This is a genomic window from Litoribacterium kuwaitense (assembly GCF_011058155.1).
In the GTDB taxonomy this organism is placed as follows: Bacteria; Bacillota; Bacilli; order Bacillales; family DSM-28697; genus Litoribacterium; species Litoribacterium kuwaitense.
Genome location: NZ_JAALFC010000008.1, coordinates 57672 through 100538 on the forward strand (window position 1 = coordinate 57672; position 42867 = coordinate 100538).

Consider the following 42867-nt stretch of genomic DNA (forward strand, 5'->3'; position numbering starts at 1 on the left):
ATCTCCGGTTTGGAACATATTGATCGTGGTTACGAAAACTTAGTGCAAAAATTAGGCTCGATTGGTGCGAAGATCTGGAGAGAGAAAATGAATGAAGCTGAGATCAAGCACTATCAAAATTCGTAATTATTTTGGTGCTGCGTTACAATTTAGCAAACGGCAGCACCTTTTTAATGAAAATAAATAATGTGTCAAGAAATAGACTTGAAAGAGTGTATGAATGTGTATAAAATAAGATTGTCCGCAACTATCCACGTAGACCTCTAATTTAGTCCTCTAACCGTATCCGGTCTTCTTTTTCTTCTTCTTTAAGTTCAAAGACACGAAGATCCGAATGTTTTCTGATCACTGAATTGATGGGTGATTGTTATTATAAATTTTCAATATAAAGAGTGGTGCCAAAATGGAATTGACGTTGTCAAATTTAGAAAATATGAAGCTGCGTGAATTATATGACCATGCGCGTAGACTACAAATCTCCTATTACAGCAAGTTGAATAAAAAAGAGTTGGTGTTTGCCATTTTAAAAGCACAGGCAGAAAAGGATGGTCTTCTTTTTATGGAAGGGATTCTTGAGATTATTCAGTCGGAGGGCTTTGGTTTTCTTCGTCCGATTAATTATTCACCAAGCTCAGAAGATATTTATATATCTGCATCACAAATTCGTAGGTTTGATCTTAGAAACGGAGATCGTGTATCAGGAAAAGTACGCCCTCCTAAGGAGAACGAACGATATTATGGTTTACTCCATGTAGAGGCTGTGAATGGGGACGATCCTGAAACTGCCAAGCATCGGGTTCATTTTCCAGCGCTTACGCCCCTTTATCCAGATCGTTTAATGCACTTGGAAAATCAACCAGGGCAAATGTCTACACGCATTGTAGATGTGATCGCGCCGATTGGATTTGGTCAACGCGGGCTGATTGTTGCTCCTCCAAAAGCTGGAAAGACAACCCTTTTAAAAGAGATTGCTGACAGCATTTCTACGAATCACCCTCACGCTGAGCTGATCGTCTTACTCGTCGATGAGCGACCGGAGGAAGTGACTGATATCGAGCGTTCGGTGAATGGTGATGTCGTCAGTTCCACATTTGATGAAGTGCCAGAAAACCATATTAAAGTGGCGGAGCTTGTGCTTGAAAGAGCCATGCGGCTTGTAGAGCATAAGAAAGACGTCATTATTTTGATGGATAGCATCACTCGTTTAGCGAGAGCGTACAATTTGGTCATTCCGCCAAGTGGGCGTACACTTTCTGGGGGAATTGATCCTGCAGCATTCCATAGGCCGAAACGCTTTTTTGGAGCTGCGCGTAATATTGAAGAAGGCGGTAGCTTGACCATTTTGGCGACTGCTTTAATTGATACGGGCTCACGTATGGATGATGTCATTTATGAGGAGTTTAAAGGGACGGGGAATATGGAGCTTCACCTTGATCGAGCTATGTCGGAGCGCCGTATTTTTCCAGCGATTGATATGCGCCGTTCTGGGACTCGGAAAGAAGAGCTATTGCTACCTAAGTCTCAGCTTGACCAGCTTTGGACATTGCGTAAAACGATGAACGACTCTCCGGAATTTCTTGATCGTTTTATTAAAAAGTTGAAAGCCTCCAAAACAAACGCTGAGTTTTTCCAATTAATGGCGGATGAAGTGAAGCAAATGAATCCGCGAAAACGAAATAGTACAACGTCAGGGTAACTTGTTCAGCTCTTACTGTTAGAGGTGAATACGTTACATAAAGACGACGTCATTGAGAAGTTGGCTACATTTTATTTGGATTGGCCTGCCTTGTAAACAGCTGTTATCTAGCCTTAATATCGAAGGAAGTTTTTAGTCATAAGATGACGGGCGGAGGATAGGGGCGGTTTGTCAACAGGCTGATTTGGCTCTCATTGTGAGAGCTTCTTTTGTTTTTTAGATAGATGTGAATGTGTGCGACTTTCTTTACTTCATGCAGAAGGTTAGGTGTTATTTAATGAACGAAGAAGTGTCCCGAGAAATAGGAAGTATTGCAGTCATCTGTGGGGCTATGTTTTCGGGGAAAACGGAAACGTTGATTGGTCATGTACGCCGCATTCGAGAGGCTGGCGAAGAAATTCAAGTATTTAAGCCCTCATTGGATCATCGCTATAGTGCATCGGCAGTTGTTTCTCACAATGGGAAAAGAGAAGTGAGTCAAACGTTATTAAGTAGTGAAGCGGTGCAACAGTCTGTTGACCCAAAAGTACCATGGGTGGCCATTGACGAGGTGCAGTTTTTTGATGCGGGCATCGTGGAAGTCATTTGTTCATTAGCTTTTAAAGGTCATCATGTGATCGCCGCCGGCTTGGACCTTGATTTTAAAGGAGAGCCCTTTCCGATTGTCGCTCAGCTGCTGGCCTTTGCCGACCATGTGACAAAGCTTCATGGACGATGTGCTCAGTGTGGGGCGCTGTCCTCAAGAACGCAACGGCTTGTCAAAGGGAAGCCAGCGCAAAAAACAGATCCGCTCGTCGTAATTGCCGGAGAAGATGCTTATGAACCACGCTGTATTCGTTGTCACGTCATTCGGACGTCGGTCTGATGTATAGGAGCTGACCTTTTGGCGAAAACTACCTCCTAAAAGAGGAGGTGGCCTGTGTGAAACGAGTACTCGCCATAACTGGATTGGCGTTTATTGGCATACATGGTTGTAGTAGTGGAGACGATGCCTTAGAACAGCAAGGGACTGTGCCATTACAGACAACCGATTTAACAGGACAAGATCACTTTTATCAAAGGGATTTGGCTGATGGCGATCAGGCGTCTGTGAATCAAAGTCCGTCGTTTCGCGACTTAGTTGAAGATCGCCCTGATCTTGGTGACGATCATCGAGCGATTGCAAGAACAGTGAATCGGACAGACGGTGTTCGTACGACGCTCGTCACCATTGTCGGCAATCGCGTGACTGTTCAAGCTCGATTTCAGCAAAATTATAATGCCCAGGAAAAAGAACAAATTACGGATGATCTCTTTGGGCGGCTTCAGGAACAAATGCCTCGCTATGACATCCATTTAGTCATTCGGTAGAGAAAGACTGTACGAGCCATTAGATAGGCACCGTACAGTCTTTTTGGAATGGTTACTGTTTGCGAGCGACTTGTTGAAGGGGATCCCAGACGGAGTTAAAGGGCGGAGCATAGCTTAAATCAAGATCTTCAAGTGCATCGATAGTCATTTCATGAAAAAGCGCCACCGATAAAACGTCAATCCGTTTATCGACACCGTGCTTGCCGATGATTTGTCCGCCTAAAAGCGTACGGTTTTTGGCGTGATAGACTAAACGTACCGTCATCTTTTCCCTGTTGGCAAAGTAGCCAGCAATGTCTGTCGCCTCTTGTTCGGCCACTTTATAAGGAATCCCTAATTGTTCACATTCGCTAGCGGATAAACCAGTTTTCGCGATCTCTAGGTCGAAGAACCGGATGATGGATGTGCCTGTAATTCCTTTAAACGTACAAACGCTTCCGGCCATATTACGACCAGCGACTTGCCCTTGCTTATTTGCCGTTGTCCCTAAAGGAATATAATCTTGCCTCTTTTTAACAACATTGTATTGTGTGGCGCAGTCACCCGCAGCGTATACGTTTGGGTAGCTTGTTTCCATATAGGCATTCACAAGAACCGCGCCATTCGGTGCCAGGTGGAAATGTTCCTTTGGCAAAAAGTCTGTATTTGGCTGTAAGCCTGTTGCCATAATGACAAGATCCGCTTGATATTTCCCTTGATCCGTAGTTACGTAAGACACTTTCGTATCGCCGTCTAAACGGACGACGGCTTCTTCTAAATGAACGTTAATCCCCTTAGCTTTAGCCTCTTCGTGAACGAGCTCAGCAAGGTCAGCATCGATCATGGAAGCGAGCTGTTTTGAATGCTGAATAATCGTGACGTTTTTCCCACGTTCACGAAAATTCTCGGCCACTTCAAGGCCGATATAGCCACCGCCTACGACGACAATATTCTGTGCTGTTTCAAGTTTATGATTAATGTTGTTAGCGTCGGGAATCGTTTTTAGGGGAAATACACCGTCAAGGTCAAGGCCTGGTAAATTCAGGATCTTTGGACGTCCCCCTGAAGCGACGAGTAATGTCTCGTAGGGCATTTCAAACGGCTGTTGTTTGTCGTGATCAATACCATAAACGATTTGTTCGACAGGGTCGACTTGCTGTACTTCGTGGAAAACCCGAGCATCGATGCCATATTTTTCTTGAAATACGGAGCGTGGACGAGCGATCAACTGCTCTGCCTCTTTTAAATGACCGCCAAGAAAATAAGGCAAGCCGCATTGGCCATATGAATAGTAAGCCCCTTTTTCTAAAACAGTGACGGTGGGTTTATCCTTCGTTCGAACAATTTGCATGGCTGCACTCATTCCTGCAGCATCTCCCCCGATAATGACATAGCTCATGATGTTGCGCCTCTGGCAGGCGCGCACCTCCCTTTTTAGTACTTAAACTTAGTTTAATCATTCCCTAATAAGTATTTCTAAAGCGTGTTTCATAAGAGATCATGAAATGGAATGGCATTGCTTTTGACGTGATTGTTCCACTATAATACTATAGAGAAAGTTTGCAGAAGGCAAAACAGAGGTGAGCCAGATGTTTGATCGATTACAATCTGTAGAAGACCGTTATGAAAAACTTAATGCGCTTTTGAGTGATCCTGAGGTTATTCAGGATTCTAATAAGCTAAGAGAGTATTCAAAGGAACAATCCGATCTGTCGGATACTGTACAAACGTACCGGGAGTATAAGGAAACGATTGAGGGTTTAAACGAAGCTAAAAGCATGCTAGAAGAATCGTTAGACAGCGATATGAAAAGCATGGTCAAGGAAGAAATTGCTGAGCTTCAAGAGAAAGAAGAAGCTTTAACGGCAAGGCTCCGCATTTTGCTTTTGCCGAAAGATCCAAATGATGATAAAAACGTCATTATGGAGGTACGAGGTGCGGCTGGTGGTGACGAAGCTGCTTTGTTCGCGGGTGATTTATATCGAATGTACGCTCGTTATGCCGAGGCGCAAGGATGGAAAACTGAAGTGATTGAATTGACTGCCAGCGATGTCGGCGGTTTTAAGGAAATTATCTTTATGGTGACCGGAAAGGGCGCTTATTCTAAGTTGAAATTTGAAAATGGCGCTCACCGCGTGCAACGAGTGCCTGAAACAGAATCAGGCGGTCGCATTCATACGTCAACAGCGACTGTTGCTTCTTTGCCCGAGGCGGAAGAGGTTGAAGTTGATATTCATGAAAAGGATATTCGCGTTGACACTTTTGCCTCCAGTGGTCCTGGGGGACAGAGCGTAAACACGACGATGTCAGCTGTACGGCTGACGCATTTGCCGACTGGTGTAGTCGTATCCTGCCAGGATGAAAAATCGCAAATTAAAAACAAAGAGAAGGCGATGAAGGTATTACGTGCGCGTGTCTATGACAAATTCCAGCAAGAGGCACGGGCTGAATACGATGAAAACCGGAAGTCGGCTGTCGGGACGGGGGATCGTTCTGAGCGGATTCGTACGTACAATTTTCCGCAAAACCGCGTCACGGATCACCGCATTGGTCTGACGATTCAAAAGCTCGATCAAATTTTACAAGGTAAACTTGATGAATTTGTCGATGCGTTAATTTTAGAAGAACAAACGAAAGCCATGGAGACGTTGGCCGAATGAAGCCGGTGACCATAGAAGAAGTCTGGCGCCAGGCTTCTTCTTTTTAGAGAAGCACGGTCGAGAAAGACAAGTCGCGCAATGGTTACTCATGCATGTGTTAAACATGTCGCGTGCGCAGCTGTTTGCGTCGTTCTGTGAACCGATGCCAGCGAAAGAACACACAGCGCTGTTAAAGTTGCTTGAAAGCCATACTGAAGGAGAGCCACTGCAATACTTGACAGGAGAAGAACAGTTTTTCGGAAGGACGTTCGACGTCAATTCGGCTGTTTTAATCCCGCGTCCTGAAACGGAAGAGTTGGTGGACGAAGTCATCAAGCAGGTTCAGTCATTTTTTGAAGGTCAAAAACCGCTCCGGATCGTCGACGTCGGCACAGGGAGTGGGATCATTGCCGTCTCGCTCGCGTGTGCGTTTCCTGATGCGGAGGTATGGGCCATTGACATATCAGAGGAGGCTTTGGCTGTAGCCGAGCGCAATGCGAAACGCCATCAGGCAAACGTTCATTTTTTGCAGGGTGATCTCCTATCTCCTTTTATCGCGAAAGAATTGAAGGCGCACGTTGTTGTGTCAAACCCGCCCTATATTGCTGAAGAAGAATGGATAGGCCTCGATATGACTGTTAGAGATCATGAGCCTAAACGAGCGCTTTGTGCGGGTGTGGACGGTCTTGATATGTATCGTACGCTTTGTACACAGCTTCCTGTAGTGCTCACGCCCACTGGAATGGTCGCGTTTGAAGTCGGTTTTACGCAAGGCAAAGCTGTTCGGGATATGCTCAGTCAGTCATTTCCGAATGCGCATGTGCGCGTGAACCGTGATATCAATGGCTTAGATCGTATCGTTTTGGCGACACATTAAAAAATTAAGAGATTACTAGTTTAAAACAAATGAAACCGGAGACACTGTTCTACTGAAAGGACGGTGTATGCTCCGTGTTAAAGAAACTAGCGATTATTTATATTCTATTATTATTTGCCAATGCCCTCTTGTCTTCAATCGCTGCTCCGGCCCAGGCATCAAATGGACCACAGTATCGACCGACCGTCATTCCAGATGAGGCGATACGGCTCCGTATTCTTGCCAATAGCGACCGCCAGGAAGATCAAGAGATCAAACGCGCGATTCGTGATGAAGTCAATGCCTCGGTCAACGAATGGGTTGGAGCGATTGCTGATATTAAGCAAGCACGACAAGTGGTTGCGGATAAAGTGCCTGAGATTGAAAAGATTGCTCAGGAAGAAATGGAAAAGTTGGGGATTAATCAAAGCGTCGATGTTTCTTTCGGAATGGCAGATTTCCCAACGAAGATGTATGGCCAGATGGTTTATCCTGCTGGAAGCTATGAAGCCATCGTGATTTCGTTAGGGGATGCTGAAGGGGCGAACTGGTGGTGTGTGCTGTTTCCGCCGTTATGCTTTCTCGATTTTGCAAACAGTGAAGCTGTGCCACACGATCATGATGGTGCATCCGTCAATGATGAACGTGAAGTCAAGTTTTTTATCGTTGAATGGATTGAAAAGTGCTGGGCGTTCTTTTTTGGATGAGTGTATCGTGCAGTTCTATGATGCCTTTTTCCCTCATAGACTTCCTTTAGAAGAGCTTACAGTGAAGTAGGTCTGGAAGTCTTTAAAACAGGGGGAACGATGCTTTGTCGCACATTGTACGTCTTGCAAAAGAGGATGAATTACAGAAGTTAGCTGCTTTTTATGACGAGTCAGTTTGTCACATAGACGTCTTGCAGTGCAGAGCGGAAGAATTTGTTGTGATGGAAAAGGATGGACATTTGACAGCAGCGTGCCGTTTGGAGCAACACTCCGAAGACATTCTTTTAACATCATTCTTATTTCGCGGATCTGAAGGGGCTGTCGCGTTATATGCATTTATTGAAGGCGTGCTGGCACGAGTCAAGCAAAAAGAAGCAAGCGCGGTCTATGTCATTCAAGAAACAGAGCAAGCTTTTACTTTGTTTTCCTGGTTTGGTTTCACGAAAAGCGCGTTAGACAAGGAGCCTGACTGGCTAGTTGCTCAATGCAAACAGCATTCAAAGTCAAAGGTGTTGAAATGGTCGCCTTAAACAAAGACGACATTTCCACAATCCACAACCAAGTTATCCACATTTTGTGAATAACTTGGTTTTCGATGTATACAACCTTTAGAAAAACAGGGAATGAGACAATGAATTTATTAAAAACGGCCTTTTGGTCTGTGGAAAACGATGTGGATAGTGAAGAAAGTGTCCAAAAAATAAAAGAGGCAGCGGAAGTGATACGCCAAGGTGGCGTTGTCGCTTTTCCTACTGAGACTGTGTACGGCCTAGGGGCAAGTGCGTTTAAAAACGACGCTTGCCAACGTATTTTTGCCGCGAAAGGACGTCCTGCCGATAATCCGCTGATTGTCCACATATGTTCAGAAAAACAGTTGTATGAGTTGAGTGCCGATTTGCCAAGTTATGCATTTCCAATCATTGAGGCCTTTTGGCCCGGTCCATTGTCGCTTGTCGTTCCAGATGCTGGCGCAGCAGCGTCTTCAGTAACAGCAGGCTTAGACAGTGTTGCTGTCCGGATGCCAGATCATCCTGTGGCACTCGCTTTAATTGAACAGGCAGGACTCCCGTTGGCTGCACCTAGCGCCAATCGTTCAGGAAGGCCAAGTCCAACAACAGCGCAGCACGTTTGGAATGATTTGTGCGGTAGAATTCATGGGATAGTAGATGGGGGGCCAACGGGTATTGGCGTTGAATCGACGGTTGTCGATTGTACACAAAGCCGGCCTGTGATTTTACGGCCAGGAGGAATCTCACAGGAAGATTTAGAGGCTGTCGCTGGTCCTGTGGATATCGATCCAGCAGTGCAAAATGATACCGAACCACCGCGTTCGCCGGGGTTGAAATATCAACATTATGCACCTGAGGCAGACCTGCTGCTCGTCGATCGTGCCTCTCAGTCACTCGCGGAAGCAGTCCGATATTTTCAAGCGCAGGAGAAAAAAGTAGGTGTGCTTTTATTTGCGCATGATGAAGAAGTGCACACATTGGCAGATTACGCAAAGCTGTGTAGTGATCGGTATAATGCCGCGCAAGCAGCAAAACATTTATTCGCAAGCTTGCGATCTTTTGATGAGGCTGGTGTGGATATCATCTTGAGTGAAACGCTTGAACCTAAAGGCATTGGAGCTGCCGTTATGAATCGTTTGGTCAAAGCTGCCGGCAGGCAATGGTACACTACACCTAGATAAATGCTCGGTCGTTGAACGATTGACGCAGAGTGTGGACAAGTCGAACTTGACTTTGTCCATATTTTTTTGCTTCAAAATTCGCCAAGCTGTCTTCGTGGACAGGTTTTTGCTTGTACGAAGGCAACAAGATGAGTGGTCGTTGGAAAGTGTACACAAATAGGCCTGGGCTTGTCTGCACTTTTCATTCTGCTGATGGACTGTGGATAATGGGATGACTGGTCGATTGCCATAGACTCCTCTTGCTCCGCTTCTTTTTTTCCATTTCTGTGCATACGCATGGATTAATGGATGGACAAGAGGAAGGGTGTGGCGGTCCTTGATAGGTGCGGAGTTGATGTCATTAAGTGTATTAGCACTCGCTCTAAGTATGGATGCTTTTTCTGTATCAATCGGTCTTGGCACGGTTCGGCTTCGAGCGTTGCAAATGTTTCATATGGCTTTTCTCGTAGGGGTATTCCATGTTGGTATGCCCTTAGCAGGTATTGGTATCGGAAAAGCATTATCACAACATATGGGACAAGGGGCTACGGTCATTGCAGGCTTATTATTACTTGTTCTTGGAGGGCAAATGATTTATCAGGCTTTTACTGATGAACAAGCTGTGAATACAAGGCCAAGAGGGATTGCTCTTTTGTCTTTTTGTATAGGTGTTAGTTTGGATAGCTTTTCAGCTGGGTTATCTTTAGGAATGTCGGGTGCGCATATGTGGTTAAGCATTTGTTTGATGGGGCTGATAAGCATGATGATGACGTGGGCCGGGCTGTGGTTAGGTGGTAAATTAAGTCATTGGCTAGGCGCTTACAGCCAGGTGCTCGGTGGATTTGTGTTATGTGTGTTTGGCTTAAAGTATATACTGTAAGTCGAGGTGAAGAATTTTCAAGTGAGCACAGCTTGCGTCTCTTTCTGTTTCCTTATATGATGATTGAAAACTGTTACATTCTCGCTACTTGAGCGTGGAGATGGTTTGAAGGAGGGGACGCGACATTGAATTCATCTAATACAGCTGGTGTTCATGTTCTGTTTGTATGTACTGGAAATACGTGCCGAAGCCCGATGGCTGAGGCGGTATTTAATCATAAGAGCAAAGAGCATTTTGCCAAGTCTGCAGGCGTTTCTGCGTATCCAGGTGCAGCAATTAATGAAAAGTCCGCCTTTGTTCTAAAAAAGAAAGGGGTCTCTGTGCAGCATTCCTCCCAGCCGCTAACGAAAAAGCTTGTTGATTGGGCAGATCTCATTCTGACAATGGAGAGAGCGCACAAATGGATGGTAACGTCTTCATATCCAGAAGTGGTGGGCTCTGTATTTACGTTGAAAGAATTTGCCTCAGGTGCGTTCAGTCAGTGGTCGAAGCTTGATACCCTTAATGCAGAGAAGGCGGCCCTTCAAGCGGTCGGTGAACGTATTCCCGAGTCTCTTGAGAATGAAATCCAAAAGCTTGAAAAACAATTAGCAGACGTACAGTATCACGATATTCATGACCCGTTCGGATCTTCTGTTGAAACGTATGAAAAAACGTATGATGAGATCGAGCGATCGATTGACGAAACGTTACACCAATTAGACAACAATCGCGGGGAGGCGCATATTGATGACGACCTATGAAGAGTGGACAAAAGCATTGGACGAGTTTATGCGCGAAGCCTCTTTTCCTAAAGGAAGCTTAATCGTCATCGGTTGTAGCACGAGCGAAGTCGGTGGTCAGGGCATCGGTTCTTCTGGAAGTGAAGGAGTGGCAGCGGCGTTATTCTCTCATTTGCAAAGTTGGGCCTCCGCTCATAAACTCTCTTTGGCCTTTCAATGCTGTGAGCATTTAAATCGTGCTGTTGTGGTGGAAGAGGCCGAAGCTGTAAAACGAGGGTTAGACACCGTCTGGGTTGTTCCTGTTGCAAATGCTGGTGGTGCAATGGCGTCTTACGCTTATCAAAAGTTGCATAAGCCTGTCGTCGTCGAGGAAATCAAAGCCGATGGTGGCATCGACATTGGTCATACACTCATTGGTATGCATTTAAAGCAAGTGGCTGTTCCAGTGCGAGTGAGCGTTTCTCATATAGGCAAGGCACCACTCGTTTTAGCAAAAACACGCCCAAAACGAATTGGCGGAGAAAGAGCTGTTTATCATTTCGAGACAAAAGAAGACGAATGAAACATTTGAAAAACAAAAAAATGTACGGATTTTATGACAAAAGCTTGCAAGATGATGTACAATATAAGCGAATGAAACCGAAATGTACAAACCATTCCGCCGGAGGACTACGTCTACCGAATTTAAAGAGGGGGACCTATCTGTGAATTCAGCATTAATGAAACAAGATCGTGACGTTTTTGAGGCTATTCAAAAGGAACTTGGAAGACAGCGTGATAAAATTGAATTAATTGCTTCTGAAAATTTTGTATCTGAGGCTGTAATGGAAGCCCAAGGCTCTGTCCTAACGAATAAATATGCAGAAGGCTACCCGGGTAAGCGATATTATGGTGGTTGTGAATATGTTGATATTGCAGAAGACCTTGCAAGAGAACGGGCAAAGCAATTGTTTGGTGCTGAATATGTCAATGTTCAAGCACACTCAGGTGCTCAAGCAAATATGGCCGTATACTATGCTTTCCTTGAGCATGGTGACACGATCCTTGGGATGAATTTAAGCCATGGAGGTCACTTGACACACGGAAGTCCAGTAAACTTTAGCGGAAAGCAATTTAATTTTGTTGAATATGGCGTTACGAAAGAAGAGCAGGTCATTGACTATGAAGAAGTCAGACAAAAGGCAAAGGAACATCAGCCGAAAATGATCGTCGCTGGTGCAAGTGCTTATCCGCGTACCATTGATTTTGCAAAGTTTCGCGAAATTGCGGATGAAGTCGGCGCATACTTAATGGTTGATATGGCTCACATTGCGGGGCTCGTAGCGACAGGAGAACACCCTACACCTGTAGGACATGCTCATTTTGTGACAACAACAACACATAAGACGTTGCGTGGTCCAAGGGGCGGAATGATTCTTTGCAATAATGAAGAAGATGGAAAAAAGATCGACAAAATGGTTTTCCCTGGTATTCAAGGTGGTCCGCTTATGCATGTGATTGCTGCGAAAGCTGTGTCTTTCGGTGAGGCACTTCAGGATGAGTTTAAAACGTATGCGAAGCAAGTCGTTGAAAATGCACGTACTTTCGCTGAAGCGCTGCAAGCAGAAGGGATTGACCTCGTTTCAGGAGGAACGGATAACCATCTCGTGTTGCTCGACCTTCAGTCACTTCAGCTAACCGGAAAAGTAGCCGAGCTAGCCCTTGATGAAGTCGGCATTACTTGTAACAAAAACGCAATTCCATTTGATCCAGAAAAACCATTTGTTACTAGTGGAATTCGTCTAGGGACTGCAGCAGTGACAACAAGAGGCTTTGGTGCTGAAGAAATGAAAGAAATTGCAGCCATCATTGCCCTCGTTCTTAAAAATATTGATTCTGAAGAAGTGAAAAAAGAAGCGCTTGCGCGGGTAGAAGCTTTGACAACAGCATTTCCTATGTATCCTGAGCTCGGGTAACAAAGTGGCCGTTCTCCCTTTATGTGGAAGAGCGGCTTTGTCGTGTCTTTAATGGTTTGATGAGTGATAAAAAAACCGTAGCTTGAAGTATCTCTTCTTTTTCTGTACAATTTGCTAAGGATTAGAACGGATTACGTCATTTTCAAAAAGAAAGGGAGATATGATGGGGAAAGTATACGTTTTAGATCATCCATTGATTCAGCATAAGCTTACGTACATAAGGAATAAAACCACTGGCACAAAGGAATTTCGGGAGTTAGTCGATGAAGTCGCTGCATTGATGGCGTATGAAATTACCCGTAACCTCCCTCTTCAAGAAACAACAGTAGAAACCCCTGTAGCTACAGCGAAAGCAAATGTTCTTGCTGGGAAAAAGCTAGGGATTATTCCGATCTTACGCGCTGGCTTAGGAATGGTTGATGGTATTAAACAATTGATTCCGAATGCAAAGGTTGGGCATGTAGGCCTTTATCGCGATCCAGAGACATTACAGCCAGTTGAATATTATGTAAAGCTCCCTTCTGATATTGAAGAGCGTGAACTACTTGTCGTAGACCCGATGCTGGCGACAGGGGGCTCGGCGGTAGAAGCGATTAACAGTTTGAAGTCAAGAGGCGCAAAAAATATTCGTCTCGTGTGTATTATTGCGGCCCCTGAAGGTGTAGAGCTCGTCGAAAAAGCACATCCAGATGTTGACATTTATTTAGCGGCATTGGACGATCATTTAAATGATAAGGGATATATCATTCCAGGTCTTGGCGACTCTGGCGACCGTTTATTCGGGACGAAATAAGAAAGTAGGGATGATAGATGAAGTCACCGATTCGTGTAATGACAATTTTTGGAACGAGACCTGAAGCTGTTAAAATGGCACCTCTCGTCCTCGCTCTTGAAAAACACCCTGAAGTGGAATCTATTGTGACCGTTACTGCTCAGCATCGAGAAATGCTCGATCAAGTACTCGAAGTATTTGAAGTCAAACCAGATCATGACCTTAATATTATGAAGGCGCGCCAGTCGCTTACAGAAGTGACGACCCGTGGCTTAGAAGGACTGGATGGCATTATGAAGTCAGTTCAGCCAGATGTTGTCCTCGTTCATGGTGATACAGCGACGACCTTTATCGCTAGTCTAGCTGCGTTTTACAATCAAATTTCGGTCGGTCACGTTGAAGCCGGCTTGCGGACGTGGAACAAATTTTCTCCTTTTCCAGAAGAGATGAATCGTCAGCTGACGGGTGTTTTAGCAGATTTGCATTTTGCTCCGACAGAGCGCGCCGCAAAAAATTTGCGCAATGAAAATAAACCGAACGATGCCATCTTTATTACAGGCAACACTGCAATTGATGCATTGCGCACGACGGTGCAGTCAGATTATACGCACGATGTCCTTGAGCGTCTTGGCAGCGACCGATTGATTCTCATGACAGCTCATCGACGCGAAAATGTCGGCGCGCCTATGGAGCAAATCTTTAGAGCGGTGCGTCGTATCGTTGAAGAACATGATGATGTGCAGGTCGTTTACCCGGTCCATCTAAACCCCGCGGTGCAAGAGATTGCCCACGCTGAGCTTGGTGGTCACCCAAGAATTCATTTGATCGATCCGCTTGGTGTCATCGAGTTTCATAACGTTGCCGCAAAAGCGCACTTGATTTTGACGGATTCAGGAGGTGTTCAAGAAGAGGCACCTTCCCTTGGTGTGCCGGTCCTCGTTTTGCGCGATACAACAGAGCGACCTGAAGGGATAGAAGCGGGTACGCTAAAGCTTATCGGTACAGAAGAAGAGGTTGTGTACGAACAGGCTAAGCGTTTATTAACAGATGAAGCCGCACATGAAGCGATGGCGCAAGCGGCGAATCCATATGGAGATGGGAGCGCGTCAGAACGAATTGTTGAGGCCATCTTATACCATTTGAAACGCCGGGACACAAGACCGCCAGCATTTGTACCAAAAAATAAGATGAATGATTATAGAGACCTAACGAATGTAGACAAAGTCTTAAGTGACGATTGTCTACATTTTTTTGTAAGGGAAACGTCTAAGTGTAAAGCTTGGCAACGCGAGTGTTTTCAACATACTTAAAGGAGTGTTCAACGCAGGGTCAGCTTTTTTTGTGTGGGAACTATTTCATTGGGTGAAATCTTCAATTTGGGTGCAACCTAGAACTAGGTGATTAAAATGACTACACGAAGACATGTTTTGACGCAATGGATGATGCTTCTTATTACAATTGTGCTCGTCTTGCAGAGCTTTATCCCAGCGGCACTCGCTGAAGAGACAGCAAAAACAGAAGCAGGAGAGCGCGTGGAGCAGCTATTCAAAATTTCTGGCTCGGTCGACGATTTTGTTGAGCATGTCGATCAAGCGTATTCAGATATTGAAGTGACGTTCACATACGATACGGTTTGGAACGGCGTGGCTTTGCGAGGCAGCCAAGCTTCATTGCAAAAAGCCGCTACGAATAAAAATGTATTAAAGACAACGCCAGTACAGACGTATCAAACCGCCTTGAGCAAAAGTGTCCCGTTGATTTTAGGAGACAACGCTCGTTCTGTGGAACGAAATACTAAGTTCACTGGCAAAGGTGTAAAAGTGGGTATTATCGATACAGGGATCGATTATAAACACCCTGATCTTAAACAAAATTATAAAGGTGGTTACGATTTCATTGATCACGATCGTGATCCAATGGAGACGATTGAAGGTAGCATCCCGACAACAATGCATGGAACGCACGTAGCAGGAATTATTGCTGCCAATGGACACCTTCAAGGTGTTGCGCCCGATGCTGAGCTTTACGCGTATCGTGCGCTTGGACCGGAAGGGATGGGGACAACCGACCAAGTGATTGCTGCGATTGAAAAAGCAGTTGAGGATGGTATGGATGTAATCAATCTATCTCTTGGAAATACTGTCAACGGGCCAGACTGGCCGACGAGTGAAGCGTTAGACGAAGCGGTGCGAAAAGGGGTAGTCGCTGTAACGTCTAGCGGAAACACAGGTCCAGGTCTCTGGTCTGTTGGTTCACCAGGAACATCTGACGGTGCCATTTCAGTAGGTGCGTCCTTTCCTCCATTGCAAGTGCCAACATTATTAATGCCATCGTCCAATGGAGATCCATTGGCAATTCTGCGGATGGACGGCTCAAATCCGTGGCAGTTTCATACGGAAAAAGACGTGATCTTTGCAAAGTACGGTCGGGATGAGGACTATGACACATCTGTAAAAGGCAGTGTTGTCCTTGTGAAGCGAGGAAGGATTCCATTTACTGAAAAAGCGGCCATTGCAGAAAAAAAAGGAGCTGCGGCTCTGATTGTCTTTAATAACGGCAAAGGAACATTTCAAGGTGGGATTGATGAAAAAGAAGGCATCAGCATCCCGGTCGTATCCCTCTCGAGAGAGGACGGTCAGCGTCTTTTAGACCGCATCGAAAGAGGACAGAATATGTTACGCACTGAGTATGTCGAAGCAAAAGATAAGATGGCACCGTTTAGTTCCAGAGGTCCGGTCACCCATACGTGGGCAGTGAAACCTGATCTCGTTGCTCCAGGTGTTGATATTCATTCGACCATTCCTGGCGGCTACCGAGCTATGCAAGGCACAAGCATGGCTGCACCTCATGTGGCTGGTGCTGCAGCACTTCTACTCGAACAGCACCCAGAGTGGCGTCCGGAACAAGTAAAAGCAGCGCTGATGAACAGTGCCAAAACACTCGTTGACCAATACGAACAACCATATTCACCTCATATTCAAGGGGCTGGTCGCATTCAAGTAAATCAAGCGGTGTCACTTTCATCACTCGTTTACCCTGCTTCGATTTCATTAGGGCAGTTCTCAACGTCTAAAGAGCAGGTCATTGATGTAACGATTGAAAACATGGCAACAGAAGCCCAGACCTATCAAATTAACCTCCCAAAAGAAAATGGTATCAAGTGGTCTGCTCCGGCTCTCATTAAGATAGAACCGGGAAAAAAAGCGGTCGTCCCGATTCGAATGCATGTTGACAAGACGGCTCGAGGATTGCACGAAGGCGTGATTCGTATCCGATCGTCCCAAACAGAAGTGGACGTACCGTATTTGTTCGTATGGAAGGAAGTTGATTTTCCTCGAATCATGGGGTTTGAATTAATGCCAGGAGATGACAATGGTACTTTAGATTATGAAGTATATTTGCCTGAAGGAGCAGATGAAGTAGGGGTTGTCCTTTACGATCCTATTACCTTTACTTTTGTTGGAAAGCTTGATACGCAAAAGCATGTCCCCCGTGGTTTATTTAGAGCAAGTGTTCCAAAGGAGAGGCTAAAAGGAAGAGAGCAACTAAAGGTACTCGTTTATGCACGTTTAAAAGGGAAGCAAGATACCTTCGAAGCCATGATTGACTTACATGAGCTTCAGCACAGTAACGCGACACACTGTTCATAATTTCGACGTTTTTTTGACAAGGCAGCCATTGACACTTTTGTAACCCTATTGTATGCTAACAAAGGACGTGAATGACAAGGTTTTCAGTAGGGTTACACTGGGTGTTGCCTGCCATTTTTTTATCGACTTCTTTATGGTTTTATACAATATTTATATAAACAAAACACTCTCTTTTTTTGCCCTCAACCTTGCCACATGAACAAACGAATTTTTCAAATTTCTCCTGTTAAAAGAAGATCAACAATTGCCGCCTGAAGTCGTCAGAGGTTTCCAACGTCAGAGGTGTTTTCTGACAAGCTATAGAAAATAGGGGATTAGAATTATGTCAGATCTTCGTCGTATCTACAGGCGACATATGCAATGGTTATTTTTTTTGTTGGCTTTTTTTGTCATTGGATGGGGATTTACAGATTTAACCCGTTTCTTTTTAGGGCTAATGTTTGGTACAATTTTAGGGATGTTTAATCATTGGTTGCTCGCATTTAAAATCAATAAATTCGGCGAGTCTGTTGTCCGTGGACAATCTGTGCGCTCTCTTGGTACGGCTTCACGGTTTGCGACAGCTATTTTTGCCACATTGATTTCCCTTGAATTTGAAGCGCATATACAGTTATATGCGGTCATCATTGGATTAATGACACCTTATTTGGTCATTATGATAGATGCATTATTTCAAAGCATGTTCAGGAGAATACAGGAAGAGAGGTGATTGGCTGTGAATCATGTAGCACCGGAAGCGTGGGATCCGTTTGGAAATGGTCTGATAACGTTTAACCCTTCAAACGTCCTTATGTCGGCGATTGCGGCACTTATTGTTCTTATCATTGCCGTAGCTGCCACTCGAAAGCTGGAGCAAAAACCTTCCGGGATGCAGAATGTGATGGAGTGGGTTCTGGATTTCGTAAGAGGTATTATCAATAGCAACATGGACTGGAAGACGGGCGGGCGCTTTTTAATCTTCGCAACAACTTTGCTTTTGTACATATTTGTGAGTAACATTATGGGATTGCCCTTTGCCGTCGTAATTGGTCACGAATTGTGGTGGAAATCACCTACTGCAGACCCGGTGATCACGATGACTCTAGCAGTAATGGTCGTTGCCATGTCTCACTACTACGGAGTGAAGCTAAATGGCACGTCAGGCTATCTTAAAGGGTATGTCACGCCAAAATGGTGGCTGTTCCCTCTGAAACTGATCGAGGAGTTCTCAAATACGCTGACGCTTGGTTTGCGTTTGTATGGAAACATTTATGCTGGAGAAATTCTTCTGTCAATGCTCGTCGGCTTGGCAACGGATGGGTATGGTACAGGCATCTTTTCTGGGGTTTTTGGAACCCTTGCCGCAATCATACCAATGTGGCTGTGGCTGTCGTTTAGTATCTTTATTGGTGTAATTCAAGCCTTTATTTTCGTCATGTTGTCAATGGTGTACATGGCTCATAAAGTGAGTCATGACCATTAACTTATATAACCTAGAAATACCAAATTCTATTTTCATACTATTAAGGGAGGAATGAACACATGGGAGCTCTAGCAGCTGCTATTGCCGTTGGTCTTGCCGCATTAGGTGCCGGTTTTGGTAACGGTATGATCGTTAGTCGTACAGTCGAAGGAATTGCTCGTCAGCCAGAATTAAGAGGTGCATTACAAACAACAATGTTTATCGGGGTAGCCCTCGTCGAGGCGATTCCTATTATCGCGGTTGTTATCGCATTTATTGCATTGGGATCTTAACATAAAAGCTGCGTGAGGCGAAGTTCGCTGCGGGCTCCGCAATAGATCTTCGTCTTTCCTGCTTTTTTGCGCTTAAATATTCAGATGAATCCATTTCATCTCGTCAAACTTGGCGAAAGCCAAGTTTTCTTTCCATAAAGACCTTTTTTACTACGATAGATCTTAAACAGACCTTTTTAAGGCTATTGAAAGGCTGAACTGTCGAAAGGAGTGAAGATGATGCAATATCTTGATTCAGGCATGCTGATGGCTGCGGGCGGAATCCAAATTGGAGATATTCTCGCTCAACTGCTCATTTTTCTAGGGTTGATGCTTCTCCTTAAAAAACTGGCATTCGGAAAATTAATTCAAGTGATGCGTGATCGTGAAGATCATATCGCTGGTCAAATCGATTCTGCAGAAAAAAGTCGGAAGGACGCAGAGCAATTTTTGAGCAAGCAGCAACAGGCTCTTGAAGAATCGCGTCATGAAGCACAACAGATTATTGAAAATGCGAAAAAAATGGGTGAAGATCGTCAAAACGATATCATCAAAGCGGCTCAAGAAGAAGCCAATCGCCTACGTAATGATGCTGTTCGTGAAATCCAAAACGAGCGTGAGCAGGCGTTGGTGTCTTTGCGTGAGCAAGTCGCTTCCCTTTCTGTCATGGTTGCTTCGAAAGTGATCGAAAAGGAGCTTAGCGAAGCCGATCAACAGAAGTTTATTGAAGAGTATCTCAAAGAGGCAGGGGATCAGCGATGAGTACAGTGGCTGCACGTTACGCCTCAGCCCTTTTTGAGATTGCTAAAGAAAAACAGTCCATCGAAGCCATTCGTGAGGATGTAAAAGCTGTTGAAGACGTGTTCTCTGCAGATGACATTCAGTCGTTCTTTCTTCATCCCAACGTATCAAAAGATGAGAAGAAACGTTTAATTGATACTGGGTTTACGAATGTGGCTCCTGAAGTGAAAAATACGCTTCATCTAATGATTGAGCGTCAGCGTACTTTGGATATTCCTCATTTGTCTGAGGCTTTTAATCAGGAGGCCGATGCATTTCTCAATACAGGTGAGGCTGTTGTATACAGTGTTCGCCCATTAACAGAGGCAGAGCTACAGCAGGTTGCAGAAGTGTTTTCGCAAAAAGCCGGCAAAGCTTCGCTTCGTGTCAAAAATGAAACGGATCCATCTTTAATTGCTGGGATTCGTGTTCGCATTGGAAATCGTATTTACGACGGTAGTGTGAGTCGTCAATTAGAAAAAATTGAGCGCCAGCTCGTTTCAAAATGAGAACGACAGGGGTGATGTAAATGAGCATTAAAGCTGAAGAAATCAGTTCGTTAATTAAAAAGCAAATCGAAGGATTTCAAGCCGATATCGAAGTACAAGACGTCGGTACAGTTATTAACGTTGGAGATGGGATTGCACGTGCTCATGGGTTAGATAACGTCATGGCCGGAGAGCTCGTTGAATTCTCCAATGGCGTCATGGGGATGACGCAAAACCTTGAGGAAAATAACGTAGGTATTATTATTCTTGGTCCATACACAGGTATCCGTGAAGGTGACGAGGTACGTCGAACAGGGCGCATCATGGAAGTGCCTGTTGGTGAAGAACTGCTAGGTCGAGTCGTGAACTCGCTTGGACAGCCTGTTGATGGAAAAGGTCCTATAGCCACAACAAAAACACGTCCAATTGAAGGTGCTGCACCAGGTGTTATGGATCGTAAATCCGTTCATGAGCCATTGCAGACAGGAATTAAAGCGATTGACTCGATGATTCCGATTGGTCGTGGACAGCGTGAGCTTATTATCGGAGACCGTCAAACTGGTAAAACAGCGCTTGCCATTGACACGATTTTGAACCAAAAAGATCAAGATATGATCTGTATCTATGTAGCGATTGGCCAAAAAGACTCAACGGTTAGTGGTGTTGTAGAAACACTACGTAGCTATGGTGCACTCGACTATACAATTGTCGTAAACGCCGGGGCTTCTTTGCCAGCACCAATGCTTTACCTTGCTCCGTATACTGGGGTAACAATGGGCGAGGAGTTTATGTATAACGGAAAACACGTCCTCGTCGTGTATGATGACCTTTCTAAACAGGCGGCGGCATACCGTGAGCTTTCCTTGCTCCTTCGTCGTCCTCCAGGTCGTGAAGCTTTCCCAGGAGATGTTTTCTACTTGCACTCACGCCTACTAGAGCGTGCAGCAAAGTTAAGTGACGCAAATGGGGGCGGATCTTTGACCGCATTGCCTTTCATCGAGACACAGGCAGGCGATGTGTCAGCCTATATTCCAACAAACGTGATTTCGATTACGGATGGACAGATCTTCCTTCAGAGTGACTACTTTTTCTCAGGAATCCGTCCAGCGATTAACCCAGGAATCTCTGTTTCTCGTGTAGGTGGAGACGCTCAGATTAAAGCGATGAAAAAAGTTGCAGGTACATTACGCCTTGACCTTGCTTCTTTCCGTGAGCTTGAAGCCTTTGCCCAGTTCGGTTCTGATCTAGATCCAGCTACCCAAGCGAAACTAAATCGTGGTGCCCGTACTGTAGAGGTCTTGAAACAGGATCTTCATAAGCCGTTAGCGGTTGAAAAACAGGTAGCGATTCTCTTTGCCTTGACACAAGGATATTTAGATGACATTCCTGTTGAAGATATTACGAGATTTGAAGACGAGTTCCTTACGTGGCTCGACCATAATCAAACCGAGCTTTTAAGCGGAATTCGTGAAACGAAACAGCTTCCTGATGCGGATGCATATAAAGCAGCAATAACTGAATTTAAAAAGACCTTTTCACCAAGTGCCTAAGTAAGGGTCGCTGTATTCTAAGGCGCCAGCCAGACATGGAAACATCGACCTGACTGGCTGGTGTTTTTTGAGGCCGGTCTAATTCTGACAAACAAGGTGGTGAACACGCTTGGCCAACTTGAAAGATATTAAAACACGCATTGATTCCACGAAAAAAATTAAACAGATTACGAACGCAATGCACATGGTTTCTGCCTCAAAGCTAAATCGGGCTGAACGAAATGCAAAGGCGTTCCACCCGTATATGAATAAAATTCAGGAAGTCGTCGCGTCCATTGCAGGTGGAAACAATGATGTGAGCCATCCGATGCTTGAGCATCGCGAAGTGAAACGTACAGGTTATCTCTTGATTACGTCTGACAGGGGGCTTGTAGGAGCTTACAACTCTACTGTATTAAGACATGTTTACCGGACGATCCAAGAACGTCATTCATCTTCTGATGAGTACGCCTTGTTCGTCATTGGTCGTGTTGGCGTAGATTTCTTTAGATCAAGAAATATTCCAGTTCAAGAGCAGGCTTTACATATGCCTGACCACCCGACGTTTGCGGATATTAAACAGATTTCTCAAACGATCGTTGACTACTTCACAGATGGCAAAATTGACGCTTTATACATGTATTATCAGCACTTTGTCAACACAATCACGCAAAAGCTGACAGAGACAAAAGTATTGCCATTGACCGATTTAATGAATGATTCTTCACAACAGGCTGCAAGTTCATATGAGTATGAGCCGTCAGAAGCGGAAATTCTCGAAGTGTTGTTGCCGCAGTATGCGGAAAGTCTAATGTTTGGCGCTTTACTTGACGGAAAAGCAAGTGAGCACGCTTCTAGTATGACCGCGATGCAAAGTGCAACAGACAACGCAGACGAGATTATTGACGGCTTGACATTAGATTATAACCGAGCACGTCAAGCAGCCATTACACAAGAAATCACGGAAATCGTTGGCGGCGCAGCCGCACTAGAATAAAGGCACGTTTTTCTAAAGTAATTAAAGCTAAAAACTGCAATTGACGAGGAGGGTACATGATGAACAAAGGAGCAATCATTCAAGTAATGGGTCCTGTTGTTGACGTCCGCTTTGAGAATGGACATCTTCCGGATATTCACAACGCCCTGACAGTTTCGCAAGAAGATAAAGGTACACTGACACTTGAAGTAGCGCTTCATCTAGGCGACGGCTTGGTTCGCTCCGTTGCCATGGCATCAACCGACGGTATTGTGCGAGGTGCTGAAGTCATTGATACGGGCGCAGCAATTTCTGTACCAGTTGGTGAAGTCACACTAGGCCGAGTGTTTGACGTTCTTGGAAATCACATCGATCTAGACGAGGCGGTAGCCGCAGATGTACGACGTGATCCAATTCACCGTCAAGCACCAACGTTTGATGATTTGACAACGAAAACAGAGATTTTGGAAACAGGTATCAAAGTTGTAGACTTGCTAGCTCCATACGTAAAAGGTGGTAAGATCGGCTTGTTTGGTGGTGCCGGTGTAGGAAAAACGGTATTGATTCAGGAATTGATCAATAACGTTGCCCAAGGACACGGCGGTATTTCCGTGTTTGCCGGTGTTGGTGAGCGTACCCGTGAAGGAAATGACCTTTACATGGAAATGAAGGACGCAGGCGTATTAAGTAAAACCGCGATGGTCTTCGGTCAGATGAACGAACCACCTGGTGCCCGTCTCCGTGTCGCTTTATCAGGATTGACGATGGCCGAGTATTTCCGTGATGAAGAAGGTCAGGACGTACTGTTGTTCATTGACAACATTTACCGCTTTACTCAGGCAGGTTCTGAAGTATCAGCCTTGCTCGGACGGATGCCATCAGCGGTAGGTTATCAGCCAACCTTGGCTACAGAAATGGGTCAGTTGCAGGAGCGTATCACTTCTACAAACAAAGGATCTGTTACGTCGATTCAAGCGGTATATGTACCTGCCGATGACTACACAGACCCTGCTCCAGCGACGACATTTGCGCACTTGGATGCAACGACGAACTTAGAGCGTCGCTTGACAGCTCAAGGGATTTACCCAGCGGTAGACCCGTTGTCTTCAACTTCCCGTGCTTTAGCACCTGAAATCGTTGGAGAAGAGCATTATCAAGTAGCTACACAAGTACAGCAGACGCTTCAGCGCTACAAAGAGCTACAAGACATTATCGCTATCCTTGGTATGGATGAATTATCAGATGAAGATAAAATGACCGTATCTCGTGCGCGTCGAATTCAGTTCTTCTTGTCCCAGAACTTCCACGTCGCTGAACAGTTTACAGGTCAGCCAGGATCATACGTACCTGTCTCTGAAACAGTACAGGGCTTTAAAGAGATATTGGAAGGGAAATACGATGATCTTCCTGAAGACGCCTTCCGCCTAGTCGGTCGGATTGAAGAAGTTGTTGAGAAAGCTGAGCAAATGCAACAAAACGCATAAATCATTAAGCACAAATCACTTACGTTTATTTGTTGCTGTATGACGTATGTTTAGACGTGAAGAGACAGGACAGCCTCAACCTTTTTAGGGTAGAGGGTCTTGTCTTTCCATTGCGTCGAAGGCTTTTCTTTTCAACAAAATCTGACAGATCGTTTCGTAATTGAAGAATCGAAGCGCTTAGACAGGAGGGGTGGAAATGAGTACGATCAACGTCGATGTTGTGACACCCGATGGCGCCGTATATGAAGGCAGCGCTGAGATGGTTGTCGCTAAAGCAGACAATGGAGAGCTTGGTGTGTTGCCAGGTCACATTCCGATGGTCGCGCCGTTGGCCATTGGTGCCGTTCGGTTAAAGCAAGGGAATGAGACACAGTATATTTCTGTTAGCGGTGGGTTTTTAGAAGTAAGGCCCGATAAGATAACGATTCTTGCTCAGGCAGCCGAAAAACCTGAGGATATTGATGAAAATAGGGCGAAACAAGCAAAAGAGCGCGCGGAACAACTACTGCAAAAAGTCACTGAGGATAAGGTTGACCGTGTTCGAGCTGAATTAGCATTGAAACGAGCAATTAACCGTTTGAGCGTAAAAAACGGTTAATCTGCATTAAAAAACAAGCAGGGCATCGAGTCAATGCCGTCTGCTTGTTTTTTGTGTAAGGGTAAAATTTGTGTGATCCCCGCCCTGCTTAAACCGCTGGAGACCCTTCCATTACACGGATTCTATCTACATAAACGTATTCACTTACTGCGTAGTGCTTACTATTCAGCTGAATATCATTCCAAGCTTTTGTATTAAAAAGTAATGTACTATTGTTCAAATAATCAACAGGATGACGATGGAGAAGACGGTGGATATAGGCAATGACACGTCTTGCTTCATCAGGAAGGTATTTTTGTTGATCTTCTTCTTGGAATTTCTGGCAGGCTGAAAGCAACTCAAAAAAGCGCTCTTTCTCTTCGGAAGAAGCTTCATTTTTAAAATAGCCCCAAATATGTTCAAATGTATTGACCAATGCTTTGACAGAATAAGGTGCATAATGCAAATTTTGAATTCGCAAAAAGATACGATGATAATCTGAAATGTCCGAGGCCTCTGAAAATGCTCGCTTGACAGCTTCATAAGAGGAATAACCTTTAGCCATACTATTGTACTTGTTTTGCGCCCATAATTTCTCTGTGGCTTTTCGAATATCTTTCTCTGTCATGAACCCAAGATCCACCTTTCCGAATCAAGAAATGAATGTTCTTGTCGAATTCAAACCCCTCCTATTATAATATACCTTGGAGCGTGTGGCGTCAACGTATGCAGAGGATGACACATGAACATTCCCCGAAAAAATGTCAAAAAAAATTTAACTCGGGTTTTGCATGTTTCCCGGGAAATGAGTAAAATAGAAGTAATATTACTGTCATATTGTCGAAATATGAATGAAAAAGAGGGAAGGCTATGTTTACATACGCCGGTCCAGTTGCATTGGTCAGTATTATAGTGCATTTGCTATGCATCGTTGTAACGTGGTGGGCCCTGCAAAGTCTGAAATTGGATGCTTTATTTAAGAAAGGAAAGACGAATCAAATACGCGTATTGTATGTCCTTGTAACCATTACAATAGGGGCGAGTGTAGCCAGATTTTTAATGGATTATTATATGTGGGCTACACAATGGACAAGTCTTCTGTAAACGCCGGTTTATGACAATGAGTACATAATGATGTGAATGATGTCGGACACTGACGACTTCTTCCACGTATCTCTTCCTTCAATCAGGCAACAATGAAACTGAGGGAGGGGAAATGACATGTATCGAAGTAAAGTCTGGTGGATCGCACTTATTCTGGCATTTTGTGTTTTGTCTTATACTGCATTGGGAAAAGAACGAACAGATCAATCACTCGAAGACACCAAAGCGTTTTTAAATACAGCATTTGACGTTATGGTTGACGAAGACGTCAAAACAACCGGGTGGTCTTTATATTCTCGGAAGACAATCATGGCTGATGAAGAGAGGCTTGCAGCGATAAAAAGGTCGCTCATATCAGCTGGTTGGGTGAAAAGCCCCGAATCTTCCACCACGTGGCAACGCAAGAGTGCTGAACAAGACTTATGGCAAGAACAAATGCATGTAAAAAAACATCGTCATACGTATATGCTTTCTTATGAATTGAAGAGCAGCAATGCCGAAAAAGATCGCGTTCAAGCGATTGTTAAGCAGTTTGCCTCAGTGCGTGAAAAATGGTTTTCAAAAAATACGACAATCTATGCTTGTCTACAAGGGCAAAGCAGTGCTATGATAAGTGGAGTTTTGTCTAATCATGCAGCATCCCTTCTTCGCGCCTTTGATGCGACGCCTGTAGAAATGATTGAGGAACAATCGTTTATCAGTGTATCTGCATACAATGACTTATGGGAACAACATATCGTTGTGCCATCGGGGAAGATGAATCTGCAAACGGCGTTACGAAAAAATCGATCGTCAGGCGTTATTGATGTCACAATAGGAACACCTATCATTACTGTTGAATATTAATAAAAGTGAAAATGGACGCGGAGGGGAATAGCTTGGAAAAAATCATCGTCCGTGGTGGAAAAAAGCTGACAGGAACTGTGCATACAGAAGGCTCTAAAAATGCAGTACTCCCTGTTATCGCTGCTTCCATTCTACCAAAAAGGCAAAAAAGCATCATTACGGATGTACCCACTCTTGCGGATGTCTATACGATTAACGAAGTACTGCGTTATATGAATGCGGAGGTGACGTTCGATGAGCGTCAAAACCAAGTCATTGTCGATGCATCCAAAGAGTTGAAGACAGAAGCACCTTTTGAATATGTGCGAAAAATGCGCGCGTCAGTATTAGTGATGGGACCATTGCTTGCGAGGCAACGGCACGCTAAGATTGCCTTACCAGGAGGATGCGCTATTGGCTCACGACCCATTGATCAACACCTAAAAGGTTTTGAAGCGATGGGTGCTAAAGTTCAAGTAGGAAATGGCTACATTGAAGCTTTTGTCGATGAAAGGCTACAGGGAGCTAAGATTTACCTTGATTTTCCTAGTGTAGGGGCTACGGAAAACATTATGATGGCTGCAACACTGGCTAAAGGCACGACGACCATTGATAACGTGGCAAAGGAGCCAGAAATTGTTGACCTGGCAAATTACCTTAACAAAATGGGCGCTAAAGTCAAGGGAGCCGGTACAGGTACGATCAAAATTGAAGGTGTCGAAGAACTTGTCGGTGTTGAGCATGCAGTGATTCCAGACCGAATCGAAGCAGGGACATTAATGATTGCTGCCGCAATTACGAGAGGAAATGTCGTTGTCAAAGGAGCAGTTCCTGAGCATCTGTCATCTCTGATTGCTAAATTGGAAGAGATGGGCGTTCAATGTATCGAGGTCCCAGACGGAATTCAGGTCATTGCGCCTGAGAAATTAAAAGCAGCTGATTTAAAAACGATGCCTCACCCAGGATTTCCAACTGATATGCAAGCACAAATGATGGCGCTAACGTCGCAGGCGGAAGGCACAAGTATGTTAACTGAAACGGTATTTGAAAATCGATTTATGCACGTTCAAGAATTTCGTCGAATGAATGCGTCCATAAAAATTGAAGGTCGTTCAGCGATTGTTACAGGACCAAATACGCTTCAAGGAGCTGAAGTGGCAGCTACCGATTTACGGGCAGCTGCAGCGTTAATTCTTGCCGGACTTGTTGCTGAAGGTTATACACGCGTCACTGAACTACAGCATCTCGATCGAGGATATGTTCGTTTCGTTGAAAAATTGTCTTCGCTAGGAGCAGATATTGAACGCGTGGCAATTGAAGTTGCTACCGTCGAAGATGTAAACGCCAGTATCACGCAAAAAGTCAATGTGAATCCTAAATTTGCATGATGCAAAACTTCCGGCTCTGTCCGGGAGTTTTTTTCATGGATGCAAATGTTCTAACGGCTTGTCCGACCTCATAGACTTAGGGGAGAAGAGAACCTTGTCTGTGAGAGGAGATGCCGCATGCAATCATTTCAAAAAATACTATGGTTAATATTTGGGAGCATGGTGCTTTGTATAGGTATTCCTGCACTTGTGGTGCTCCCGTCGATTCAGGAACGCGCCATTGTGATGAGTCCCCAGGATAGCAGCAAAATAGATCAGCCACAGTTAGAGCTTTCAAGTCAGCCAGAAAGCAAAACAGAGAAAGAAAACATCCCGAATATTGAGGTGTCCGTATATCGTTCAGACATGAATAAAATTGATACGCTCCCCTTAGAATCCTATTTGATAGGTGTAGTTGCCGCAGAAATGCCGGCTACCTTTGAGTTAGAGGCATTAAAAGCACAGGCCATGGCAGCACGAACGTACACGATGAAGCAGCTTTTAAGTGAAGAATCTCTAGGGGTACCAAAAGGGGCAGACGTGACAGATACAGTAATGCATCAAGTATATTATGATAACGAACAGCTCAAGGATCAATGGGGCGAAACATACGGCGACAAATACGCAAAAATTGCCCAGGCGGTCAGAGAAACGTCAGGTCAAATTATTACGCATAATGGAACCCCTATCACAGCGTCTTTTTTCTCAACAAGTAATGGGTACACAGAAAACTCTGAGGATTACTGGCCTAATGCTTTTCCGTACTTGCGTAGTGTAGAAAGTCCATGGGATAAAAACGCTCCTCGTTTTATTGAAAATCGCGCCATTTCGGTTGCTCAATTTGAAGAAAGCTTAAATGTAAAGCTTCCTTCTGAAGGCGTGGTCGGAGAAATTATTAGTCGAACGGATGGGAAACGCGTAGAAAAAGTAAATATTAACGGAACAGAAATGAGTGGGCGAGATGTGCGCGAAGCCTTACAATTACGATCATCAGACTTTTCGTGGGAGAGAGACGGTGACGTCGTTCAGATTGAAACAAAAGGCTACGGACACGGTGTTGGCATGAGCCAGTATGGTGCCAACGGTATGGCTGCTTCTGGAAAGAACTATAAAGACATTTTAGCGCACTATTATCAAGATACAGTCATTGAACCAATCACAACATACGCCCTTCAACTGCAACGTTCCAATGCTGTAGCAGATAACGGATCATAAGAAGAAAAGAAAATTTTACATTCGAAGGTATAACTTTCCACCGAAGTGATCAGAATGATTGCTGAGGTGATGAAGAATGAGAGAGGAAGAAAAACAAACGTCAGGTCAATCCAAATGGAAACAGCTGACAAAAAAACGTTGGTTTTACCCTGCCGTTTATTTAGCAAGTGCAGCCGTCATTTTAACATCTGTCTTCTGGATGCAAGATAATGCATTGGAAGAAGCACAGGATGCTCAAAATGAAGACTTCTCAGTGAATGACCCGATGTTCGATGAAGATGCCGTAGAAGTGACAAATTCAACTGAACATTTTGTCATGCCGGCTCGTGAAGATGTAGCCGTTATTGTTGCCAAGGATTTCTATGAAGCAAGTGCCTCCCAAGAAGAACAGGAAGAAGCTCTCGTCATGCATAATAACACGTATTACCCAAACACAGGTGTTGACCTGGCTACAGAAAATGGAGAGAGCTTTGAAGTCTTAGCGGCTTTAAGCGGTACAGTTACTCGTGCAGAGAAAGATGATTTGTTTGGAAATGTTGTCGAGGTTGATCATGGTGAAGGTGTAGAAACGTATTATCATAGCTTGAGTGAAGTTCAAGTGCAAGAAGGTGATACGGTAAAACAAAGTGATGTCATCGGCTCAGCTGGTCAAAATGAGTTTAATCAGGAGTCAGGTGTGCACCTTCATTTTGAAGTTCGTAAAGATGGCGAGCCAATAAATCCTTTAAGCGTGATTGATAAAGAGCTTGCTGTACTTGTTGAAAGTGGCATGAACAAAGAAGATGAGTCAGTGCCAGAAGAACAGTCTTCTGAAGAAGATGCAGACAATCGTGAAGAAAACGAAGATTCAGCTAGTGAGCCTGCTGATGAAGAATCGTCAAACGAAGAGGATCAGCAGGAAGAAAATGAGGAAGAACTCTTTGAAGAGCAAGATGAAAATAGCGATGCTTCGTCTTCCGATGATGAAAGAGATGAAGAAGAAGAGGATCCAGATCAGTAATATGTCGACAAGAGTGGTTTAGCCATCATGGGCTTGAACCACTCTTGTTATTTGATAACATCGTAAAAAGATGCAAGCCGCCCTGACTAAGCGTAGCCTCCTCGACCGAGAAAGAGGAAGTTAGCACGACCACGTATAAATCGCTTAGAAATTGAAAATGAGTGAGTATTTCGACAGGAATGTAGTCTTCTTTTGCCGAAATGTTAAGGAAAAGATAAAAAAAGGAGAATGCTGTCGATGCCACTGTATTATCCATACGCTTCAAAGAGACATGTGACCTATGCACATAATGGAATGGTCGCAACATCACAACCGCTTGCCGCACAGGCCGGAATTACTGTGATGCAGGCAGGAGGAAATGCAATTGACGCTGCGATCGCTACTGCCGCAACATTGACCGTCGTTGAGCCTACGTCAAACGGAATCGGGGGCGACGCATTTGCTATTGTATGGGCAAAGGGTCAGTTACATGGGATGAATGCAAGTGGGCAATCCCCTTCCTTATTATCTCTTGATGTTTTACCTGAGGAAAACGGCCGTAAAACGATTCCGGCTCATGGATGGACACCAATCACTGTCCCAGGCGCGCCAGCAGGCTGGGCAGCATTACATAAGCGATTTGGAAAATTGCCATTTGCAAAAGTGTTAGAGCCTGCAATTCACTATGCAAAGCAAGGTTTCCCGATATCGCCGGTATTAGGCTATCACTGGGAGCGTGCTGTCACTGCGTTCGAAAAAGTGCTTACAAAAGAAGCCTTTGCTGAATGGTGCGCTGTGTTTGCACCTGAAAAACGTGCGCCAGCCATCGGAGCCCTTTGGTCTTCACCGCGCCACGCCGCTTCATTGCAAGAGATTGCTGATTCATATGCAGATTCTCTTTACTCAGGAAGTCTTGCAGACAAAATCGATCAGGCGTCAAGGGAAGCTGGAGGGTATATTCGTAAATCTGACCTTAAAGAGATGGCTGTAGAATGGGTAGATCCCATTTCGGTCAATTATCGAGGCTATCAAGTGTGGGAGCTTCCACCGAATGGACAAGGGATTGCCACACTAATGGCACTACAAATGTTACAAGGTGATACATTTAGTGAAACACGCTCTGAGAAAGATCTTCATGTACAAATTGAAGCGATGAAGTACGCTTTTCGTGATACGCAGGCGCAAGTGACAGATTCACGTATGATGCATGTGACGACAGAGCAATTGCTTTCAAAAGCATATGCGCAATCACGCCGAGCGCTCATTTGCGAGGAGGCAGCTGATCCTCAAGCTGGTGAGCTGTCGACAAGCGGAACGGTTTACTTAGCAACTGCGGATCATGAAGGAAATATGGTTTCTTTCATTCAGAGCAATTACATGGGCTTTGGGTCAGGTATTGTCGTACCGGGGACGGGAATCTCGCTGCAAAACCGGGGGCACGATTTTTCGACCGATCCAAGTCATCCCAATGTGCTAGCACCGAAAAAGCGAACATACCACACGATCATTCCTGGATTTATTACGAAAAATGAGCAGCCAATCGGCCCTTTTGGAGTCATGGGGGGATACATGCAGCCGCAGGGACACCTTCAGGTTATTTTGAATTTACTTGATTACAAACTTAATCCTCAAGCTGCTTTAGATGCACCACGCTGGCAATGGATAAAGGAAAAGAATGTATTGGTTGAACAGCAAATGGATGCAGCGATCATTGAATCTTTGGTACGCCGAGGACATCAGGTCGACATTGCCCCAACATCGTATAGCTTTGGGCGTGGTCAAATCATATTAAGAAATTGCGAAACGGGTGTGTTATCTGGGGGAACTGAAATGAGGACAGATGGGCATATCGCTGTATATTAAGAGGATTAAATGAAAAGAGGTAGAAAGAAACATGAGGAAAATTTTGCTTACAGGCTTTGAACCTTTTGGCTCCTTTGAAAGCAATCCGACACAGTACATCGCCAAAGCACTCGACAAAACGCAATTCGGTGATGCCGTTGTAGAAAGTATTGTATTGCCAGTCGAATTTGATAAAGGGCCAGCCGTAGCTCTAAAAGCGGTTCATGACTGTAAACCTGATATTGTGATTGCGACAGGAATGGCTGCGGGGCGAGATCGAATCACTCCTGAACGAGTAGCCATTAATTGGGGAGAAGGGAAAACAGCTCTTGGCTTTAGAGAATCGGGTAAGTTGGAGCAAGACGGGCCGGACGGTCTATTTTCCAGGCTTCCACTTGAAGAATTAGTTAGCCAGCTTGAACGTGAAGGGATATGGGCGAAGATTTCAAATACAGCGGGCACATATGTGTGTAATGCAGTCATGTACACACTACTTCACCATACAAGTATCCCGGCAGGATTTATTCATGTTCCTGCGATGGATGGTTCTGAGACATCGGAGTCCAGCTGGCCGCTTTCTGATCTGCAACAAGGCATGCATCGCCTTGTGCATCATCTAGTCACAATGTTAGAGCAGTGAATTCATCATTGAAGCGAGACGACTGAGCGATAGCGCGTTAAAAGTATATTTCCTCCCAACAGTGGTCAGCATGCTGCTTGTAAGCATCCATCAATTCATCCATGCTTGATTCATATAGTTGGCGTCCATCGGACATTTTATAAACTCCTGAGTGTAGAAGAAAGTCAATCATATGCTCTTTATCGTGCGATGTGCTAGCGGATGGTTTACGGAGAAACTTCATCGTGATTGCTCCTCTCTGCATTGTAAGCGTTTTCTTTATTAAATTATACATAATGGAAGCGCATTCATCAATAGGCTTTCGCTGAAAGTTTTTCTCTATTTCTAAATTGGAAGCACGTCGTATATGATGGAGTAAGCAATTGTTAGTTTATACTATAGCAAACTCACTTGAATGGGGGCAGATTAATGCAATTTAAGCCGATTACTTCGGAAGATATCCAAGCCATTATTCAATTATGGAATGAAACACTAAATGAAACGTTTCCAATGCGCGCGGCATTGTTTGTACAAAATACATTTGAAGATCCAAATTGGCTTCCTGAGGGGTCTCGTGGGGCATGGAAGAATGACGAATTGGTCGGAATCGTCACGGCAAAACGATGGCAGGAAGGCGATGCGATCCCAGCGTATCAATCTATGGGCTGGATTCAAGCTTTATTGGTCAAACGAGAGCATCGCAACAAAGGAATTGGAACAGCATTGCTTAGGCATGCGGAAGCAGCGCTCGTTCGTGCTGGTGCAACAGACCTTTATATCGGCCGTGACCCTGGAGACTTTTTCCCTGGGTGGCCTGCTGAAGATGAGATGGCGACGGCTTGGTTGGAAAGGCTTGGTTACGAGAATGAGGGGCGCGTTTTCGATTTAAAACGAACAGAGCCAGGGCCAGTCGTAGAAGCAGTATTTCCAGATCATGTGGAGGCTCGGACATTGACAGCTGACGAGGCGGATAGGTTTATTGCCTTTTTAGACCGTGAATTCCCGGGGCGGTGGGCTTATGAGGCGCGGAAATACTTTGCTGCAGGAGGAACGGGAGAAGACTATATGGTGCTTCTGGATCAAGGTGACATCGTCGGTTTCGCTCGTATGAATGGTGGAAAAACACCCATCATTGGACAAAATGTGTATTGGGCACCGTTATTTGCTGGCTCGCTTGGAGGTGTTGGACCACTTGGAGTAGCAAAACATGTGCGAGGCAAGGGTTATGGTAAAAACATCATCTCAGCTGCTGTTAACCACGTGCAAGCAACGGGAGTGAAGTACCAAGTGATTGACTGGACTGGACATGAAGGCTTATACGAGAAATGGGGATTTACCCCTTATAAATATTACGCCTTGTATGGAAAGCGGGTTAGGCCATGACGATTTTGTTAGGCATAGATGGTGGAGGTACGAAAACGACAGGACGTTTAGTTGATGTGAATAGTGGTTTTCTTGCTGAGCGAACGGTAGGGCCTACCAATCCGAGCAGTCGTTTGCGGAAGGATGTTGAAAATGAGCTTGCTTTGCTTATCAAGCAACTGTTAGCTGCCACGCGGATTCCACCCTCTGATGTTTCAGCATGTTTTGCAGGTGTGGCTGGCGCCAGTCGCCCTGACATCCAACAGTGGCTGACACAGACGATCGACACCATGCTTGGCAGTCGAGGCGTCACAAGAGCAGGTCATGACGGAGTGAATGCACTCTTTTCAGGGACAAATGGACATCCTGGCATCGTGCATATTGCAGGGACAGGTTCGCTAACGTACGGTATTTCTCAACAGGGTAGTGAAGCACGAGCTGGTGGGTGGGGTTACCTTTTAGGTGATGTTGGGAGCGGATTTTCTCTTGGACAGGCTGCGATGAAAGCGGTATTGGACGCTCATGATGGTGTCGGCCCAGCTACTGCACTTCGTGAAAAGCTATGCCAAGTCGTTGGTGTTGAAGCTCCTGGGCCCGGTTTTATTGAATGGGTGTATGATCATGCCGATGTGAAGACACGTTTAGCTTCTTTGGCGCCCTTCGTTTTTGAAGCAGCAGAAGAAGGCGATGCAGTGGCGCATCGTATTTTAAGTCATGCAGGACAAGCGATGGGGCGTGCAGTTGGCGCCGTTATGACACATCTAAACATGACAGGGGGCGCGTCAACTGTTCCTGTCGTCCTTGCCGGAAGTGTGGCAAAACGCACAGAATGGCTCGTGCCAGCAGCGAGTGCTGAGCTCCATCGTACATGTGGTGGTGAGGTCTCGTGGATCCTGCCTGAGGACCCGCCAGTGGCTGGTGCCGTTTTTGCTGCTCACAACCTCTTTTATTCAGATGGTAAGATGCTTACTCATTTGAACGACTGAGTTTTTTCACGTTTCATTTTTGAGCTGGATTTCTCCAGAAAAAGGCTCGGCAACTTTCATTAGCGCAATGGTTGGTGCTTGACCTACCTCCAGCCTCATCAGCTCATTTTTATCATCATCGATGACAACATAAGTTTGCTTGCTTTGTTTCGGAGGCTTCGCAACGGAGGCAATGGCCCAGTGTTCATTGTCAGAGAGAGTAATCGTGCTTGTCCATACTTTTTCAGCATGAATTTGAACGGCTCTCAGCCGGTAACGGTTGTTCCATCCTTGTTGGAAAAGCGCGTGCCCAAAACCGTTTTGTGTTTCAAATAGCACGCCATACGTGTTCTCGGTCTCCGTTTTAGCAAGGAACGATTCAGACGAAGGTTCTCCTAAAGCTGCCAACTCTTCGTTCACTGCCGTAAGCATAGGAGCTTCTTCTTTTGGAAGGCCATAGGATTGTGTGTATATGTAAAAGAGTGGTACCCCAAGCAAAACAAGAAAAATAAAAAATCGTTTCACCTTGTAAAGCCTCCTTTAGCAATTGGTCGAGCATATTTGCGACTTCAGTCATGAGAAGTTTAACACAAGCTCATATGTTTAACCTGAGCCAGCCGCTTCCGAGCTGGCTTTGCCCCGTGAACAAATTCCCTCATTCACCGCTCCGCCCCCCTCTGAATTCATTTCTTCATTCATCCCGTGTCGAGGCTGACAAGCATTTGGAAGCTAGGCTAAAAAATGAGAGAGCGTGTTTCTCTTAGTCATCCCTTTGCAGACTACCTCTTCACTCTTAAGCAAGCCAATTCCTATGCTGGCCTTGAGCAATTCGTCTAGCATACTTGCGACGTCGGTCGTGAAGATGAACCGGCTTCGATTGAGGCATAATAGCTTTTGCTAAGTCAATCAACCGATTCCGCTCACTTCATTTGCATGTGTTTTCGCAACGGTTGAGCGACAAATGTGATTGTCGACATCCCCGATTGTATCATAGGTTGTGCCCAGCTATGCCCATTCAATTTTTGCGATACGTTGCCATCGAATTGAAAATATGTCGCCAGTGATAGATTGGCACTGAATGCGTTCGGTACTGATTCCGATCATTTGCCCTTTTTGTTCAGTAAAGAAGCCATTTTGAAAAAGTGTAAAGCGGACAGTGCGCCCGGTTGCAATGGCTTCATCGACGATGTAATGCCAAGCTTCTAACTGCTGCTCGTCTGGCGGGTGAGGGGGATCAGGCTGACTAATCGTCTTCCGATGCTCCAGTAATGCTCGTTTATGCTCTGGAAGAAACATACGGCTCCCCTCCCAAAGTAGATTGCCTCGTTGTAAGCGATTGTTCATCGGTAATGTCCTCCTATTTTCTTCGCGCGGTCTTTGACTTGCCCGGCTTGGGTTAGAGAAGAAGCCCTCATAATAGAGATCGGGCCAAAACGGTCACGGATGTCGTCCATCACATACCCAAGCTTAAATTGCTTTTCCCGATCCTGAAAAAGGCTCAGCTGCCAGACTTGGTCGCTTTGTAGCTGTGAAAGGCTAATATGAACCTGGCGGATCGGGCGACGATCCCAAAATGTGCGAAACAGGTCGAGCGCGGCGTTATACACATCCATTGTGTAATTGGTTGCTTCAGTGAGTGTTTGTTGGCGATGAAAGCCGCTAGGAGCATCAAAATCAGCACCACGAGCTCCTGCGGAGACGGTTAAGCCCATGACGCCGGAAGCTCTAGCCCGCCGGCAAACTTCCTCGCAAAGCTCCAGAATAATGACTTTGATGTCTTGCCACGAATGGTAGTCGCGTGGCAACGTCATCCCGTGACCGATGGCTTTTTGCGCGCGGGCATGTGAGCGGGTGACAACAGGGGAGGCGTCCATCCCATTCGCAGTCATCCAAAGAACGTGCCCGTTGATCCCCCAGCGTTTTTTCAAATAGGGGAGAGGGTAATTCGCTAGTGCCCCAATCGTTCGCAGCCCCATACGCTTTAAATGTCGTTCCATGCGGCGGCCGACACCAAAAGCAGCGCCGACAGGAAGCGGCCACAGCTTCGTTTGCAAGTTCCCTTGGTGCAAGTGAAAACGACCGGTTTGGGAAGCTTTAGCGAAGTTATCACAAGCCATTTTTGCCATGACTTTGTTGTGCCCAATCCCGATCCGGGCATACACGCCTGTGTCTTGAGCGATCCGTTGTTGAACTTGAGTCGCCATCTCTTCAGGTTCCCCGAATAATCGTTGACTTGCAGTGACATCCATAAATTGTTCATCAATCGAATAAGGCTCTACTTGATCAGTGAATTCTTCCAAAATGCGCGTGATTTGCATGGACACATCAAGGTATTTTTGCATCCGCGGTTTGACGACAGTCGCTTCTGGGCATTTTTGCAAAGCTTCAAAGAGGCGCTCCGCATTTTGAACGCCTTTTTTTTTCGCCAGGGGGCAAGCTGCCAAAATGACACCGCTTCGGCGTTGCGGGTCTCCGGACACGACGAGGGGCTTCCCGCGTAACTCAGGGCGTTCGGCGTGTTCAACAGAGGCATAAAATGACTGAATATCGACAAGAAAGATGACCGTTTCAGCTACTTTTGTCATAAGTATCCCCTTTTCATATTAAGAACGTTTGTTCTATAGTATAAACGAACAAACGTTCTTTATAAAGAGGTAAATATTGTGAATCAAACAGGTCGTCAGTTCATATACTTAAAATTGTCTGTGTTTGAGAGGAATCAATAAGTGGAAATGGACGATGAGTGGATCAAAAAAACTGATGCGATAACTTTGACTCCCTGGGAAGTGGCGTCGTGGCGCCAATGCAAAAATTGCCAAAAGAACGTAGGTATGTCGATTTAAAGGCGCAGATGAAACGTCGTCCACTCGTTATTCGAGAGCGGAGACGTTGAGCCGGCGAGCATGATATCAATAGGAAATGTCTAGCTCCCTTAAGAAGCTACTATGTGATCTGCCCCATTCAGAGCAAGCAGACATTTTGTCCATAAAAAGGAGGGGGAAGGGGCTCGTGAAGCAACATAAAATCAAGCTATTTCGTCATATCATCGTCGCGTTATGCTGTTTACCGATCGCCTTTTTTATTGTTTTAATTACACCAATCCTGAAAAAGCAGTCCTTTGGCTCAAACGAGGAATTGGCTTCGGCGGCATTCGGCTTCCCATTCCCATTTTTACATCAAGAAGTGATGATATTACCCCCGCCAAACTATTTTCCATTTGAAGCAGCCATGTATAATCCGTTGACATATGAGACATCCATCCATGTCGGACCTTTTGTCGCCTCAATCGTAGTCGGAGCAATCATATTATTTATCACGCTTGAGCTCCCTTATTGGGCTTGGAGAGGTTTAAGAATCATATGGCAGAAAAAAGCGGCACGCTCTCAGCTCCGTTTTAAAAAAGCGGTCAAAGGATGGTTTAAAAATAACGATTCCTCTGGCTCGCAAAACAAAAAACACATAGACGCCTAGGCTTTGCGTATTTTTTATAAAGAATGAAAAAATGACAAGAGCTTCCTGCACAGTCAGTTTGACAGTGATGAAGAAAATAGATTTCGCTCTTCTCCATTAATGCTTTTTTTCTCTCTCCTAAATTCGTCCAGTCATTGGTATAACGATCGTTCTGTGAAATATATGCATAGAGCGATGTCTATGTCTGTAAATGTACGCTCCTGTCCTTTTCATCTGCTCTTCTGTCTACTGCACTCGGTGCCTTCTCTACTTTTTTCAAACAATAAGCGCAGCCACCTAAAAAATCGATGTCTATGCATTGAACGGTTTAAAATGTCTTTATTTGGACAGGCTGTCAACACAGAAGAAAATGACCAAAGGGTGGGAAACATGACACAACAATGGCTAAATTTGACCGAACAGGAACGGAAGGAGTGGGAGGAGATCCACTCCGTGTTACGCAACAGTCGTGATTTTAATTTATGGAAGCGCTGTCAAACACGGCGGATTATTTTGATAGAAAAGGTGCTTAGTCGTGAACAAAAGAGAAGTCATTAAGCTGTTGACAAACGCTCTCATCCGTCGTTGCTCGTCTCACTCGTCCTCTCATGAACTAAAAATTCTATTCGAGTCTTCGTTCAACTTCGCGCCTAGTCTGGCAAGCGCTTTCAAGTCAGCTTAAGCTGTTGACAAACGCTCTCATCCGTCGTTGCTTGTCTCACTCGTCCTCCCATGAACTAAAAATTCTATTCGAGTCTTCGTTCAACTTCGCGCCTGGTCTGGCGAGCGCTTTCAAGTCAGCTTAAGCTGTTGACAAACGCTCTCATCGGTCGTTGCTTATTTCGCTCGTCCTCTTTAAAAAATGTCTATGTGAGTTTTTTGCTCCAAATTGCAAATAACTGGCCGACTTGAATGTATGCTGGTGTTTTTAGTGTAAAGTTTTGTCCAATTGATGTTAGGTCATCTTATTATCCGTGAAGACGACATAAAAGTGGATAAATAACATCATATTCAAATATATGAGTGCTGTCCGTGTAAGCGACAGCCTTTTTGACGTGGAAAAAGATTATCCGCTGACCGGCTTGCTTTTGCTGAAAAACGCGAAGAAGCCTTGTCCTCTCTGGATTTTTGGAATAAACAAATCAAGCGTCACATACAGTTTATCAACCAGCAAAGAGAGTGTTTGAGGTGAGAACCAGTGAAAGGTCTAAGAAGGTGTCAACCAATACACATCATCACGATGCGGGGAGTCTTCTGAGAGGTTCACAACGTCTCATTTCACGCTTCTCACATCCAATTCAGGGAGGCGAGTGGTGTGCACGATTACATCAAAGAGAGGACCATCAAGATTGGAAAATATATCGTGGAGACGAAAAAGACTGTAAGGGTCATCGCCAAAGAGTTTGGGGTTTCGAAAAGCACGGTACACAAGGATTTGACTGAACGTTTGCCGGAAGTAAACGCAGCGCTGGCCAATGAAGTTAAGGTGATTTTGGACTACCACAAATCAATCCGCCATTTACGGGGAGGAGAAGCGACAAAGCTCAAGTATTTAAAAGATGCGAATGAGCCGAATATCCCAGAGCTTATTAAATAGTGATATATCACAAGCTCCTTTCGTAGGTAGGCCAGTACCTTGTGTATGAGCAGCAGAAGATATATAGTGTATTTTTCTCTAGATGTACACACAATAAACTGAAGCGCTCACGACCGGACGAGGCACTGGCGGGGGGCCTATTTTTTTTGCAATTTAAGAAAGCCATCATTACATTGATAAACATCTAGTGATCTATCCTTTTCTTTGCCAGAATGTGCTACAATAAATGATTAGAAAGGTATAGACTGAGATTGTATTTAAGAGAAGCGGGGAGGCCTTGTGCACTCATGTTTGCAAGAGATATCGGCATTGATTTAGGTACAGCGAATGTACTGATCCACGTAAAGGGGAAAGGCATCGTGCTAAACGAACCATCTGTCGTGGCGGTTGATACACAGACAGGTCGGGCGTTAGCTGTAGGAGAAGAAGCACGGCGGATGGTCGGGCGGACACCAGGACATATTGTGGCGCACCGTCCTCTTAAGGATGGCGTGATCGCAGATTTTGACATTACTGAGATGATGCTAAGGCATTTTATTCATCAAACGAATGTGAAAGGCTTCTTATCGAAGCCAAGAATGTTAATTTGCTGCCCTACGAACATTACTTCTGTGGAGCAAAAAGCCATCAGAGAAGCAGCGGAGAAAAGCGGAGGGAAAAAAATATTTCTTGAGGAAGAGCCGAAAGTCGCGGCCATTGGCGCAGGTATGGAAATATATCAGCCTAGTGGAAATATGGTTGTTGACATCGGGGGCGGAACAACAGATGTTGCGGTACTTTCCATGGGAGATATTGTGACCTCTTCATCGATTAAAATGGCGGGTGACCGGCTCGATGCGGAAATCTTAGCGCACATTAAACGTACATACAAGCTCTTAATCGGTGAACGAACAGCAGAAGACATAAAAATGAAGATTGCTACTGTATTCAGAGGATCACGTAAGGAAGAAATGGATATTCGTGGACGAGATTTAGTCAATGGTCTGCCTCGCACCATCACCGTGTACTCCGATGAAATTGAAGAAGCGTTGCGTGAGCATGTCGACATGATTGTACAAGCCTCTAAAGCGGTCCTTGAACGGACGCCTCCAGAGCTTTCAGCAGACATCATTGACCGTGGTGTCATTCTGACTGGCGGTGGGGCTCTCCTTCACGGTATTGATCAATTGTTGGCGGAAGAGCTAAAAGTACCCGTGTTTATTGCCGATAATCCAATGGACTGTGTTGCACAAGGCACAGGCATGATTTTGGAATCGATTGAAAAATACCGCAGCGATATTTCAACTAAGAAGGAGCATGGATGCTCAAAGAAACTTTATTAAAAAGGGGCTTTGCAGTTATGTTTAAGGGATTTTATACCGCCGCTTCCTCTATGGTAGCTCAGCAGCGTCAGCTAGAGATGATGTCCAACAACTTGAGCAACGTGAACACGCCAGGCTACAAAACAGACAAGGGTGCCTTGCGTGCTTTTCCTGAATTGCTCTTAGAGCGGATGGGTGAGAAACAGCATCCGGTCATGAATCGGCAACTCCCAACCCGCACACCAGTAGGTGCCTTAAACACGGGTGTTTACTTACAAGAAACAATGCCTATGTTTTCACAAGGAGACATTGAAGAAACTGGTCGTGATGTTGACTTGGCTATTTTTCATCATGATTCTCTGCCTGATGAAGCTGGAGCGGTGTTATTTACTGTGCAGAATGAAGCAGGCGAGCCAAGGTACACTCGTAACGGAAGCCTTCAGGTTGACGGAGACGGCTTTCTCGTTACTGCGGAAGGGCGCTATCTATTAAACACGGAAAACGCGCCAATTCAGGTTGCCCCGGGGTCCTTTCAAGTGAGTTCGGACGGCGTGGTGACGGACAGCGCAGGAAATGTATCCACGTTGAATATGGCATACAGCGCCGATCCTCAAGCCGAGCTTGTACGTGAAGGAAACGGTTTATGGCGTGCAGAAGGCGGTGCGCTTGCGCAAGCAACGGTAGGGTTTTCAGTGCTCCAAGGCTCGGTTGAACGATCTAATGTTAACTTGAACGAAACGATGACCGGCATGATGGAGGCATACCGCATGTTTGAAGCCGGACAACGGGTTGTTCGTGCATATGACCAGAGCATGGGCAAGGCGGTTAATGACGTAGGAAAAATCGGTTAAGGGAGCTGCACAAAATGTATCGAATTACAAATAACGCACTTGTTACGATGACGCAATTGCAGCAACAGATGGACCTCACCGCAAACAACTTATCGAACTTGGATACGACTGGGTACAAAGCGCGCCACGGCCGTTTTAATGAATTGCTCAGTCAGCAGATGGATAATCAGCGAAATGTCGGGGCAGAAGTAGGTCGCGTCACACCAGAAGGGATCCGGCTCGGCAATGGAGCGAGACTGACGGATACGTTTATGAACACTGCCCCAGGGCAATTAAAACAAACTGAACGTGAACTTGACCTTGCGCTCGGAACGGAAAACCAGTATTTTAGAGTGGAAGTCGTCACTGATGCAGGTACTGACGTTCAATTTACACGTCAAGGGAACTTTTATACGTCACCAGGTGCAGCGGGGCAAGTTTATCTCGTTACATCTGATGGGAGTCGTGTTTTAGATAGCAATGGAACACCGATTCAACTCCCTGAAAACGCCTCAGAAATTACATTTAGAGAAGACGGAACGGTGCTTTATACATTGCCTTCAGGAGAGCAAGAAACACATATGCAGCAAGTAGGCGTAGCTGAAATATTAAAGCCCCAATTGATGACTGCAGAGTCAGGGCGTCTGTCCTTACCTGATTTAGGGGCACTTGGCGTAGATGAAGGACAAGTGATTGCGAATGTAGCGGCTGAAAACCGAAGCATTATTCAAAGTTCACTAGAAGGGTCAAATGTGAATTTGAGTCAAGAGCTGACAGATATGATGAAGGCCCAAAGAGCCTATCAAATGAACTCACGTTCCATCTCGATTGCCGATCAATGAATGGGCTCATTAACAGCATGCGTACATAAGCAAGACGTTGAAGGAGTGTTTTTGATGACAGGCTATAAGACTGAAGTCGTAACGAAAAAGCCGAGCACGCGCCAAGAATATAAATCCTTGGAGAAAAAGAAAGCATCACCAGAGCAG

Annotated in this window: 46 protein-coding genes (1 of these 46 cut by a window edge); 40 read left to right on the forward strand and 6 right to left on the reverse strand. The window is 45.1% G+C overall.

The window, feature by feature from the left end; translation table 11 throughout:
- From murA (G4V62_RS07005) to G4V62_RS07020, 4 genes are all read left to right on the forward strand, one after another.
- On the forward strand, positions 1–126 hold the 3' end of the coding sequence (gene murA, locus G4V62_RS07005) for a UDP-N-acetylglucosamine 1-carboxyvinyltransferase (RefSeq protein WP_165200585.1). The gene continues 1161 nt to the left of window position 1, outside the view; the window shows 126 of its 1287 coding nt (coding positions 1162–1287); its start codon lies off the left edge, out of view; its stop codon occupies positions 124–126.
- A gap of 277 nt (positions 127–403) precedes the next feature.
- Entirely contained in the window at positions 404–1696 is a 1293-nt protein-coding gene (rho, locus tag G4V62_RS07010) for a transcription termination factor Rho (RefSeq protein WP_165200588.1), read from the forward strand.
- A 277-nt stretch (positions 1697–1973) separates the two neighbouring features.
- Complete coding sequence (locus tag G4V62_RS07015; protein ID WP_165200591.1) at positions 1974–2561, forward strand: thymidine kinase; 588 nt, start codon at positions 1974–1976, stop codon at positions 2559–2561.
- Between the two features lie 56 nt (positions 2562–2617).
- Positions 2618–3046 (forward strand): hypothetical protein, encoded by a 429-nt coding sequence (locus G4V62_RS07020; protein ID WP_165200594.1) that lies wholly within the window; start codon positions 2618–2620, stop codon positions 3044–3046.
- A gap of 52 nt (positions 3047–3098) precedes the next feature.
- Here G4V62_RS07020 and G4V62_RS07025 read toward each other — a convergent pair whose 3' ends face one another.
- Positions 3099–4424: an FAD-dependent oxidoreductase gene (locus tag G4V62_RS07025; RefSeq protein ID WP_165200597.1), complete on the reverse strand. Its 1326-nt coding sequence runs from the start codon at positions 4422–4424 to the stop codon at positions 3099–3101.
- 190 nt (positions 4425–4614) lie between these two features.
- Between G4V62_RS07025 and prfA the strand changes: the two genes are divergently transcribed.
- The 21 genes from prfA (at position 4615) to G4V62_RS07130 (ending at position 24443) form a co-directional block, all read left to right on the forward strand.
- Positions 4615–5685, forward strand: a complete 1071-nt coding sequence (gene prfA, locus G4V62_RS07030; RefSeq protein WP_165200715.1) for a peptide chain release factor 1 — start codon at positions 4615–4617, stop codon at positions 5683–5685.
- 88 nt (positions 5686–5773) lie between these two features.
- The gene (gene prmC, locus G4V62_RS07035; protein WP_165200600.1) at positions 5774–6541 is read left to right on the forward strand and encodes a peptide chain release factor N(5)-glutamine methyltransferase; all 768 of its coding nucleotides are present in this window, start codon (positions 5774–5776) and stop codon (positions 6539–6541) included.
- Between the two features lie 74 nt (positions 6542–6615).
- On the forward strand, positions 6616–7227 hold the full coding sequence (gene spoIIR, locus G4V62_RS07040) for a stage II sporulation protein R (protein WP_165200603.1): 612 nt from the start codon (positions 6616–6618) through the stop codon (positions 7225–7227).
- Positions 7228–7331: 104 nt separating this feature from the next.
- Entirely contained in the window at positions 7332–7757 is a 426-nt protein-coding gene (locus G4V62_RS07045; RefSeq protein ID WP_165200606.1) for a GNAT family N-acetyltransferase, read from the forward strand.
- Positions 7758–7858: 101 nt separating this feature from the next.
- Positions 7859–8917 carry an L-threonylcarbamoyladenylate synthase gene (locus tag G4V62_RS07050; protein ID WP_165200609.1) on the forward strand — a complete coding sequence of 353 codons (1059 nt, stop codon included), beginning with the start codon at positions 7859–7861 and terminating at the stop codon, positions 8915–8917.
- Between the two features lie 334 nt (positions 8918–9251).
- A complete protein-coding gene (locus G4V62_RS07055) occupies positions 9252–9776 on the forward strand; it encodes a manganese efflux pump MntP (protein WP_165200612.1) in 525 nt (174 codons plus the stop codon).
- A gap of 125 nt (positions 9777–9901) precedes the next feature.
- Positions 9902–10519, forward strand: a complete 618-nt coding sequence (locus tag G4V62_RS07060; RefSeq protein WP_246218303.1) for a low molecular weight protein arginine phosphatase — start codon at positions 9902–9904, stop codon at positions 10517–10519.
- A complete protein-coding gene (locus tag G4V62_RS07065; RefSeq protein WP_165200615.1) occupies positions 10506–11060 on the forward strand; it encodes a TIGR01440 family protein in 555 nt (184 codons plus the stop codon). The genes G4V62_RS07060 and G4V62_RS07065 overlap by 14 nt, the downstream gene beginning before the upstream one ends.
- A gap of 157 nt (positions 11061–11217) precedes the next feature.
- Positions 11218–12453: a serine hydroxymethyltransferase gene (glyA, locus tag G4V62_RS07070; RefSeq protein ID WP_165200719.1), complete on the forward strand. Its 1236-nt coding sequence runs from the start codon at positions 11218–11220 to the stop codon at positions 12451–12453.
- 163 nt (positions 12454–12616) lie between these two features.
- On the forward strand, positions 12617–13246 hold the full coding sequence (gene upp, locus G4V62_RS07075; RefSeq protein WP_165200618.1) for a uracil phosphoribosyltransferase: 630 nt from the start codon (positions 12617–12619) through the stop codon (positions 13244–13246).
- A 17-nt stretch (positions 13247–13263) separates the two neighbouring features.
- Positions 13264–14535 (forward strand): non-hydrolyzing UDP-N-acetylglucosamine 2-epimerase, encoded by a 1272-nt coding sequence (gene wecB / locus G4V62_RS07080; protein ID WP_165200621.1) that lies wholly within the window; start codon positions 13264–13266, stop codon positions 14533–14535.
- Positions 14536–14631: 96 nt separating this feature from the next.
- Positions 14632–16875: a S8 family serine peptidase gene (locus G4V62_RS07085; RefSeq protein WP_165200624.1), complete on the forward strand. Its 2244-nt coding sequence runs from the start codon at positions 14632–14634 to the stop codon at positions 16873–16875.
- A 322-nt stretch (positions 16876–17197) separates the two neighbouring features.
- Positions 17198–17584, forward strand: coding sequence for an ATP synthase subunit I (locus G4V62_RS07090; protein ID WP_165200627.1), 387 nt, complete (start codon positions 17198–17200; stop codon positions 17582–17584).
- Positions 17585–17590: 6 nt separating this feature from the next.
- Positions 17591–18337 (forward strand): F0F1 ATP synthase subunit A, encoded by a 747-nt coding sequence (gene atpB, locus G4V62_RS07095; RefSeq protein ID WP_165200721.1) that lies wholly within the window; start codon positions 17591–17593, stop codon positions 18335–18337.
- A 59-nt stretch (positions 18338–18396) separates the two neighbouring features.
- The gene (atpE, locus tag G4V62_RS07100) at positions 18397–18609 is read left to right on the forward strand and encodes a F0F1 ATP synthase subunit C (protein WP_165200630.1); all 213 of its coding nucleotides are present in this window, start codon (positions 18397–18399) and stop codon (positions 18607–18609) included.
- Between the two features lie 219 nt (positions 18610–18828).
- Complete coding sequence (atpF, locus tag G4V62_RS07105; RefSeq protein ID WP_246218305.1) at positions 18829–19350, forward strand: F0F1 ATP synthase subunit B; 522 nt, start codon at positions 18829–18831, stop codon at positions 19348–19350.
- Entirely contained in the window at positions 19347–19877 is a 531-nt protein-coding gene (locus G4V62_RS07110) for a F0F1 ATP synthase subunit delta (protein ID WP_165200633.1), read from the forward strand. The genes atpF and G4V62_RS07110 overlap by 4 nt, the downstream gene beginning before the upstream one ends.
- 20 nt (positions 19878–19897) lie before the next feature.
- Complete coding sequence (atpA, locus tag G4V62_RS07115; protein WP_165200636.1) at positions 19898–21406, forward strand: F0F1 ATP synthase subunit alpha; 1509 nt, start codon at positions 19898–19900, stop codon at positions 21404–21406.
- Between the two features lie 109 nt (positions 21407–21515).
- Complete coding sequence (gene atpG / locus G4V62_RS07120) at positions 21516–22382, forward strand: ATP synthase F1 subunit gamma (RefSeq protein WP_165200639.1); 867 nt, start codon at positions 21516–21518, stop codon at positions 22380–22382.
- 59 nt (positions 22383–22441) lie between these two features.
- Entirely contained in the window at positions 22442–23845 is a 1404-nt protein-coding gene (atpD, locus tag G4V62_RS07125) for a F0F1 ATP synthase subunit beta (RefSeq protein ID WP_165200642.1), read from the forward strand.
- A gap of 196 nt (positions 23846–24041) precedes the next feature.
- The gene (locus tag G4V62_RS07130; protein WP_165200645.1) at positions 24042–24443 is read left to right on the forward strand and encodes a F0F1 ATP synthase subunit epsilon; all 402 of its coding nucleotides are present in this window, start codon (positions 24042–24044) and stop codon (positions 24441–24443) included.
- A gap of 88 nt (positions 24444–24531) precedes the next feature.
- Here G4V62_RS07130 and G4V62_RS07135 read toward each other — a convergent pair whose 3' ends face one another.
- Positions 24532–25050 (reverse strand): DUF1722 domain-containing protein, encoded by a 519-nt coding sequence (locus tag G4V62_RS07135; protein WP_165200648.1) that lies wholly within the window; start codon positions 25048–25050, stop codon positions 24532–24534.
- A 242-nt stretch (positions 25051–25292) separates the two neighbouring features.
- On the opposite strand from G4V62_RS07135, the gene G4V62_RS07140 reads away from it, so the two are divergent.
- From G4V62_RS07140 to G4V62_RS07170, 7 genes are all read left to right on the forward strand, one after another.
- Positions 25293–25526 carry a DUF1146 family protein gene (locus tag G4V62_RS07140; protein ID WP_165200651.1) on the forward strand — a complete coding sequence of 78 codons (234 nt, stop codon included), beginning with the start codon at positions 25293–25295 and terminating at the stop codon, positions 25524–25526.
- 117 nt (positions 25527–25643) lie between these two features.
- Positions 25644–26372 carry a YwmB family TATA-box binding protein gene (locus G4V62_RS07145; RefSeq protein WP_165200654.1) on the forward strand — a complete coding sequence of 243 codons (729 nt, stop codon included), beginning with the start codon at positions 25644–25646 and terminating at the stop codon, positions 26370–26372.
- A gap of 32 nt (positions 26373–26404) precedes the next feature.
- The gene (murA, locus tag G4V62_RS07150) at positions 26405–27739 is read left to right on the forward strand and encodes a UDP-N-acetylglucosamine 1-carboxyvinyltransferase (protein ID WP_165200657.1); all 1335 of its coding nucleotides are present in this window, start codon (positions 26405–26407) and stop codon (positions 27737–27739) included.
- Positions 27740–27856: 117 nt separating this feature from the next.
- Positions 27857–28933: a stage II sporulation protein D gene (gene spoIID, locus G4V62_RS07155; RefSeq protein WP_246218306.1), complete on the forward strand. Its 1077-nt coding sequence runs from the start codon at positions 27857–27859 to the stop codon at positions 28931–28933.
- Between the two features lie 76 nt (positions 28934–29009).
- Positions 29010–29933 (forward strand): stage II sporulation protein SpoIIQ, encoded by a 924-nt coding sequence (gene spoIIQ / locus G4V62_RS07160; protein WP_165200660.1) that lies wholly within the window; start codon positions 29010–29012, stop codon positions 29931–29933.
- Positions 29934–30161: 228 nt separating this feature from the next.
- Positions 30162–31775 carry a gamma-glutamyltransferase family protein gene (locus tag G4V62_RS07165; RefSeq protein ID WP_165200663.1) on the forward strand — a complete coding sequence of 538 codons (1614 nt, stop codon included), beginning with the start codon at positions 30162–30164 and terminating at the stop codon, positions 31773–31775.
- Between the two features lie 31 nt (positions 31776–31806).
- Positions 31807–32394 carry a pyroglutamyl-peptidase I gene (locus G4V62_RS07170; RefSeq protein WP_165200666.1) on the forward strand — a complete coding sequence of 196 codons (588 nt, stop codon included), beginning with the start codon at positions 31807–31809 and terminating at the stop codon, positions 32392–32394.
- A gap of 37 nt (positions 32395–32431) precedes the next feature.
- Here the strand turns inward: G4V62_RS07170 and G4V62_RS07175 are convergent, their stop codons facing one another.
- Entirely contained in the window at positions 32432–32617 is a 186-nt protein-coding gene (locus tag G4V62_RS07175) for a Fur-regulated basic protein FbpA (RefSeq protein ID WP_165200669.1), read from the reverse strand.
- Between the two features lie 185 nt (positions 32618–32802).
- Here G4V62_RS07175 and G4V62_RS07180 point away from each other — a divergent pair, with 185 nt between their 5' ends.
- Together G4V62_RS07180 and G4V62_RS07185 are read left to right on the forward strand one after the other, a co-directional pair.
- Positions 32803–33756: a GNAT family N-acetyltransferase gene (locus G4V62_RS07180; RefSeq protein WP_165200672.1), complete on the forward strand. Its 954-nt coding sequence runs from the start codon at positions 32803–32805 to the stop codon at positions 33754–33756.
- Complete coding sequence (locus tag G4V62_RS07185) at positions 33753–34721, forward strand: N-acetylglucosamine kinase (RefSeq protein ID WP_165200675.1); 969 nt, start codon at positions 33753–33755, stop codon at positions 34719–34721. The genes G4V62_RS07180 and G4V62_RS07185 overlap by 4 nt, the downstream gene beginning before the upstream one ends.
- A 6-nt stretch (positions 34722–34727) precedes the next feature.
- Here G4V62_RS07185 and G4V62_RS07190 read toward each other — a convergent pair whose 3' ends face one another.
- The 3 genes from G4V62_RS07190 to G4V62_RS07200 form a co-directional block, all read right to left on the reverse strand.
- Positions 34728–35225 carry a hypothetical protein gene (locus G4V62_RS07190; protein ID WP_165200678.1) on the reverse strand — a complete coding sequence of 166 codons (498 nt, stop codon included), beginning with the start codon at positions 35223–35225 and terminating at the stop codon, positions 34728–34730.
- Positions 35226–35705: 480 nt separating this feature from the next.
- Positions 35706–36044: a YolD-like family protein gene (locus G4V62_RS07195; RefSeq protein ID WP_165200681.1), complete on the reverse strand. Its 339-nt coding sequence runs from the start codon at positions 36042–36044 to the stop codon at positions 35706–35708.
- Positions 36041–37285 (reverse strand): DNA polymerase IV, encoded by a 1245-nt coding sequence (locus G4V62_RS07200; protein WP_165200684.1) that lies wholly within the window; start codon positions 37283–37285, stop codon positions 36041–36043. The genes G4V62_RS07195 and G4V62_RS07200 overlap by 4 nt, the downstream gene beginning before the upstream one ends.
- A 424-nt stretch (positions 37286–37709) precedes the next feature.
- On the opposite strand from G4V62_RS07200, the gene G4V62_RS07205 reads away from it, so the two are divergent.
- From G4V62_RS07205 to G4V62_RS07230, 6 genes are all read left to right on the forward strand, one after another.
- Positions 37710–38171: a hypothetical protein gene (locus tag G4V62_RS07205; protein WP_165200687.1), complete on the forward strand. Its 462-nt coding sequence runs from the start codon at positions 37710–37712 to the stop codon at positions 38169–38171.
- Positions 38172–38540: 369 nt separating this feature from the next.
- The gene (locus tag G4V62_RS07210) at positions 38541–38708 is read left to right on the forward strand and encodes a hypothetical protein (RefSeq protein ID WP_165200690.1); all 168 of its coding nucleotides are present in this window, start codon (positions 38541–38543) and stop codon (positions 38706–38708) included.
- Between the two features lie 757 nt (positions 38709–39465).
- A complete protein-coding gene (gene spoIIID / locus G4V62_RS07215; RefSeq protein WP_165200693.1) occupies positions 39466–39747 on the forward strand; it encodes a sporulation transcriptional regulator SpoIIID in 282 nt (93 codons plus the stop codon).
- Positions 39748–40034: 287 nt separating this feature from the next.
- Positions 40035–41069, forward strand: a complete 1035-nt coding sequence (locus G4V62_RS07220) for a rod shape-determining protein (protein WP_165200695.1) — start codon at positions 40035–40037, stop codon at positions 41067–41069.
- Positions 41070–41086: 17 nt separating this feature from the next.
- Positions 41087–41899: a flagellar hook-basal body protein gene (locus G4V62_RS07225; RefSeq protein WP_165200697.1), complete on the forward strand. Its 813-nt coding sequence runs from the start codon at positions 41087–41089 to the stop codon at positions 41897–41899.
- Positions 41900–41913: 14 nt separating this feature from the next.
- Positions 41914–42720, forward strand: coding sequence for a flagellar hook-basal body protein (locus G4V62_RS07230; RefSeq protein WP_165200699.1), 807 nt, complete (start codon positions 41914–41916; stop codon positions 42718–42720).
- The last annotated feature ends 147 nt before the right edge of the window (positions 42721–42867 follow it).

Bases quoted from the DNA above. Each gene is read 5' to 3' on its own strand.
- glyA (WP_165200719.1), top strand. From the start codon at position 11,218: ATGAAACAAGATCGTGACGTTTTTGAGGCTATTCAAAAGGAACTTGGA.
- G4V62_RS07180 (WP_165200672.1), top strand. From the start codon at position 32,803: ATGCAATTTAAGCCGATTACTTCGGAAGATATCCAAGCCATTATTCAA.
- prfA (WP_165200715.1), top strand. From the start codon at position 4,615: ATGTTTGATCGATTACAATCTGTAGAAGACCGTTATGAAAAACTTAAT.
- G4V62_RS07165 (WP_165200663.1), top strand. From the start codon at position 30,162: ATGCTGTCGATGCCACTGTATTATCCATACGCTTCAAAGAGACATGTG.
- G4V62_RS07135 (WP_165200648.1), bottom strand. From the start codon at position 25,050: ATGACAGAGAAAGATATTCGAAAAGCCACAGAGAAATTATGGGCGCAA.
- G4V62_RS07085 (WP_165200624.1), top strand. From the start codon at position 14,632: ATGACTACACGAAGACATGTTTTGACGCAATGGATGATGCTTCTTATT.
- G4V62_RS07050 (WP_165200609.1), top strand. From the start codon at position 7,859: ATGAATTTATTAAAAACGGCCTTTTGGTCTGTGGAAAACGATGTGGAT.
- atpF (WP_246218305.1), top strand. From the start codon at position 18,829: ATGCAATATCTTGATTCAGGCATGCTGATGGCTGCGGGCGGAATCCAA.
- G4V62_RS07140 (WP_165200651.1), top strand. From the start codon at position 25,293: ATGTTTACATACGCCGGTCCAGTTGCATTGGTCAGTATTATAGTGCAT.
- prmC (WP_165200600.1), top strand. From the start codon at position 5,774: ATGCATGTGTTAAACATGTCGCGTGCGCAGCTGTTTGCGTCGTTCTGT.
- G4V62_RS07110 (WP_165200633.1), top strand. From the start codon at position 19,347: ATGAGTACAGTGGCTGCACGTTACGCCTCAGCCCTTTTTGAGATTGCT.
- spoIIQ (WP_165200660.1), top strand. From the start codon at position 29,010: ATGAGAGAGGAAGAAAAACAAACGTCAGGTCAATCCAAATGGAAACAG.
- rho (WP_165200588.1), top strand. From the start codon at position 404: ATGGAATTGACGTTGTCAAATTTAGAAAATATGAAGCTGCGTGAATTA.
- G4V62_RS07200 (WP_165200684.1), bottom strand. From the start codon at position 37,285: ATGACAAAAGTAGCTGAAACGGTCATCTTTCTTGTCGATATTCAGTCA.
- G4V62_RS07170 (WP_165200666.1), top strand. From the start codon at position 31,807: ATGAGGAAAATTTTGCTTACAGGCTTTGAACCTTTTGGCTCCTTTGAA.
- G4V62_RS07230 (WP_165200699.1), top strand. From the start codon at position 41,914: ATGTATCGAATTACAAATAACGCACTTGTTACGATGACGCAATTGCAG.
- atpA (WP_165200636.1), top strand. From the start codon at position 19,898: ATGAGCATTAAAGCTGAAGAAATCAGTTCGTTAATTAAAAAGCAAATC.
- G4V62_RS07185 (WP_165200675.1), top strand. From the start codon at position 33,753: ATGACGATTTTGTTAGGCATAGATGGTGGAGGTACGAAAACGACAGGA.
- upp (WP_165200618.1), top strand. From the start codon at position 12,617: ATGGGGAAAGTATACGTTTTAGATCATCCATTGATTCAGCATAAGCTT.
- wecB (WP_165200621.1), top strand. From the start codon at position 13,264: ATGAAGTCACCGATTCGTGTAATGACAATTTTTGGAACGAGACCTGAA.
- atpD (WP_165200642.1), top strand. From the start codon at position 22,442: ATGAACAAAGGAGCAATCATTCAAGTAATGGGTCCTGTTGTTGACGTC.
- G4V62_RS07025 (WP_165200597.1), bottom strand. From the start codon at position 4,424: ATGAGCTATGTCATTATCGGGGGAGATGCTGCAGGAATGAGTGCAGCC.
- G4V62_RS07225 (WP_165200697.1), top strand. From the start codon at position 41,087: ATGTTTAAGGGATTTTATACCGCCGCTTCCTCTATGGTAGCTCAGCAG.
- spoIID (WP_246218306.1), top strand. From the start codon at position 27,857: ATGCAATCATTTCAAAAAATACTATGGTTAATATTTGGGAGCATGGTG.
- G4V62_RS07210 (WP_165200690.1), top strand. From the start codon at position 38,541: ATGACACAACAATGGCTAAATTTGACCGAACAGGAACGGAAGGAGTGG.
- G4V62_RS07195 (WP_165200681.1), bottom strand. From the start codon at position 36,044: ATGAACAATCGCTTACAACGAGGCAATCTACTTTGGGAGGGGAGCCGT.
- atpE (WP_165200630.1), top strand. From the start codon at position 18,397: ATGGGAGCTCTAGCAGCTGCTATTGCCGTTGGTCTTGCCGCATTAGGT.
- G4V62_RS07130 (WP_165200645.1), top strand. From the start codon at position 24,042: ATGAGTACGATCAACGTCGATGTTGTGACACCCGATGGCGCCGTATAT.
- G4V62_RS07090 (WP_165200627.1), top strand. From the start codon at position 17,198: ATGTCAGATCTTCGTCGTATCTACAGGCGACATATGCAATGGTTATTT.
- G4V62_RS07065 (WP_165200615.1), top strand. From the start codon at position 10,506: ATGACGACCTATGAAGAGTGGACAAAAGCATTGGACGAGTTTATGCGC.
- G4V62_RS07175 (WP_165200669.1), bottom strand. From the start codon at position 32,617: ATGAAGTTTCTCCGTAAACCATCCGCTAGCACATCGCACGATAAAGAG.
- G4V62_RS07015 (WP_165200591.1), top strand. From the start codon at position 1,974: ATGAACGAAGAAGTGTCCCGAGAAATAGGAAGTATTGCAGTCATCTGT.
- G4V62_RS07145 (WP_165200654.1), top strand. From the start codon at position 25,644: ATGTATCGAAGTAAAGTCTGGTGGATCGCACTTATTCTGGCATTTTGT.
- G4V62_RS07220 (WP_165200695.1), top strand. From the start codon at position 40,035: ATGTTTGCAAGAGATATCGGCATTGATTTAGGTACAGCGAATGTACTG.
- G4V62_RS07055 (WP_165200612.1), top strand. From the start codon at position 9,252: ATGTCATTAAGTGTATTAGCACTCGCTCTAAGTATGGATGCTTTTTCT.